The sequence below is a fragment of the Amycolatopsis decaplanina DSM 44594 genome (assembly GCF_000342005.1).
Classification (GTDB): Bacteria; Actinomycetota; Actinomycetes; order Mycobacteriales; family Pseudonocardiaceae; genus Amycolatopsis; species Amycolatopsis decaplanina.
The window spans coordinates 735131-791100 of record NZ_AOHO01000048.1 but is presented as its reverse complement, the minus strand read 5'-3'; the positions used below and the strand labels follow the sequence as shown (position 1 = coordinate 791100).

51 protein-coding genes (1 of these 51 cut by a window edge) are annotated in these 55970 nt (G+C 69.5%); 18 read left to right on the top strand and 33 right to left on the bottom strand.

Translation table 11 applies throughout. The annotated features are described in order from the left end of the window. Positions 1–510: TNT domain-containing protein (locus H074_RS16465; protein WP_007031165.1), on the top strand; the 510-nt coding region annotated here is incomplete at its 5' end. A gap of 69 nt (positions 511–579) precedes the next feature. Here the strand turns inward: H074_RS16465 and H074_RS16460 are convergent. From H074_RS16460 to H074_RS16425, 8 genes are all read right to left on the bottom strand, one after another. After that, entirely contained in the window at positions 580–1203 is a 624-nt protein-coding gene (locus H074_RS16460) for a pentapeptide repeat-containing protein (RefSeq protein ID WP_007031164.1), read from the bottom strand. Positions 1204–1228: 25 nt separating this feature from the next. Beyond that, positions 1229–2254, bottom strand: coding sequence for a reverse transcriptase family protein (locus tag H074_RS16455; RefSeq protein WP_039922492.1), 1026 nt, complete (start codon positions 2252–2254; stop codon positions 1229–1231). 181 nt (positions 2255–2435) lie between these two features. After that, positions 2436–2918: a VOC family protein gene (locus H074_RS16450; protein WP_007031162.1), complete on the bottom strand. Its 483-nt coding sequence runs from the start codon at positions 2916–2918 to the stop codon at positions 2436–2438. A 67-nt stretch (positions 2919–2985) separates the two neighbouring features. Beyond that, positions 2986–3495 (bottom strand): hemerythrin domain-containing protein, encoded by a 510-nt coding sequence (locus H074_RS16445; protein ID WP_007031161.1) that lies wholly within the window; start codon positions 3493–3495, stop codon positions 2986–2988. Positions 3496–3600: 105 nt separating this feature from the next. Then, positions 3601–6954: an error-prone DNA polymerase gene (locus H074_RS16440; protein WP_007031160.1), complete on the bottom strand. Its 3354-nt coding sequence runs from the start codon at positions 6952–6954 to the stop codon at positions 3601–3603. Positions 6955–6957: 3 nt separating this feature from the next. Then, on the bottom strand, positions 6958–7149 hold the full coding sequence (locus H074_RS16435) for a hypothetical protein (protein WP_007031159.1): 192 nt from the start codon (positions 7147–7149) through the stop codon (positions 6958–6960). Between the two features lie 2 nt (positions 7150–7151). After that, positions 7152–8744: a DNA polymerase Y family protein gene (locus H074_RS16430; protein WP_007031158.1), complete on the bottom strand. Its 1593-nt coding sequence runs from the start codon at positions 8742–8744 to the stop codon at positions 7152–7154. Between the two features lie 14 nt (positions 8745–8758). Beyond that, a complete protein-coding gene (locus H074_RS16425; protein ID WP_039922489.1) occupies positions 8759–9472 on the bottom strand; it encodes a hypothetical protein in 714 nt (237 codons plus the stop codon). Between the two features lie 201 nt (positions 9473–9673). Here H074_RS16425 and H074_RS16420 point away from each other — a divergent pair, with 201 nt between their 5' ends. Continuing rightward, a complete protein-coding gene (locus H074_RS16420) occupies positions 9674–10501 on the top strand; it encodes a hypothetical protein (RefSeq protein WP_007031156.1) in 828 nt (275 codons plus the stop codon). A gap of 298 nt (positions 10502–10799) precedes the next feature. Here the strand turns inward: H074_RS16420 and H074_RS16415 are convergent, their stop codons facing one another. From H074_RS16415 to H074_RS16405, 3 genes are read right to left on the bottom strand one after another with little or no spacing between them, the layout of a single operon-like run. After that, positions 10800–12146, bottom strand: coding sequence for a DUF6351 family protein (locus H074_RS16415; protein WP_007031155.1), 1347 nt, complete (start codon positions 12144–12146; stop codon positions 10800–10802). A gap of 58 nt (positions 12147–12204) precedes the next feature. Then, positions 12205–12654 carry a VOC family protein gene (locus tag H074_RS16410; RefSeq protein ID WP_007031154.1) on the bottom strand — a complete coding sequence of 150 codons (450 nt, stop codon included), beginning with the start codon at positions 12652–12654 and terminating at the stop codon, positions 12205–12207. An 11-nt stretch (positions 12655–12665) separates the two neighbouring features. Beyond that, positions 12666–13151: a pyridoxamine 5'-phosphate oxidase family protein gene (locus tag H074_RS16405; protein ID WP_007031153.1), complete on the bottom strand. Its 486-nt coding sequence runs from the start codon at positions 13149–13151 to the stop codon at positions 12666–12668. Between the two features lie 181 nt (positions 13152–13332). Between H074_RS16405 and H074_RS16400 the strand changes: the two genes are divergently transcribed. Beyond that, positions 13333–14037: an SRPBCC family protein gene (locus H074_RS16400; RefSeq protein WP_007031152.1), complete on the top strand. Its 705-nt coding sequence runs from the start codon at positions 13333–13335 to the stop codon at positions 14035–14037. Here H074_RS16400 and H074_RS16395 read toward each other — a convergent pair. The 9 genes from H074_RS16395 to H074_RS16355 form a co-directional block, all read right to left on the bottom strand. Further along, complete coding sequence (locus H074_RS16395) at positions 14034–14810, bottom strand: hypothetical protein (protein ID WP_007031151.1); 777 nt, start codon at positions 14808–14810, stop codon at positions 14034–14036. The genes H074_RS16400 and H074_RS16395 overlap by 4 nt on opposite strands. Positions 14811–15049: 239 nt before the next feature. Continuing rightward, positions 15050–16612 carry a bifunctional phosphoribosylaminoimidazolecarboxamide formyltransferase/IMP cyclohydrolase gene (gene purH, locus H074_RS16390; protein ID WP_007031150.1) on the bottom strand — a complete coding sequence of 521 codons (1563 nt, stop codon included), beginning with the start codon at positions 16610–16612 and terminating at the stop codon, positions 15050–15052. Beyond that, positions 16609–17226 carry a phosphoribosylglycinamide formyltransferase gene (gene purN / locus H074_RS16385; protein ID WP_007031149.1) on the bottom strand — a complete coding sequence of 206 codons (618 nt, stop codon included), beginning with the start codon at positions 17224–17226 and terminating at the stop codon, positions 16609–16611. Before purN ends, purH begins: the two co-directional genes overlap by 4 nt. 76 nt (positions 17227–17302) lie before the next feature. Continuing rightward, positions 17303–18772, bottom strand: a complete 1470-nt coding sequence (locus tag H074_RS16380) for a cell division protein PerM (RefSeq protein ID WP_007031148.1) — start codon at positions 18770–18772, stop codon at positions 17303–17305. Between the two features lie 143 nt (positions 18773–18915). Next, entirely contained in the window at positions 18916–19740 is an 825-nt protein-coding gene (locus H074_RS16375) for a DUF5336 domain-containing protein (protein WP_007031147.1), read from the bottom strand. Positions 19741–20014: 274 nt separating this feature from the next. Beyond that, positions 20015–20902 carry a succinate--CoA ligase subunit alpha gene (gene sucD / locus H074_RS16370; protein WP_007031146.1) on the bottom strand — a complete coding sequence of 296 codons (888 nt, stop codon included), beginning with the start codon at positions 20900–20902 and terminating at the stop codon, positions 20015–20017. A 1-nt stretch (position 20903) separates the two neighbouring features. Further along, a complete protein-coding gene (sucC, locus tag H074_RS16365; RefSeq protein WP_007031145.1) occupies positions 20904–22073 on the bottom strand; it encodes an ADP-forming succinate--CoA ligase subunit beta in 1170 nt (389 codons plus the stop codon). 117 nt (positions 22074–22190) lie between these two features. Further along, entirely contained in the window at positions 22191–22550 is a 360-nt protein-coding gene (locus H074_RS16360) for a hypothetical protein (protein WP_007031144.1), read from the bottom strand. Further along, positions 22547–24388, bottom strand: coding sequence for a hypothetical protein (locus H074_RS16355; RefSeq protein WP_051071946.1), 1842 nt, complete (start codon positions 24386–24388; stop codon positions 22547–22549). Before H074_RS16355 ends, H074_RS16360 begins: the two co-directional genes overlap by 4 nt. Positions 24389–25111: 723 nt before the next feature. Here H074_RS16355 and H074_RS16350 point away from each other — a divergent pair. Then, positions 25112–25798: a M23 family metallopeptidase gene (locus tag H074_RS16350; protein ID WP_039922602.1), complete on the top strand. Its 687-nt coding sequence runs from the start codon at positions 25112–25114 to the stop codon at positions 25796–25798. A gap of 678 nt (positions 25799–26476) precedes the next feature. Here the strand turns inward: H074_RS16350 and pcrA are convergent. Beyond that, the gene (pcrA, locus tag H074_RS16345) at positions 26477–28891 is read right to left on the bottom strand and encodes a DNA helicase PcrA (protein ID WP_007031141.1); all 2415 of its coding nucleotides are present in this window, start codon (positions 28889–28891) and stop codon (positions 26477–26479) included. A gap of 90 nt (positions 28892–28981) precedes the next feature. On the opposite strand from pcrA, the gene H074_RS16340 reads away from it, so the two are divergent. From H074_RS16340 to H074_RS16310, 7 genes are all read left to right on the top strand, one after another. Beyond that, on the top strand, positions 28982–29401 hold the full coding sequence (locus H074_RS16340; RefSeq protein WP_007031140.1) for a DUF1707 SHOCT-like domain-containing protein: 420 nt from the start codon (positions 28982–28984) through the stop codon (positions 29399–29401). Positions 29402–29571: 170 nt separating this feature from the next. Further along, positions 29572–29859: a chorismate mutase gene (locus tag H074_RS16335; RefSeq protein ID WP_007031139.1), complete on the top strand. Its 288-nt coding sequence runs from the start codon at positions 29572–29574 to the stop codon at positions 29857–29859. Positions 29860–29955: 96 nt separating this feature from the next. After that, complete coding sequence (locus H074_RS16330) at positions 29956–30261, top strand: hypothetical protein (RefSeq protein WP_007031138.1); 306 nt, start codon at positions 29956–29958, stop codon at positions 30259–30261. Between the two features lie 338 nt (positions 30262–30599). Beyond that, complete coding sequence (locus tag H074_RS16325) at positions 30600–31847, top strand: hypothetical protein (protein ID WP_235096775.1); 1248 nt, start codon at positions 30600–30602, stop codon at positions 31845–31847. Between the two features lie 253 nt (positions 31848–32100). Next, entirely contained in the window at positions 32101–32946 is an 846-nt protein-coding gene (locus H074_RS16320; protein ID WP_039922485.1) for a hypothetical protein, read from the top strand. A 219-nt stretch (positions 32947–33165) separates the two neighbouring features. Beyond that, positions 33166–34797, top strand: coding sequence for a serine/threonine-protein kinase (locus tag H074_RS16315; protein ID WP_007031134.1), 1632 nt, complete (start codon positions 33166–33168; stop codon positions 34795–34797). A gap of 13 nt (positions 34798–34810) precedes the next feature. Next, positions 34811–35863, top strand: a complete 1053-nt coding sequence (locus tag H074_RS16310) for a serine/threonine-protein kinase (protein ID WP_007031133.1) — start codon at positions 34811–34813, stop codon at positions 35861–35863. A 1-nt stretch (position 35864) separates the two neighbouring features. Here H074_RS16310 and H074_RS16305 read toward each other — a convergent pair whose 3' ends face one another. Next, positions 35865–36533: an alpha/beta hydrolase gene (locus H074_RS16305; protein ID WP_007031132.1), complete on the bottom strand. Its 669-nt coding sequence runs from the start codon at positions 36531–36533 to the stop codon at positions 35865–35867. 70 nt (positions 36534–36603) lie between these two features. Next, positions 36604–37542, bottom strand: a complete 939-nt coding sequence (locus tag H074_RS16300) for a LysR family transcriptional regulator (protein WP_007031131.1) — start codon at positions 37540–37542, stop codon at positions 36604–36606. Between the two features lie 102 nt (positions 37543–37644). Here H074_RS16300 and H074_RS16295 point away from each other — a divergent pair, with 102 nt between their 5' ends. Beyond that, a complete protein-coding gene (locus tag H074_RS16295) occupies positions 37645–38586 on the top strand; it encodes a DMT family transporter (RefSeq protein ID WP_007031130.1) in 942 nt (313 codons plus the stop codon). Positions 38587–38821: 235 nt separating this feature from the next. Here H074_RS16295 and H074_RS16290 read toward each other — a convergent pair whose 3' ends face one another. From H074_RS16290 to H074_RS16280, 3 genes are read right to left on the bottom strand one after another with little or no spacing between them, the layout of a single operon-like run. After that, positions 38822–39214, bottom strand: coding sequence for a DUF4345 domain-containing protein (locus H074_RS16290; protein ID WP_007031129.1), 393 nt, complete (start codon positions 39212–39214; stop codon positions 38822–38824). Further along, entirely contained in the window at positions 39215–39922 is a 708-nt protein-coding gene (locus H074_RS16285) for a response regulator (RefSeq protein ID WP_007031128.1), read from the bottom strand. A 7-nt stretch (positions 39923–39929) separates the two neighbouring features. After that, positions 39930–41285, bottom strand: coding sequence for an ATP-binding protein (locus tag H074_RS16280; RefSeq protein ID WP_039922483.1), 1356 nt, complete (start codon positions 41283–41285; stop codon positions 39930–39932). A gap of 112 nt (positions 41286–41397) precedes the next feature. On the opposite strand from H074_RS16280, the gene H074_RS16275 reads away from it, so the two are divergent. Continuing rightward, complete coding sequence (locus H074_RS16275) at positions 41398–42669, top strand: PspC domain-containing protein (RefSeq protein ID WP_007031126.1); 1272 nt, start codon at positions 41398–41400, stop codon at positions 42667–42669. Continuing rightward, a complete protein-coding gene (locus tag H074_RS16270; RefSeq protein ID WP_007031125.1) occupies positions 42662–42904 on the top strand; it encodes a hypothetical protein in 243 nt (80 codons plus the stop codon). Before H074_RS16275 ends, H074_RS16270 begins: the two co-directional genes overlap by 8 nt. A gap of 293 nt (positions 42905–43197) precedes the next feature. Here H074_RS16270 and guaA read toward each other — a convergent pair whose 3' ends face one another. Further along, positions 43198–44754: a glutamine-hydrolyzing GMP synthase gene (gene guaA, locus H074_RS16265; RefSeq protein WP_007031124.1), complete on the bottom strand. Its 1557-nt coding sequence runs from the start codon at positions 44752–44754 to the stop codon at positions 43198–43200. A 127-nt stretch (positions 44755–44881) separates the two neighbouring features. Here guaA and H074_RS16260 point away from each other — a divergent pair, with 127 nt between their 5' ends. From H074_RS16260 to H074_RS16250, 3 genes are all read left to right on the top strand, one after another. Beyond that, a complete protein-coding gene (locus tag H074_RS16260) occupies positions 44882–45412 on the top strand; it encodes a DinB family protein (protein WP_007031123.1) in 531 nt (176 codons plus the stop codon). Positions 45413–45500: 88 nt separating this feature from the next. Then, entirely contained in the window at positions 45501–46535 is a 1035-nt protein-coding gene (locus H074_RS16255) for a zinc-dependent alcohol dehydrogenase family protein (RefSeq protein WP_007031122.1), read from the top strand. 19 nt (positions 46536–46554) lie between these two features. Continuing rightward, positions 46555–48000, top strand: a complete 1446-nt coding sequence (locus H074_RS16250) for an aldehyde dehydrogenase family protein (RefSeq protein ID WP_007031121.1) — start codon at positions 46555–46557, stop codon at positions 47998–48000. Here the strand turns inward: H074_RS16250 and H074_RS16245 are convergent. From H074_RS16245 to H074_RS16235, 3 genes are read right to left on the bottom strand one after another with little or no spacing between them, the layout of a single operon-like run. After that, positions 47997–49451, bottom strand: a complete 1455-nt coding sequence (locus H074_RS16245; protein ID WP_039922481.1) for an FAD-binding oxidoreductase — start codon at positions 49449–49451, stop codon at positions 47997–47999. The genes H074_RS16250 and H074_RS16245 overlap by 4 nt on opposite strands. A 58-nt stretch (positions 49452–49509) precedes the next feature. Further along, positions 49510–50232, bottom strand: a complete 723-nt coding sequence (locus H074_RS16240; RefSeq protein ID WP_007031119.1) for a maleylpyruvate isomerase N-terminal domain-containing protein — start codon at positions 50230–50232, stop codon at positions 49510–49512. A 9-nt stretch (positions 50233–50241) separates the two neighbouring features. After that, positions 50242–51948 (bottom strand): GMC family oxidoreductase N-terminal domain-containing protein, encoded by a 1707-nt coding sequence (locus tag H074_RS16235; RefSeq protein WP_007031118.1) that lies wholly within the window; start codon positions 51946–51948, stop codon positions 50242–50244. A 123-nt stretch (positions 51949–52071) separates the two neighbouring features. Here H074_RS16235 and H074_RS16230 point away from each other — a divergent pair, with 123 nt between their 5' ends. Next, positions 52072–52902 (top strand): methyltransferase domain-containing protein, encoded by an 831-nt coding sequence (locus H074_RS16230; protein ID WP_063705385.1) that lies wholly within the window; start codon positions 52072–52074, stop codon positions 52900–52902. A gap of 248 nt (positions 52903–53150) precedes the next feature. Here the strand turns inward: H074_RS16230 and H074_RS16225 are convergent, their stop codons facing one another. The 3 genes from H074_RS16225 to guaB all read right to left on the bottom strand — a co-directional run. After that, entirely contained in the window at positions 53151–53516 is a 366-nt protein-coding gene (locus H074_RS16225) for a hypothetical protein (RefSeq protein ID WP_007031116.1), read from the bottom strand. A 152-nt stretch (positions 53517–53668) separates the two neighbouring features. Next, positions 53669–54802 (bottom strand): GuaB3 family IMP dehydrogenase-related protein, encoded by a 1134-nt coding sequence (locus H074_RS16220; protein WP_007031115.1) that lies wholly within the window; start codon positions 54800–54802, stop codon positions 53669–53671. A gap of 403 nt (positions 54803–55205) precedes the next feature. Next, a protein-coding gene (gene guaB / locus H074_RS16215) for an IMP dehydrogenase (protein WP_007031114.1) crosses the window boundary here: on the bottom strand, positions 55206–55970 show its 3' portion. It continues 747 nt past the right edge of the window; 765 of the gene's 1512 nt are visible here — the last part of the coding sequence; the start codon falls outside the window, past its right edge — the gene reads right to left on this strand; it ends in the stop codon at positions 55206–55208.

Sequence of the window (55970 nt, the reverse complement as noted above, 5' to 3'; positions counted from 1 at the left end):
CCCCCGGCGCGGCCGAACCCGGTGCTGGCGAGCCCGCCACCCGCGCCGCCGCGGCGCGAGCCGCCGGTGACGCCGCCTCCTCCGCCGCCGATGCGGCGCGAGGAGCCCGCCCGTCCGCCGGCCGCGGCGAACCCCGGGGCCCCCGACGCCAAGCAGAATTGGCCGATCTCGCCGCTCAGCGGTGAGCCGCCGCTGACGCTGTTCCGCGGCAAGGAGCTGCGTGAGCTGCCCGCGGGCAGCGAACTGGACCGCTTCGGTGGCCCGAACGGCAACCTGACCTACGCGGCCGGGACGCCGTTCGAGGAGCGTTCGCTCGTGCCGGAGTGGGTGAACCGGCCGTACCACGTGTACCGCGTGCAGCGTCCGCTCGAAGCCCTCGCCGGTGTCGCGATCCCGTGGTTCAACCAGCCCGGTGGCGGGTCGGCGTACCTGCTGCCCGCGTCCATCGAGGAACTGCTCGCCGAGGGCGACCTCATCGAGCTGGATCCGGGCGAACCGCCGATCGACTGATCCGTTCTGCAATGAAGGGGCCTTTCATCGCACATTTCGCGATGAAAGGCCCCTTCATTGCACGCGGGGTCAGTGGATGACGAGTCCGTGCGCGGCGGCGTAGGCGATCGCGGTCTCGGTGTCCACGTGGACCCCGGAGAGGTTCGCCTGCACCAGCCCGTTGGCGTCGAGCCGCGCGCCACGCAGGTCCGCGCCTTCCAGCTTCGCGCCCGCCAGCCGCGCGCCGGTGAGATCCGCGCCGCGCAGGTCGGCGCCGGTCAAGTCGGCTTCGAGCAGGTTCGCCTCACGCAGCCGCAGGCCACCTAGGTCTACTTTGGACAAACGGGCTTTGCTGAGCGAGACCAGTGACAGATCGCATTCGGTGAAGGCGATCTTCTGGAATCGACAGTCCACAAAGGACGATCCGAGCATCGAACAGGAACTCCACCGCGTGCCTGCCAGGACGCTGCGGTCGAAGGTGCACGAGCGGAACGCGGACGCTTCGTGGCGCGAGCCCTCGAAGTCGGTCTTCGTGAAGTCGCACTGGTCGAAGGTGCAGCCCTGGGTGCGCAGCCCGCGCAGGTCGGCCTCGGTGAAATCGCAGCCGACGAAACTGCGTTTTTCCCACCATTGCCGGGAAAGGACGGCTTCTCGGAAATTCGAAGCACTCTTTCCCGCTGAGAATTCATCCGGCTGAGCCTCCGCAGGTTCCATCACCCGTCCAGGATCGCATACCCGCTTACGCCCAGGTGATCCTGTCGAACATCGCGCGCAGCTTCGCCGCCCGCGCCTGCGAAGACGCGGCGATCCAGCCGATCCGGCCCAGCAGATGGGCACGGAAGTCCGGATGCCCGCCCCGGTTCTGCGCCTCCGGGCCGGTTCGGACGCAGTTGTGGAGCAACGCGCGCAGGGCGTCGTAGTCGGCACGCGTCGCGGCGGGCGCGCTGTTGACCACCAGACCCGCGACCCGTTGCCGCTGGTGCGCACCGGCGATCGACGTCTTGTCGTCCCGAAGCCGGAAACCTTCGTCGGCCACGACTCGCCGCACACCGGGCAGCAACCGGTGCAGCGGCAGGGAATCCCCGGAGAACGCCAGATCGTCGGCATACCTCGTGTATGTCGCGCCCAGTGCGCGCGCGAGCCCGTCGAGCCGCCGGTCCAGATAGTGCGTGACCGCGTTCGTGACCGACGGCGAGGACGGCGCGCCCTGCGGCAGATGCGTGGCCGCCAGGTTGTTCAGCAGCCGCGAACGCGCCGGATCCCGCCGTCCCGCGGGCACGGTGGCGAGGACGTCGGGCGGAACGGCCGTGGTGAGCACGCCCGCCAGCGCCTCCGCCACGGCGGGCGGATAGCCGGCGAGGGCGAGCAACGCCGAGATCCGGCGCGCGGACACCGCCGGGAAGAACCCTTCGAGGACCATCCTGACCACGGTCTCCCGGCCCGCGTGCGGCGCGGCGCACGACATCGGCGAACGGCCGCGCCGGAACCCGTGTGCGGCCTCGTGCACCGGCAGCGCGTCGACGACGTGCCGCACGATCCGGCGCTGCAGTTCGGCGAGCCGCGGCTTCGGCCGCTCGATGAGCCGCACGCCGCCCGAAGCGGTCGGGATCCAGCGGTAGGTGTAATGCCGGACCCGACCGGCCGCGCGCCTGTTCCATCCCTTCGTGTCGGCGAACCACGAGAGTTCGCCGGGTGTCAGGTCGAGCGCGGTGGCGCACTCGTCGAACGTCGTCCAACGGGCCACCTGCCATCGCCAGACCGGCATGGGTCCGAGGAGCGACGCGGGGGTGACTCTTTCTCCTGTCATCCGCGCGGCCTCGTACGCGAAGCGTGCCGCTCTCGCGCGGGGCGCCTTGTCTCGCTGTCCTCGTGCTCCCCGGGGGTTCCCCGGAGTGGGTGGTGATCCACCGGCTCACCTCCGCGTCGCGATCACCACCCTACCGACTTCAGCGGCTCGGGATGATCTTCGTGCCGGAGACGTACCGCATGGCCTCGATGAACTTCGGGTCGTTCATCCGGCGCTCCATCTCCGGGAAGTCGAGGTCGGCGAGCCGGGTCTGGATCCACCACAGGTTGCCGAACGGGTCGCGGACCCGGCCGACACGGTCGCCGAAGAAGAGCTCGGTCTGCCTCGTGACCTCTTCGGCGCCCGCTTCGACGGCCCGGCGCTGCGTCTCCACGCTGTCCTCGACGTAGAGCCGCAGGTACGCCGGTGTCTCGACCCAGTCGTCCCGCGCGTCGAACAGCATGACGACCGAGTCGCCGATCCGGACCTCGGCGTGCCCGATCTTCCCGCCCTCGACGTACACCGGTTCACCCAGCGGCTCGGCATCGAAGACGCGCTTCAGGAAGTCGATCACACCTGCGGTGTCGCGCGAGATGATCCACGGGGTGACCGAGTGGTAGCCGTCGGGGATCGGGTTGCTCATCGGAGTTCTCCTCAGTCGTCGTGTGCGATGAGAAGAACGTTAGAGCCGGTATAGGACAGAACACGTCCTAATGGGTTTTCAGCAGGAAAGGCGGTTTCGTCTCCAGCCACTCCGGCATGTCCAGCGAGTTGAGCACCTCGACGATCCGCTTCTCCTCGTACCGGAAATGCGTCTCCATGATCGCCGTGAGGCCATCCAGTTCCCGTTGGACGTCAAGGATCTCGTCCTGACTCGACCCGGGTCCGACACCGGCGACCAGTTCTTCGAGCCGTTCGATGATCCCGGTCATCACCCCGTGGTCGTGCGCGAGCTCTTCGAGCGACGGCCGCAATTCGGGGAATTTGTCCGCCAGCACAAGGAAAGCGCCGCCGTCCTCGCCGGTGTGATGCCTGGTCAGTGCCGAGCAGAAGGTGAGGCAATGCGCCCGGAGATCGCGCAGCCGCTCGGCACGCCCCTCAGCGACCGACCCGAGGTCGTCGTGCAGCATGGCCAGCTCTTTACGCAACCAGTTGTGAACCTGAACGAGTTGATTTCCGAACGCCGTCAACCGGCCGTTCGTCTGAGAAGGGGTTTCCATGATTTCCCATGGTCCGGCACCTCCATGCCCACGACGGTCTCTTTGCCGGGTGCACTGCGACGCTGAAGGAACTTCAGCACGGCCCCCGGGTGATCGTCAAGGGGTTCAGCGGAAGTCACGGGACTTGGCGGTGATCCGCAGCGGCAGATGCCGGATCTGTTCGGCAAGGACGTTCACCACCTCGCCGGTGCGTTCGACCACGCCTCGGACCAGCAGCGCGGGACTGCCGCGGGCGACCCGGTGATAGCGCTGCCACACCCCCATCGTGCAGATGACGTTGATCATCCCCGTCTCGTCTTCGAGGTTCATGAAGGTGACGCCGCCCGCGGTCGCCGGCCGTTGGCGGTGGGTCACCGCACCGCCGGTCAGCACCTGTGCGCCGTGAGGGACCTCGCGCAGGCTCGCCGCCGTGACGACGCCGAGTTCGTCGAGGTGATCCCGGATGAACTGGGTCGGGAAGCTGTCCGGTGACACCCCGGTGGCCCAGACGTCCGCGGCCGCGACGTCGATTTCGTCCATCCCCGGCAACATCGGCGCCTGGGCCCCGGTGATGAGCCCCGGCAGTTTCTCCAGGCTTTCGTCGGCGACCGCGCCCGCCGCCCAGAGCGCGCTCCGCCTGCTCTCGCCGAAACAGCCGAACGCGCCGGCCGCGGCCAGCGCCTCGATCTGCGGTTTGGTCAGCCGCACGCGCCGGGCGACCTCGGACAGATCCGCGAACGGGCCGCCTCGTTCCCGCTCGTCGACGATCTCCTTCGCCGGCTTCTCGCCGATCATCCGCACGGTGGCCAGGCCGCCCCGCACGGCGAGCAGTTCTTCCCCTTCCGGCAAGGGTTCCAGCGTCGCGTGCGGGAGGCTCGCGTTGATGTCCGGGCCGAGCACCCGCACCCCGTGCCGCCGCGCGTCGGCGACCAGCGACTGCGGCGAATAGAACCCCATCGGCTGAGCACGCAGCAAACCCGCCAGGAACGCGTCCGGGTGGTAGTACTTGAAGTACGCGCTCGCGAACACCAGCAGGGCGAAACTCAGCGCGTGGCTCTCCGGGAAGCCGAAATTCGCGAACGCCTTGAGCTTGCCGAAGATCTTCTCGGCGAGTTCCCCCTCGATGTCGTTCTTCGCGGCGCCTTCGAGGAATCGCCGCTTGAGCCGTTCCATCTTCTGTTCGGAACGTTTGGCCCCCATGGCGTGCCGCAACTGATCCGCCTCCGCCGGGCTGAAATCGGCGACGTCGAGGGCGATCTGCATCATCTGTTCCTGGAACAACGGGACCCCGAGGGTCTTCTTCAACGCGTTCTCCAGTTTCGGATGGTCGAAATCCCATTTCTCCTGGCCGTTCTTGCGCCGGATGTAGGGATGCACCGAACCACCCTGGATCGGCCCGGGCCGGATGAGCGCGACCTCGACCGCCAGGTCATAGAACTTCTTGGGGCGCAAGCGAGGCAGTGTGGCCAGCTGCGCCCGGCTCTCCACCTGGAAGACACCGATGGCGTCGGCACGGCAGAGCATTCCGTAGATGTTCTGATCCTTGAGATCCAATTCGGAGATGTCGACCTCTTCCCCTTTGTGGTCACGAACCAGGTCGATCATATAGTGCAGGGCCGACAACATTCCGAGGCCGAGCAGATCGAATTTGACCAGTCCCGCGGCGGCGCAGTCGTCCTTCTCCCACTGCACGACGCTGCGGTCCTCCATGCGGGCCCATTCGATCGGGACGACCTCGCTCACCGGCTGTTCACAGATCACCATCCCGCCGGAATGGATACCCAGGTGCCGGGGGAAGTCTTCGAGCGCACAAGCGAGTTCCACGACCTCTTCCGGGATGTCGTGATCGTGGTCCTTCTCCGTGGCGCGCAACGCGCCCCAGCGGTCGATCTGCTTGCTCCACGCGTCCTGCTGGCCGGGCGAGTACCCCAGCGCCCGCGCCGCGTCCCGGACCGCGGACCGCGCCCGATAGGTGATCACGTTCGCCACCTGGGCGGTGTTCAGCCGCCCGTATTTCCCGTAGACGTACTGGATCGCCTCCTCACGGCGATCGGATTCGATGTCGAGGTCGATGTCCGGGTAACCGTCGCGATCCGGGGCGAGGAACCGTTCGAAGAGCAGGCCGTAGCGCACGGCGTCGACCTTGGTGATGCCGAGCGCGTAGCAGACCGCCGAGTTCGCGGCCGATCCCCGGCCCTGGCAGAGGATCCCGCTGTCCCGGCAGAACCGCACGATGTCCCAGACGATCAGGAAGTAGCCGGGGAAACCCAGTTCTTCGATGATGCCCAGTTCGTGGTCGATCAGCTTCCTGGCTTTTTCGCGGTACTCCTCGTCTTTGTTCTTCTCGTGCTCCTTCGCACCCGCGTAGGTGAGTTCTCGGAGATAGGACGCCTCGGTGTACCCCTTCGGAACGTCGAACGGCGGCAGCTTCGGCTTGATGTGGTGGAGTTCGAACGCGCACTCCCGGCCGAGCAGTGCCGCCCGCTGCACCGCGCCCGGATACCGCGCGAAGATCTCGGCCATCTCCTCCCCCGACCGCAGGAACGCCGTTCCCGCGGCGGGCAGCCAGCCCTCCATGTCCTCCAGGCCTCGCCGGGCACGGATGGCGCTGAGCGCGTCGGCGAGCGGGGCCCGCTCCGGCCGGGCGTAGTGCGCGGCCGTGGTCGCCACCGTCGGCAGCCCGAACTCCCCGGCCATCTCGCTCAGCAGGTCGTTGTGCGTGCTGTCCGGGGGAAGACTGTGGTCGATGAGTTCGACGTAGACGTTTTCCCGGCCGAAGCAGTCGATGAGTTCCTTCAGTCTCTCGACGGCCGCGGCGGGGCCTTCGGTGACGAGCGCCTTGCGCACCGCTCCCTTGCGGCAGCCGGTGAGCACGACACACTTCCCGCCGACCTCTTCGGCTACCACGCGCAGGTCGTAGACCGGCCTGCCCTTCTCCGCCCTTTCCTTGGGGGACGACGACTGCCTGTCGAAGCCGTACAGCTGGCCGGCGGTGATCGCCCGGTTCAGGCTCAGGTAGCCGTCCTGTTGCTTGGCCAGCAAGAGCAGGTGCTCGCCCTCGGGATCGGCGAACCCGTTCTGCGGCCCGGAAAGACCGAAACTGAGCTCCGTGCCGAAAACGGTGTGCACGCCCAGTTCCCTCGCCGCTTCGGCGAAGCGCACCACGCCGTACATGCCGTCGTGATCGGTGAGCGCGATCGCGTCCAGGCCCAGCCGCGCGGCCTCCTCCACCAGTTCCTCGGGATGGCTCGCCCCGTCGAGGAAACTGAAGTTCGAATGGCAGTGCAGTTCGGCGTACGGCACCCGGCGCGCGGTGGCCCCGTCGTCGTCACCGATCAGCCCGGTCAGGTCCGCGGGCGGCTGATACCCCTGCCGCTTGGCACTCCACGCGGGGCTGTCACCGCCGTCGCCGGGCGGTACCTCGCCCGCGAGCTCGCGGGCGAGGTCCTTCCACGGCCGCGGAGGGTTGTTCCAGCCCATCGGTCACCGGTTCTCGGTCGAGCTTCTCGGCGCGGGGACGAACACTTCCGCGCGCGGGACGCACGCCGCCAAGGCCGAGTTCCGTTCGAGGCACTCTTTACCGCCGAGAACGCATCGGCACAGCTCGGCACGCTGCACCGGGATGGCCGGTTCCTCCAGCCATCTCCGCACCAGCCGCGTGTACTCCTCGTCCATGTTCAGTCGTACTTCCCTTCCAGTGTCCACATCGGATTCTTGTGGTGCTCGAAGCGGAGCAGCACCGCCTCCTCGGCGTCTCGCCCGTCGGCCAGCAGCACCTGCAACCGCATCCGGGTCCCCGACCGGGCATGTCCCGCGCCGGCCCGGACACCGGCGAACCACGGCCCCGCCCAGGCGATGACCTCGCGCGGCTCACCGCCTTCGTAGCCCACGAGGAACGGCGCGGCGGTGACCCGGCGCCGTGCGGTGATCTCCACGACGCGCCCGTTCTCGTCCAGCACCTGGGCGGGCACAGGCCGGGCGAACACCGTCGCCGGGGAGGGCGACGGGAGCCTCCCGGCCCAGCTCGCGTCCGCCTGCGCCGGCTTCTCCCGCCTGTCGCCCCACGGCACCAGCCGGACACGCTCGGCGGGGCCGCGGCCGCCGCCGAGCATCGCGGTGAAGACGCTCTCCGGGCCGAGCAACCCCTGCACCCGCACCAGGGCGCGGCCGGCATGCTCGCCGGACAGGTCTTCGTCCTCGGTGGACGGCCGCAGCACGCCCGCCGCACCCGCCTGCCACAACCCGAGCTGCAGCGACCGGCCTTCGACCGTCTCCTCCGGCTCCAGCCGCAGCCGAACGACCCCGGAATCGGGACGATCTTTGGTTTTCAGCCAACCCTCGAATTGCCAGCGCACCCTGTCCGCGACACCGAGCGGGGTCAGCGGTTCGGCGCAGCGCCACACCCGGCCGAGTTGTTCGCCGGTCTCGGTGGTGGCGTAGATGCCGAGCCGGGTGCAGGCCAGCCCGTGCGCGGCGAGCCCGGCGTGGAAGCGTTCGCCGAGTCCTTTCGCCACGAACGCGGCGGCGTCCACCCTGTCGATCGGCGGGTCGAACGTCTTCGCGAGCGAGAGTTCCGGCGGCGGACGGCGGCGCGACGGCGGACGCTCGGACCGTCCTCGTGCCAGCCGGTGCGCGAGCACGCCCTCCATCCCGAAGCGCGCGGAGACGTCGCTTTCGTCGAGCGCCGCGAAGGCACCCAACGTGCGAAGGCCGAGCTGCTTGAGCAAGGTGACCAGTTCGGTGCGGCCTGCCTCAGGCTGGTCGAGCTCGCGGATGGGCAGCGGGGCCAGGAATTCCGCCGTCCCACCGGGCTCGACCAGCGTCGAACGGCGGGCGGCGAGCGTCGCGGCGAACAGGCCGTCGGCGACGCCGACCTGGCTTTCCACCCCCGCCGCCACGGACACCTCGTCCACCAGTCTTTCGAGGAGCCCGTGTTCACCGCCGAAGTAGCCGGCCGCGCCGTCGACGGGGACGGCGACGATCCCCGGGCGCACCACTGCGACGCCGACGGCCAGCTCCTCCACCGCCCGTGCGACGGATTCGAAGAGCCGGGCGTCACGGCCGTCGTCCTCACCGAAGACCGCCAGGTCCGGACAGCAGGACTGGGCCTCGCGCCGCCGCATCCCGCGGCGGACGCCGTATCCCCTGGCCACCGCGGTGCAGGCGACCACGCGGTTCGCCGAGAAGACCGCGGCCGGGCGGCCCACGGGTTCACCCGCGACGGCCGCGGCGGCGACCGCGGGCCAGTCCGGGCACCACAGCACCAGCATGCGTACAGGTGGGTTCACGCCGTCCCCCACCTCGCCGTGGTCGCCGCGGGGAAGTCCGCCCGCTCGACCTCGCCCTGGCCGGGAAACCGCAGCAGAGCCGACGTCGGCCGGGCGGCCGCGCCCCGGCCGCCCGCCCGTACCTCCACCTCACGAGCGCGCAGGTAGCCCGCGCCTCCGCCGGTGAAGCCCGCCCAACGCGAGCGGCGACAGCTCAGTTCGACCTCGGCACCGGGCCAGGAGCCCAGCGAAAGCAGCACCGAACCACGGTTGCGCGCGCGGGCGGACAGCCTTCTCGCCACGTCGGGCCGGGCGAGTCCCGGACCGACGACCACGAGATCGAAGCCGTCGAGCAGGGCCGCGGTCACCGCCGGGAACTCGGCACCGGGACGGGGGACCAGCGCCAGCCTGCCCACCTCGACCCCGAGTTCCGCGGCGGCGACCACCCCGAGCGCGGGCAGGCCGACCGCGACCGCCCACGCACCGCCGGCGGTCGCGGCGGCCAGCAGGGTGAGCATCAGTGACGTGGACCCCAGCACCGAAACGGTGCTCCCGCGCCGGAGCCCCGCGGCGGGCAGCAGACCGGACAACGCCGGGGACACCGGGAGCACCCTTCCCGTCGTCCTCGCGTGTTCGGCCGCGGAAGCCACGCCACTGGCCGTGCTCACTCCTGGCAAAGCCGCCAGCCTCGCCAACGGCAAGGCCCGCGCCTCGACCACCTCCGCTGTCACCGGACCTCGCCTCCCCACGACACCTAAACCGTCCTTTGTGGACGGCACCGGCATGCCACGGGGAAGGCGGCACTTCGAACGCTTGTTCGATGACTCCAGTAGACCGGGTGGAGCAGCGATTGTCAAGCGAGCCGGGAACGATCACCGGGCCTGTCACGTCCGAGGCCGGGGAATCACCGCGCCAGGAAGGAAAAATCCGCAGTGGACGACGCTTGGCCCGAGACCGTGAACGGCTGGGAACTCGCCAGGGAAGGCCATATCGAGAACTACCGCAAACGCTTGGCCAACCGGGTCACGGTCACCGCGATCTGGGAGAACGGAACCGGGCGGGGGCAGGTGGACGCCCGCACCGAGCCGCTGGGCGGCGGCCGGACCCTGACCAGCAGCCGCAAGGATTTCCGGGACAAGGACGCGTTCTGGACCGCCGCGACGTGCGTGCTGGAGATGGCCGCGAACCTGCCGTCACTGGGCTGGGGCACGAGCCCGGCGGCCACGACGCTGGCCGGAACCGTGGCGGGCATGGTCGAGGCGGAGCCCGGCACCAGCGGCTACCCGGAGGCCGAACTGACGTTCACGTTGACCGACGGGCAGACCGTGACGCTGTGCATGACCGACGAACAGGCCTTCGACCTGAGCAACAGCATCTCGCGGCTCGATCACCACGTCTGGTCCGAAGAACGCGAAGACGACGAAGAAGATGAAGATGACTACGACGAACCTGATGAGGACGAACCCGTCGTCGTCGAAGAAGTGCCTGACGTCAGCGAAGTCCAGTCCGGTCCGGACACCGGGCACGACCTGGTCACGCTTCTGGAGGAACGGTTCGGAGTCACCGAGGACAACCTGCTGGCGCACGTCGACTGGTCCGCGCTCATCGTGGTGGGTGAACCCGCGGTGAGTTCCCTCATCGAACGAGGTGACGAACTGACCGCCGCGGCCGCGCCGCGGTGGTATCCGGTCGTGGCGGACCGGCCCGGTGAGCGCTGGGTCGTCCTGAAGCGCACCGGCCTGCGCTATCACGGCGAATGAAGGTTTCGTGAGTGGCTAGGACGGTTCTATTGAGGGGTAAGGCAAATGTGGCGTGTTGCGAAAGCCACTTTCGAGACATCGCACGTCGCGAAAGTGGCTTTCGCGACACACGCCCCGACCATGGGACTCGGCCAAGGGGCACGTCGGAGGCGTGGTGAAGGGCCCCTTCCCTACCTTCAGGGTAGGCAAGGAGGCCTTCACCACCACCAGGGCCGACCACTTCCACTGACGGTGCGAAAGCCGCTTTCCCAACCTCCGATCAATAACCGCCCTAGCCACCCACGAGGCCCGACCGACCTCAGGCCACGCGGGGAAGCGGACCCGGGCGATACCGCCGGAAAGCGGGCGCGACGGTGCCCGGCTCACCGTGCAACCAGTCGTAGAGGAAGCGGAACTCCGGGCCGAACCGGTTCGCCTCGGCGTTCAGTCGTTCCGGTGACGTAGACGGCCAGCGACCGGTTTCGACGCGGTCCCGCAGCACGCGCAATGCCGTCAGTTCTTCCGCGGCGGTGTGCTGGCAGTGCCCGCCCCGGTTCACGAACAGTTGCCGGATCCGGCCGGGATCGACGCGGTCGCCGTAAATCCGCTCGTGTTCGGGGGCGACGCCGTCGCCGGTCGGGTGCAGCGTGACGACGGGTTGATGACCACGTCCTGTCGGCGTCCCGGTGTGGTCGAGCCATCGGGCGGCGGCGGTGTCGGCCTTGACCCGGGGCGCGGCCGCGAGCCGCGCCAAGTCGGCGCCGAGGTCCAGGCCCGCGTCACGGTAGGCCTGTTCCACGAGGCCGCGTTCACTGGACCGGGCGAGCAGGCCACGGTAATCCACTCCGGTGTTCCCGGTCGGGTTCCCGCCGGCCCGCGTCTCCAGATCGGCCCGGTGAGCACCCCAGGACAGCTGGTCGTAGACCGCCTGGACGAACTTCGTCTGCTGACGGATCTGCTCGGCGACGTCGGTGGACCTGGGGTGATGCGCCGTCGACCAGCCGGGGACGTCGGCGAACGCGTTGGCGAGAGCGAGCCGTGCCCGTCCATCGGGTGATTCCAACGCCTTCGCGATCACCTGATGGGCTTTCGCGAGGTTCGCCCGCGGATCGGCGATGCGGGCGATCTCCAGTTCGGGCGCCAGCAGCGTCCGGACCGCGAACCCCAAATCGAGCGCCTGACCGAACAGCGCGGAACCGCCCGCGACGGGACCGCACATCGCCAGCACGCCGTCGATCCGGTGCGGAAGCCGCTCGGACAGCAGGACCGCGTTGAGCCCGCCACCGGAAGCTCCCCAGGTGAGGACCTGCTCCGGACGGCCGACAGCGCGGTCGAACCAGGACAGCAGCGCCGTCTGGTCATGAACGGCTTCGCGGGCCGAGAAGCCGTTCGGCTTGCTGTAGAGCGACGCGGCCAGCGCGTACCCCTCGCCGAGGAGAACGGGTTTCGCCTCCGCCCGGTTGGCGAGTTCGATCTCCTCGGGCACGTAGCCCGGCGGGTAGATGCCGTGGTTGTACAGCAACAACTTGCCGTTCCAGTTCGACGGCACCTCGACCCGGTACCGGGCGCCGTCGATCACTCCGGTGTGCACACGGACGTCTTCCGTGCCGATGGCGGGCGCACCGGTGACGATCAGCGCGGCGGCCAGGATTCCTGTCAGCGTCATGACGGAAATGCTGACAGCGCGAGGCTTCGCGGGAATCCGTCGAGACGCGGCTTCTCACCTACGCTTCGCTGCGTACGAGCTCTTCCGCCAATTCGACGACGATCCCCTCCGGGGAGCGGACATAGCAGAGCCGGTAGCTGTCCTCGTACTGCACCAACTCGCCGACGAGCGTGCCTCCGTGCGACCGCAACCGCTCGAGGACGTCGTCGATGTCCTCGACCGAGAAGACGAAGTGGCGGATGCCGGGCGTGTTCATCGGCGCGCGCGGATCGGCTTCCGGCGCCTCCGGCGCGTGGTACTTGATCAGTTCCAGCCCTCCGTGGCCGTCCGGCGGCCGCAGCACCGCGATGTCCGTCCGGACCCCGGTCAACCCGGTGAGGCTATCGACCGTGTCACCTTCGAGCGACGCTTCGCCTTCCAGTTCGAGACCGAGCGCGGTGAAGAACGCCTTGGCCGCTTCGAGATCGTGGACGACGACACCGACGTGTTCCAGCTTCTTGAGCGTCATGACCGTTCCTTTCAGGCGCTCTGCCGACGGATGAGCTCCTCGACGGCGGTCGGCAGGGTGTTCTCGAAGTCGATGAGCTTGACCCAGGTCGGGGTCACCACGATGCGGACCATGCCGTCGTAGAGCGATCGCACGTTTTCCTCCCACTCGGCCCGCTGCTCCGGCGTCATCTCGTAGGTGCCGTTCCACTGCATGTACTCGTCGGGGATGCCGTCGACGTAGTCCAGTTCGACGGTGCCGCGGAGGAGCAGGATCTTCGGCGGGTGCGATTCGGTGTCGATCGTCAGGGCGACGGCGGGGTTACGGCGCAGTGACGGCAGCTTCGGCGCGTTCGTCGGGGTGCACATGACGATCTCCTTGCCGTTCCAGTGGATGCCGATCGGGATCGACCGCGGTGTGCCGTCGAGCGCGGTGTAGGCCAGCCGGGCCAGGTCACGGGCCAGGAGTTCCTGGCTGAGCGGGCGGTTCAGGATCTCGTCGATCGTGCTCTGCCGCATGTCTCTCTCCTCGGGTCGTCGTCTTCGCGGACACCCCAGGGACGCCGCTGTCCGGCACACTTCGACACCCCGGAATGTGACCTGAGTCACTTCACCTTTAGCGGGCTAAACGCGATCCGTTTGTCGAAAGCGCCCCTGGCCAGGCGTCGCTCTTGTGAAGACACACGAGAGAGGGACACTCATGGCGAAGGAATCCGAGGTCCGCTTCGAGGGCTTCCTGCCCACCACACCCGCCGACACCTGGGCCGCGATCACCACGGGCAGCGGCGGCTGGCTCTGGCCGATCCAGTACGAGCCGCGCGACGGCGGTGCCGAGTCCGGCCTCACCCCCAACGGCGGCATGGTGACCGTCTGGAAGCCGTCACAGCGCTTCGTCACCTACGCGGAAGACGAGAACGGCTGGTTCAACACGCTCGAATACGTCCTCGAACAGAAGGACGGAGGCACGTACCTGCGCTACGAGCACACCACCGTCCTCGACGACTGGGACGTCGAATACGACGCGTGCGAGCAGCACACGGCGTTCTATTACCACTCGCTGGGCGAGTACCTGACGCACTTCAACCGGCGTCAGGCGAAGTACTTCAAGGCCGACGCGCCCGAAGCGTCGAAGGCTTCGGACGCGTTCGGGACCGTGCGAGCGGCGATAGGCGCGAAGGCCGTGGGCGACCGGGTGTATCTCGACGTCCCCGGCGTCGAGGGTGTCGTCGACTACCTGACGTCGGCCTTCATCGGCGTCCGGACCGAAGACGCGTTGTACCGCTTCTACGGCCGGAATGTCTGGGGCCGGCCTGTCGGCATCGGGCACCACCTGTTCGCCGAAGACGCCGACGCGGACAAGGCCGAGAAGGCGTGGACGGCCTGGCTGAACGGCCTGTACGCCTAGCGGGGCAGGTTCTTCACGAGCTCGGCGCCCACGGATTTCGCCACTTCAGCGGACTCCGCGGGCGGGATCGGCGAGTTCGTGAAGAACCCTTTGTCCCAGCCCTTGTAAGTGACGAGGACGACGTACACGCCCTGGATGACCCGCAGCTCGGCACCGCTGAAGGCACTGTCGGTGTCGAGAGAGACGAGGACCGCCTTCTCCCCGATGCCCTGCACCTGCTGCTGACGCTCGGACGGCGCGGCCGACCCGGTGGAAGACTCCGCCGCCCGCTTCTCGGCGTCCGGTCCCTCGTGGTGGTACACCATGACCTGGAGGGCGCGGTCGTGGACGTTGTCACTCTCCGGCGGCAGCCAGGAGCAGCCCTGCTGCTTGGTGACGATCTCGCCCGCCTTGATCTCGTTGTCGCGGGCGCCCTGGAAGCTGGTGGTGAACGTCTTGTTCAGCAGCTCCGGGGAGACGGTGCACTCGGCGGGCGGCTGCTGCGACACCGGTGCCTTGCCGACCGAGGAGTAGTACTCCGACCCGAAGATGGCGCCGGGGATGCCCAGCCCGAGAAGGACCACGACACCCACGATCAAGCCGACGATCAGCCCGGTCTTTTTCTTCTTGGGCGGCTGTCCGTAGCCGGGAGGCCCGTAACCGGGCGGCGGACCGTATCCGGGACCGGCGGGCGGGCCGTAACCCGGCTGCTGCCCGTAGCCCGGCTGACCTCCCTGCCCAGGTGGCGGGCCGTAACCCGGCCCCTGGCCGTACCCCTGCGGCGGCTGGTGCACCGATCCTCCCCTGGCGATTCGCGTACGTCCGCGTCGCGTTTAGCCCGCTGAAGGCGACGCTGGCCCCGGATCGCGTTTAGCGGGCTAAACGCGATCCGGGGCCAGCATGGCACGACGGCCGGAGCCGGGCACCGGGAACGCCCGCAGTCCTGTCCGCGGGCACCCCCGGATCGCGATTAGGGGGCTAAACGCAAGTCCGCGCCGCGGATCGCGCTTAGCCCGCTAAACGCAGGTCGGCGTCAGTGGGCGAAGTGGCGCGTGCCGGTGAGGTACAGGGTGACCCCGGCCGCTTCGGCGGCGGCGATGACCTCGGCGTCGCGGATCGAGCCGCCCGGCTGGACGACGGCGCGGACACCGGCCTCCAGCAGGACCTCGAGCCCGTCCGGGAACGGGAAGAAGGCGTCCGAAGCGGCGACGGAGCCCTTCGCCCGGTCGCCCGCCCGCGAGACCGCGAGCCGCGAGGAGTCGACCCGGTTGACCTGGCCCATACCGACACCGACGGTCGCACCGTCGTTCGCCAGCAGGATCGCGTTCGACTTCACCGCACGCAGCGAACGCCACGCGAACTCGAGGTCGGCCAGCGTCCGCTCGTCGGCGGGCGCCCCGGTGGCCAGCGTCCAGTTCGCCGGGTCGTCGCCCTCGGCGGCGATCGTGTCGACGGTCTGCACCAGCATGCCGCCGGAGATCGGCCGGAACTCGATCGGATCCGGCGACGTGATCGCGGGCAGCTTCAGCAGCCGCACGTTCTTCTTGCGCTGCAGGATCTCCAGCGCCTCGGCGTCGAAGTCCGGCGCCAGGACGACCTCGGTGAACACCTCGGAGATCTGCTCGGCGGCCTCGCGGCTCACCGGCCGGTTGGTCGCGATCACCCCGCCGTAGGCCGAGACCGGGTCGCACGCGTGCGCCTTACGGTGCGCCTCGGCGATGTCCTCGCCGACCGCGATCCCGCACGGGTTGGCGTGCTTGATGATCGCGACCGCCGGGGCGTCGAAGTCGTAGGCGGCGCGGCGCGCGGCGTCGGTGTCGACGTAGTTGTTGTACGACATGGCCTTGCCGTGCAGCTGTTCCGCGTGCGCGAGGCCGGGACGCCAGTGCTTGTACAGCGCGGCCTTCTGGTGCGGGTTCTCGCCGTAGCGCAGCACGTCGCCGCGCTCCCACGAAGCGCCGGCGAAGTCCGGGAAGCCGGAGTCGTCCGCGGGCGCGTAGACGTTGGCGAACCACGCGGCGACAGCGGTGTCGTACGCCGCCGTGTGCGCGTAGGCCTGCGCGGCGAGCCGCTTGCGGTCGGCCAGCTCGAAACCGCCTGCCGCGACGCGCTCCAGCACCCACTCGTAGCGGGACGGGTCGACCACGACGGCGACGCTGTTGTGGTTCTTCGCCGCGGCACGCACCATCGCCGGACCACCGATGTCGATGTTCTCGACACAGTCCTCCGGGCTCGCACCCGAGGCGACGGTCTGCGTGAACGGGTACAGGTTGACCACGAGCAGGTCGAACGGCGCGATGTCGAGCTGCTTGAGCTGCTCGACGTGCTCCGGGCGGTCGCGGTCGGCGAGCAGGCCCGCGTGCACGCGCGGGTGGAGCGTCTTGACCCGGCCGTCGAGGGACTCGGGGAACCCGGTGACCTCTTCGACCGGCGTCACCGGCACCCCGGCGTTCGCGATGACCTTCGCCGTGCCGCCGGTGGACACGATCTCGACACCCGCCGCGTGCAGCCCGGTGGCGAGTTCGAGCAGGCCGGCCTTGTCGGAGACGCCGATCAGCGCGCGCCGGACGGGACGCTGTCCCTGTGCGGTACTCACGAAAACCTCACCTTTCGTCCCTCGACCGCGCACCCGCTCCGGCCGAGTTTTTCGATCGTTTCCACCAGGAGCCTGCGTTCCACGGCCTTGATCCGCTCGTGCAGGACGTGTTCGTCGTCATCGGGCTCCACGATCACCGGCTCCTGCGCGATGATCGGCCCGGTGTCGACTCCGGCGTCGACGAAATGGACCGTCGACCCGGTGACCTTGACGGCCATCGCCAGCGCGTCGGCCACGGCGTGCGCACCGGGGAACGACGGCAGCAACGCCGGATGGGTGTTGATCACGCGGCCGGGGAACCGCGCGAGGAATTCGGCGCCGAGGATCTTCATGAACCCCGCGGAGACGACCAGGTCCGGCTGGTAGGCGGCGACGGCTTCGGTGATCGCCTTGTCCCACGCCGCGCGATCCGGGTGGTCGGCCATCCGCACGGCGAACGACGGCACGCCGGCGCGTTCGGCCCGGGTGAGCGCCTCGATCCCGGTGCGGTCCGCCCCGACAGCGACCACCTTCGCCGGGAAGTCCGGCTTTTCGACGGCGTCGAGCACGGCTTGCAGCAGCGTGCCGGAACCGGACGCGAGGACGACGAGCTTCACCGGAGTGGGCAGGTCCAACCGACTAGCCAGAACGGGCTCCTTGCCACGGCGGTACGCACTCGCGCGTACGGCGCTTCACCTGGTCGCGACAACCCTAACGGTCGCCGCCGTGGGCGCTTTCGTCGCCGGACCCGTCGGTGGACTCGGTCACAGCGATGTCCTGTTCGGGCGCTGGTTCAGGCTCTGGTTCCGCCGGAGTCTCCTCGATGTCCTCCGCCGATTCTTCGGCCTCGTCATCGGGCTCGTCGTCCGCCTCGGCTTCGGTTTCCTCCGCCGGTTCGCCGTCTTCGGACTCGACGACTTCTTCTTCGACTTCGGCGATGTCCTCGACTTCGGTGTTGTCCTCGACGTCGGGTTCACCCGGCGGTTCGGGGGCCTCGTGCGCTCCGGCGAAGAACGCGACGAACCCGCCGGGGACGACGATCCAGCAGAAGGCGATCACGGAAGCGACCCCGACCGGCACGCTGACCGGGTCGAACGGCCCGTCGCCGAGCCTGCCGCCGGAGAGGGTCCCGAGGATGACGCAGCCGAACGCGACGAGCGCGCCCGCGACGGCGACCGCCCGCATCCGCAACATCGGATCCTCGTCGATCGTGCGGATCCGCCAGCCGACCAGCGCACCGACCAGCACGGGCAGGAGCAGCAACGCCGGCCACCAGACAGCGTGGTGGGACGGGATCCCCGCCAGCACCGGCACCCCCGGCAGCCGCCCTTCCTGGTAGCCGAACATGCCGACGGTCAGCGAACCGACCGAGAAACCCGGCCCGGTGGTGAACGACAGCGCGGCCACGACCGCGTTCGGCAGGTAGGCCACGGAGAGCAGGAACAGGCCGAAGCTCGCACCGAAGCCCGGTTCGAACAGACTGTCCACAGTGGACCAGGAGAGCGCGGTGGCCGCGGTGAACACCACGGCGCCACAGGCGATCAACGCGGCGAGACCGAGCGCACCCGCCCGCAGACCTTGAAGCGCCACCGGGTCGAACCGGTCCCGCACCGCGGCCGGAAGCCCGCAATCCCTGGCGACTCCCGCGACGGCGGCGATTCCGGCGAGGAGGCCTGGCACGCAGAAGGCGGTCAGCGGGTTCACGCCGATCGGCGATCCGCCGGCCAGCACGGCGATGAGCACGCCGAACAGCGCGTGCGACCCGGCGATCACCGTCACCACCGGGACGGCGTCCGCCGGGGTCCGGCCGCCGACGCGGCGGGCGGCGCGCGCGGCCGCCCTCGCCGCGAGCCATCCGACGACGAGCGTCGGCAGCAGCGGCAGCACACCGAGCGGATGACCACCGAGGTCGAGTTCCGCCTGCCATGAGGCGAGCCAACCAGGACCGGCGGCGAGCAGGGCACCGGTGGCGGAGAACCGGGACCGGTCGGCGGCGAACGAAACCACCGCGAGAACGGTCGCGACGGCGGTATAGGAGAAAAGCAGGGGCGAGCAGGCCGCGGCGAGCAACACACGAACCCGCTTCGCCCTGGAGACCTCCAGCTCGGGGACGAGGTCGCTCACCGGCTCTTCGCCCGGCGGGCGTTCGTCGCGGGTGAGCAGCTTCATGGACCGCACCATGACATCCGGACTGGTCCGTCCGGGTGAGGCACGCCGCCACCGATCGGCGCACGTGGCCCAACCCACCCGGTCGGGTCACCCCGGCAAAGAAAACACCCGCTGTGACACAAAGAGTCACAGCGGGTGTTTTCGCGTTCGGAAGGTCAGCTCTGCTGGCCGAAACCGCCGGGTGGCGTGCCCGGGTTCTGGCCCGGCTCCGACGAGGAGGACGGCGGCTGCTGGAAGAACTGGCCCTGCTGCGGCGCGTACGTCGTCGCCTGCTGACCCGGCGGCTGTGTGACCGGCGGCTGGAACCCGCCCGGCTGCGAGAACGGACCGGACTGCTCACCCTGCTGCTGGCCCTGCTGACCCGAGCCGGGGAACGGCTGGACCTGCGTGGCGGCCGGGCCCTGCTGACCCTGCTGGCCGAACGGACCCTGCGGGCCCTGCTGCGGGAACTGCTGGCTGTACGGGGCCTGCGGCGCCTGCTGCTGCGGCTTCGCGGCGGGCACCTTGATGACGTCGTGCTCGAACAGCAACGCGGCGACCGCGACCAGCATCTGCAGGATGCCGAGGATCAGCACCACCGTGAGGATGCCGGGGAGCGAGACCTCCGGACGTCCCTCCCCGCCGTCGACGGTCGGGTAACCGATGATCAGGTCGAGCGCGCCGAACGCGCCGAGGACGCTGAACAACGCGGCGAACGGCAGCGTCTTCGGGCCGCGCGGCAGCGCGTGCAGTGCCGCGAGCAAGCCGCTGACCAGAAGGAAGACCGAGACCTCCCGGGCGGCGTCGGCCTCGTCGGAGAAACCGATGAAGAACTGCACCAGGCCGAGGACGGTGACGGCGAGCGCGAGCAGCAACGCCAGGTTCAGCGGGGCGGCCTGCGACGGCGCCTGCTGCTGCGGAAAGGCTCCCGAGCCGGGGTTGGGGTGTTGCTGGCCGCCACCCTGCTGGGGGTAGCCGGGCCCACCGCTGGGATAGGACATCCGAATGCTCTCCTGTCGTTCGACCGGCACCCCGGGGCGCACGGGACTCCCGGGACAAACGAGGCGGCTGTGATGCTCGAACGCTAGCGCACACGCGGTCACCCCATGCCTCGGGCTCTGAGACGTCTGTACACCCGATCGGGTTCCCTGCGAAACCTCTTCTCATCCCCCGCATCGCTTTTAGCCCGCTAAACGCGATGCGGGGGACGAAAGGAGGCGGGCCGGGCACCGGTAGGGTGCCCGGCCCGCCGGGGAAAGCTCAGTCTCCGAAGGATCAGAGGCTGTTGTACAGCTCGCGCGCCAGGACGGCGGTCTCGCTCGGGGTCTTCCCGACCTTGACGCCGGCGGCCTCGAGGGCCTCCTTCTTGGCGGCGGCCGTGCCGGAGGAACCGGAGACGATGGCGCCGGCGTGGCCCATGGTCTTGCCCTCGGGCGCGGTGAAGCCCGCGACGTAACCGACGACCGGCTTCGTCACGTTGTCCTTGATGTAGGCCGCGGCACGCTCTTCGGCGTCGCCACCGATCTCGCCGATCATCACGATGACCTTGGTCTCGGGGTCCGCCTCGAACGCCTCGAGGGCGTCGATGTGCGTGGTGCCGATGATCGGGTCGCCACCGATGCCGACACCGGTGGAGAAACCGATGTCACGCAGCTCGTACATCATCTGGTAGGTCAGCGTGCCGGACTTCGACACCAGGCCGATCGGGCCGGCGCCGGTGATGTCGGCCGGGATGATGCCGGCGTTCGACTTACCGGGGCTGATCACACCGGGGCAGTTCGGCCCGATGATGCGGGTCTTGTTGCCGGTCGCGACGGCATGCGCCCAGAAGTAGGCCGAGTCGTGCACCGGGATGCCCTCGGTGATCACCACGGCGAGCGGGATCTCGGCGTCGATCGCCTCGATGACCGCGTCCTTGGCGAACTTCGGCGGCACGAAGATGACCGAAACGTCGGCGCCGGTCTCCTTCATGGCCTCCTCGACCGTGCCGAACACGGTGAGGTCCTTGCCCTCGATGGTGACCGTCTGGCCGGCCTTGCGGGCGTTGACGCCACCCACGATGTTCGTGCCGGACTTCAGCATCTTGGTCGCGTGCTTCATGCCCTCGGAGCCGGTGAGCCCCTGGACGATGACCTTGCTGTTCTCGTTGATGAAGATCGACATCTCACGCACCTGCCGCGGCGAGCTCGGCGGCCTTGTCGGCCGCGTTGTCCATTGTGTCCACCACGGTGACCAGCGGGTGGTTCGCGTCGGCCAGGATCTTCCGGCCCTCGATGACGTTGTTGCCGTCCAGCCGCACGACGAGCGGCTTGGTGGCCTCGTCGCCCAGGATCTTCAGCGCCTCGACGATGCCGTTCGCGACCGCGTCGCAAGCGGTGATGCCACCGAAGACGTTGACGAAGACGCTCTTCACGTCGGTGTCGTTGAGGATGACGTCCAGCCCGGCCGCCATGACCTCGGCCGAAGCGCCGCCGCCGATGTCGAGGAAGTTGGCGGGCTTGACGCCGCCGTGCTTCTCGCCCGCGTAGGCCACGACGTCCAGCGTGGACATCACGAGGCCCGCGCCGTTGCCGATGATGCCGACCTCGCCGTCGAGCTTGACGTAGTTGAGGTCCTTGGCCTTGGCCTTCGCCTCGAGCGGGTTCTCCGCGTCCTTGTCGACCAGGGCCTCGTGGCCCGGCTGACGGAACGAGGCGTTCTCGTCGAGGGTGACCTTGCCGTCGAGGGCGATGATCTTGTCCTGCGGGTCGCGGACCAGCGGGTTGACCTCGACCAGGGTCGCGTCCTCGGAGACGAAGGTCTCCCAGAGCTTCACGACGACGTCGGCGGCCTCGTCGACGACCTTCTCCGGGAACTTGCCCGCGGTCAGGATCTCGACGGCCTTCGCCTTGTCGACACCGACGATCGCGTCGACCGGGATCTTCGCGAGCGCTTCGGGACGCTCGACGGCCAGCTGCTCGATCTCCACGCCGCCTTCGGCCGAAGCCATCGCGAGGAAGGTGCGGTTCGCACGGTCCAGCAGGAAGGAGAAGTAGTACTCCTCGGCGATGTCCGAGGCTTCGGCCACCAGCACGCGACGCGTGATGTGGCCCTTGATGTCCAGACCGAGGATCGCCTCAGCCTTCTCGGCGGCCTCATCCGGCGTCTGGGCCAGCTTGACGCCGCCGGCCTTGCCGCGGCCGCCGGTCTTCACCTGCGCCTTGATGACGACCTGATTGCCGATCTTCTCGGCGGTGGCCTTGGCTTCTTCGGGGGTGTTTGCCACGGCACCCGGCAGAACCGGTACTCCGTGGGCGGCGAAGAGATCCCTCGCCTGGTACTCGTAGAGGTCCACTACTCCAGTCTCCTGACGACACGCCACTGTGGTGGTCCGTTTCCGGACCGCGCTGTCGGACCAGTCGAGGTTAGCGACCTGCGCAGAAGCAGGGGACTCCGCACCTGGTGAAGTCGGTCACCGTACGCGGTCAGACGGTGTTTCCACGGTGTGAGAACGCACACCGGAGACCCAGTTCGCCGCCTCTTCCAGGCTTTCGAAGGCGTTCTCGAACTCGCTCGGACCGTTACCGACCGCGAAGAGGAGAACTCCCGGGAGCGTTTCAGCGAGCCCTTGCGGTTCACTCACGTCCCGCACCACGCCGAGGATGTCCGGATCCTCCTGTTCGACCGTCCGGACCAGTTGTTCGGAGGTGTCGAGACGACCGGCGTAGACGACCTCGACGCCGTCATCGCGCAGCAGCCTTCCGAGTGCGACCGCCGTGCCTTCCTCGACGCCGAACTCCGCCAGCACGACGCGAAGGAGATGTCGCGTCATCCGGTCCGCCTGGAGCCCGCGACGGCCATCCCGGCCGCGACGAGGGAGACGACGGCGCCGCCCAGCGCGAGCCAGAACCCGATCCCGGCCGACGCGCCGTCGTACTCCGAGCCGACGAGCGGCAGTTCCGCCGCGTGCAGGCCGAGCACCAGCGCGGCCCCGGCCGACGCGGACGCCGCCGCGACCGGCCGTGAGCGCGGGACGAGCGCGTACAGGCCGAGGACGACCGCGAGTGCACCGAGCAGGCCCCACGACGCCGCGCCGAAGTCCGACCACAGTCCCGGCGCGGTGTAACCGGGCGCGGTGAACACCGGCGTGCCGAACGCGGCGATCGCCAGCACCGCCGCCGCGACGACCGGGGTGAGCACGTTCCCGCTCGCCCGCGTTCCGTCCGGTCCGGCGTCCATTCCCGCGTCATCGGAGACGTCGCGCTCCACGACACCGGTGATCACCGCGGCGAGCGCGGCCACGGCCGCCAGCACGAGCGCGATGAACGTCCACGTGACACCGGGGCCCGCCGAGTAGCCGGCCTTGTCCGGCAACGGCACCGGGAGGTCGACACCGAACAGCGCCGGGTCCACCGCCTTGTCCTCGGTCACGGACAAGGCGGCGCTCAGCACGGCCGTGCCCGCGAGGACGACACCCGCCCACGTGGCCGCGACGACTCCCCTGGCGAACGCCGAGAGCCGCGGCACGAAGACGAACAGCGCGGGCACGGCGAGCACTACGGCGGCGCCGAGCAGCAGCCAGCGCGCAGGCGTCTCGGGGACGGGCGTCGGACCGTTGGCCTTCAGTGTCGGGGCCAGCGCGCCCGCGACCGCGGCAGCGGCGGCGAGCAGCGCCAGGCCACCGGTGGCCAGCCGCCACCAGAACAGCCCGGGCAGCCTGGCCTCTCCGGCCAGATCACCGGTGACGGTCTCGTCCGCTTCCGCGACGTCGAACCGGGTGAAGGCCAGCCCGGCCAGCGCCAGACCCGCGACGGTCACCACCACCGAACCCGGCGCGACCGAAAGCCGGTCCACGACCAGCCCCGCGACCACCGGCGGAACACCGACCGCGAGCACCGCCAGTCCCGCTCCGGCGAATCCGCCCTTGCCGACCCCTGCCGAAGGCGAACTCACGGCCACCAGCACGGTCAGCGGAAGCAAGGCCGCGAGCAACAGGTACCCGGCCATCGCGACCGTCGGGCCCTCGAAGGCGTTCTTGGCCAGGAGGTACGCGTTGCCCGAACCGAGAGGTGCGAGCAGCAGGCCGATCCCGCCGGCCACGCCGAGCACGGGCCCGAGAAGCCGCCAGCGGCGCCGACCGTCGAGTTCACCCGCCAGTTCCGCCTCGTCGCGCGCGGTCCCGGCGGCGAACGCCCCGGCCGCGAGGGTGAGCAGGTGACCCGCCACCAGCGGCCAGAGGCCCGGTCCCGCGGGAGGAAGCGCGAGCAGCCTGTCGGCGAGGAACAGTTCCGGACGCGCGGCGAGGGATCCGTCCGCGAGCAGCTGCAGGTCCAGCAGGAGCCGTCCGGGCGCGAGCGCGGTGAGCCCGAGCACCAGGCCCGCCGCGAGTCCCGAGCGCCCGGTGACCAGCGCGTAAAGCACGGTCGCCGCGGGCGCCAAGGCCAGCACGATCAGCAAGGGAGCGGCGGTGAAACCGGGCGAACCACCCCGGACGACGGGCATCAGCGCGCCGGCGGCCAGCGCGACCGCACCGGCCGACACCAGCCCCGCCGACAGCAGGAGCGCTCGCGGGCGGGAGCCCGGTTCGCTCCGGAGAAGTTCGGCGGACGCGGTCCCGGGGACGGCTTGCCCGGTGGATTCGCCACCAGGGGGCCGTGAGCGCGAAGTCATCGACGGCGACGCTAGCAAGCCGGGCCGGCCCGGACCCGGCAGCAGGGGCACCGCAGGTCCTCACCGTTGCCGGTCCGGCCTCGATGCCTGTGGGCCGAGTGAGGCGACCACGTGAACCCGTCCGGCCCGAAAGCCCCGCTATCGCGGTGGCAGGACGCCTTGTCCGCCGTCGCGACCTGGGTGGGCCGGCGGCGTCCGCGGGTGCACCGGAAGCCCCTCAGACGAGGCCAAGTGCGGATAAGCCTCCTTTAACACCTTCGGGCAACCGGTTATTTCCCGGGTTGGCCTCCTTCCCGGCCTTCCGGTACCCCCGAACGGCCGCTCGGCCTTGTAACGTAAATCACAAGGTTTAGAGTAAACCTGGTTTAACTTTGGGTAATCCTCACTGGATAACGGCTAGATCGCCGTCGCCCGATCGGCCGAGAGCGCCGCCAGATCTTGCTGATCGGGGTGCCGCTTCGTTACTGTCCCCGGGTCCCCATTACAGTCAGATCACGAATGAGAGCACCGAACGAACCACCCCCGAGGTCGTTCACCGGGATCCCCCGCCCGGGCTCTTGATCCGACTCCCCGAACACGGAAGGCCCCGTCTTGGCTTCACACCGCTCCCCCGGCGGCCAAGCTCCTTCCCCGGCGCTCGAGAACGCACTCGATGGTGCGGTCGTCCGCGTCCGGGGCTCGCACCGCCTGTCGCCCCCGTCCTCGGCCCTGCGCGGCCGTGTCGTGGTCGCTGCCGTCGCTGCCGGCGCCTTCGCGGCCGCCGCCGCCGGTCAGACCCTGAAGTCCGTTTCGGAATCCTCCGACGCCGCTGTCACCCCGCTGGCCAGCTCCCAGGACGCGAGCGCCTCGTTCGCCCTCGGCGGCGGAGCCGGTGGCGGCGCCCCCGAACTGCTGCCGACGAGCCAGTCGACGAACGCCTCCGCCGAGGCCCAGAAGCTCTCGGACAACAACAGCATCACCCAGGCCCGCGTGAAGCGTGAGGCCGAAGCGGCCCGCAAGGCCGAAGAAGAGGCCAAGCGGCCCAAGACCTGCATGCCGACCAAGGGCACCTTCACCTCGGGCTTCGGCGCCCGGTGGGGCACGAGCCACCTCGGCATCGACCTCGCGGCCCCGATCGGCACGCCGATCGTCGCGGCCTCCGACGGCACGGTCATCGAAGCGGGCCCGGCCAGCGGTTTCGGCCTCTGGGTCAAGGTCCAGCTCGCCGACGGCACCGTCCACGTCTACGGCCACATGAACTCGTTCTCCGTCCGCGAAGGCCAGAAGGTCAAATGCGGCGAGGAGATCGCCGAGGTCGGCAACCGTGGTCAGAGCACCGGCCCGCACCTGCACTTCGAGGTGTGGCAGAACGGCACGAAGAAGATCGACCCGCGCCCGTGGCTCGCCGCCCGTGGCGTGAACGTCGGCTGATCGAGCCTCGCTCTTCCCCGCATCACAGCTCATCACCACACCGGTGATCCCGCCCGTGGCATGGGCGCGCCGGGCAACGTCGCTCTGGCGCGCCTTCAGGACCTCCGCCTCCCCTTTCGAGGGCATCACGAAGCGTCGTAGGTCCTCCGGCTCGGAGCAGACATGGCTTTCGGGGCTCTGAAAGCCCTCAGGCGACACCGTCCGGCAGCTTCCGGACGGAAGTACCCCACGGCGATCTGCCACACCGTGCAGAGACCGGCCGGGGCGCCGTTCGATCGGCCGCCCTCCGGCGAAAAGTCTCCGAGAAAGATTTCGGCACCCGGCTGGCCGCGGCCCGAACAGCCATCGCCGCGCGTGCCCGCATACGACACACCGTCCGGCCCCGTCCGGTTCGTGCGTCCGCAGTAACGCGCGCCAGGCCGCGACCAGCCTGAGCACTTCCGGCGGTTCCGGACCCCGATCCGGCCCCGCCCCTTCTTCAACACCCCGCAAGTACTCGAGTACCCCACTCGAGAGAACCCCAAACAACACCCCGTCCACACCGTGCGCCCCCTCCCCTGATCGGGGTACACCGGCTTGTCCAGCATACCCCAGCGCGTCGAACTCGTGTTCGATGACACAGGTATACGGGAAGGCCCCGACAGTTTTCGGACGCGACGGGGAAGCCGCAGGTCAGGGCTAGAGTTTGACCATCGGGACGCTGCCGATGAGCATCAGCCGGACCTTGCCGGCGGCGCCGAAGTCGATCGTCGCCGTGGCACGAGGACCCGCGCCGTCGCAGGCGACGACGGTCCCGAGGCCGTACTTGTCGTGGCTGACCCTGTCGCCGACGTCGAGTTTGAGCGCGACGGTGTCCTTCCAGCCCTTGCCGAACGGACTCGTGCTCGCCGACCTCGACGGCGACGAACCGCCGCCACGGCTCCCCCAGGTCGTCGCGGCACGCGGCGATCCACCCGACGATCCGAAACCACCGGAGGACGAAGAAGGCGCGAGCCTGCGCCAATCGACCAGGTCGGCGGGAAGTTCGTCGAGGAACCGCGAAGCCGGGTTCATCTGCGGCTGGCCCCAGGCCGAGCGCACCATCGAACGGGAGACGTACAACCTCTTCCTCGCCCGCGTGATCGCGACGTAGGCGAGCCGACGCTCTTCGGCCAGTTCGGCCGGGTCGCCGAGTGCGCGCATATGCGGGAAGATCCCGTCTTCCCAGCCCGTTCCGAAGACGACCGGATACTCCAGCCCCTTCGCGGTGTGCACGGTCATCAGCGTGACCACGCCCGCGTCGTGCCCGTCACCGTCGTCGCCACCGTCGGCCGCGGGAATCGAGTCCGCGTCGGCCACCAGCGAAACGCGCTCCAGGAACGCGGGCAGCGAGCCCGGCTCCGGCACTCCGGGGTCCACGGTATCGATTTCGGGGAGTTCCCCGTCCGGACCGGCGACCTCGGCGGTGAATTCGGTGAACTCCCGCGCGACGGTGACGAGTTCCGTCAGGTTCTCCACCCGCGACGCGTCCTGCGGGTCGTCGGATTCCTCGAGCTCCGCGCGGTAACCCGTGCGCTCCAGGACCGCTTCGAGGATGTCGGCGACTTCGGCACCGCTCTCGACGACCTCGCCCAGTTCGTCCATCAACTCGACGAAACCGGTGATCGCCTTGGCGGAGCGCGGGTTCAGCAGCGGCACCTCACCGCTGACGGCACCGCGCAGGGCCTGCGCGAACGAGATGCGTTCACGCTCGGCATACGTCGCGATGACCGCTTCGGCGCGGTCGCCGATGCCGCGTTTGGGGACGTTGAGGATGCGGCGAAGGCTGACCGTGTCCTCCGGGTTCGCCAGCACCCTCAGGTACGCGAGCATGTCGCGGACCTCGCGCCGTTCGTAGAACCGCACCCCGCCGACGACCTTGTACGGCAGGCCGAGGCGGATGAAGATCTCTTCGAAGACACGCGACTGGTTGTTGGTGCGGTAGAAGACCGCGACGTCGGAGTAGTCCGCTTCGCCCTTGTCCGCCAGGGCGTCGATCTCGCCCGCGACGAAGGCCGCTTCGTCGTGCTCGTTGTCCGCGACGTAGCCGACGATCTTCTCGCCGTCGCCGGAATCGGTCCACAGCCGCTTCGCGCGTCTGTTGGGGTTTCGCGCGATGACCGCGTTCGCCGCGTTCAGGATCGTCTGGGTCGAGCGGTAGTTCTGCTCCAGCAACACGGTCCGCGCGTTCGGGAAGTCGCGTTCGAATTCCTCGATGTTGCGGATCGTCGCGCCGCGGAAGGCGTAGATCGACTGGTCCGCGTCGCCCACGACGCACAGTTCGGCGGGCTCGATCCCGGCCTCGTTCGTCTCGGTGCCGACCAGTTCGCGGACCAGCGTGTACTGCGCGTGGTTCGTGTCCTGGTACTCGTCGACCAGCACGTGCCGGAACCGGCGCCGGTAGTACTCGGCGACGTCCGGGTACGTCTGCAGGAGTTCGACCGTCCGCATGATGAGGTCGTCGAAGTCGAACGCGTTGGCCTGGTTCAACCGCCGCTGATACTCGACGTACACCTCGGCCACGCGGCGCTCGAGGTCATTGCCCGCGTCGGCGACCGCCGTCTCCGGATCGATCAGTTCGTTCTTGAGGTTCGAGATGTGCACGGCGAGCGTGCGCGCCGCGTACCGCTTCGGGTCGATGTCGAGATCGCGGGCGACGAGGGTGATGAGCCGCTTCGTGTCATCCGAGTCGTAGATGGAGAAACTCGACGACATCTCCAGCGTTTTGGCCTCACGGCGCAGGATCCGCACGCACATGGAGTGGAACGTCGACACCCACATGGCGTTGGCGCGGCGGCCGACGAGGTCGCTCACCCGCTCCCGCATCTCCGCGGCCGCCTTGTTGGTGAACGTGATCGCCATGATCTGGCCGGGGTGCACGTCCCGTTCGGCCAGCAGGTACGCGATCCGGCGGGTCAGCACCCGGGTCTTGCCCGAACCCGCGCCCGCGACGACCAGCAGCGGGGAGCCCGCGTGGGTCACGGCCTCGCGCTGTGCCGGGTTCAGGTCGTCGAGCAGGTCCGCGTGCCGGGGCTTGGCCGGACCGTCCGCTGGGAGATCGAAGAGGGTGTTCATCGCCGGTCCACGCTACAGCGCCGGGCGTAGGCGGTGTTGCCGCCTGTCGCCCGACGCGCGGGCGGTGTTCGCGGCGGAGGATCGGATGCCATGGACACCAACGGAATCCCCTCCCGGCTCAGGGCCGCCGACGCCGACCGGGAGCGGGTCGCCACCCTCATCCAGGCCGCCGGCGGTGAAGGCCGTCTCACTCTCGGCGAGGTAGAAGACCGGCTGAGCGCTGTGTATTCCGCCAAATACACGGACGACCTCGCCGCGCTCACCTCGGATCTGCCGAAACCCGCGCCGAAGCGGCCCCCGGTCGCCTTCGGGCATCCAGCGGTGCGGATCCACCTCGCGATCGCCGTCGTGCTTTCGGTGCTGCTGATCGTCCGGTGGGCGGTTTCGGGAGTGCCGTTCTTCTGGCCCGTGATGCCGATGTTCTGGCTGGCCATGAGCGTCCTCGTACACGCCCGCGTCCGCGGAGCGCGCCGCCGCTTCAAGCCGGAGGACGGCTTCGCTGTGGCATAATGATCGGCATGCGGCACCACGCGACGCGATTTTTTTACGGGACCCGGACTCCGGCTCCCGTGATCGCATAGTGCCGAAATGCCATCACCCGAAGCCCCGGAGTCCACGGACCCCGGGGCTTTACGCTGTTCCGGGGGCCAGCAGGGAATCCGGACCGAAGAGAGGTCCCGATGAACACCACACAGAAACCGGACGCCGACGAACCCACCGCCACCGCCGAAGAGATCGGTGAGCTCCGCGAGGAGATCGACTTTCTCGACGGCGAGATACTGCGGCTGGTCAAACGCCGCGTCGAAGTCTCCAAGACGATCGGTGCGGCCAGGATGGCCGCGGGCGGCACCAGGATCGTCTACAACCGCGAGATGGACGTGCTGGCACGCTACCGCGAGCTCGGGCCGGAAGGGCGGCAGCTGGCGATGGCGCTGCTCAACCTGGGCCGGGGCCGCCTGGGCCGCTAGGCGAAGGGCGCCTCGTCGTGAGTGGTGAAGGCGGTTGGAACCGTCCTTGCCACTCACGAGGCCCCACGACGGCTCGGGACAGGGCAAACTGGGCACATGATTAACCTCATCGCCGTCGTGATCGCGATCGCCGGTGTGCTCGCCGCGTTGGGCCATCTCGGTTATCTCGCCATGCTGAACAACGCGGCGGGTAAGCGCGCGGGCGGCGCTCCCGTCGCCCAGTACGTCAAGACGCGCTGGCCGATCGCGGCAGGTACCACCGCCGCGTCGCTTTTCGCCTGGCTGCTCACGAGTGGGGGAACGCCGCTCGACATCATCGCCATTTTGCTTGCAGCGGGTAGCGGGATCACCGCCACGAAAGCCCTGCAATCGACCCAGCAGAAGTACCGCAGCGGCAGCTGAACGGCAGCACCAGCACCGATTGCACTGCGTAACGTCACCGAGGCCCGTTCGGCCGCGCCCGACCGAGTGAAACCTCTGCAACTTGCAGAGTGGGTGAAGACTTGCGGGTGTCGAACTTTTAGTGTGGACCTCGTGAGGACCCTTGCGTCTGGGTCGGGCGATGCCCGCATGGCGCGCGGGGGCGAGAGCCCCGCGCGCCCCCAGTCGTATGCGCGTGCATTTGCTCACGAGTGTGCCCGGGAGTCTGCAAGCGAGGGATCCCGTGAACCGACTGCTCCGTTCGGCGTAATCGATGTCACGTCGCCGTCAGGGCCGGCCTTCGAGGGGGTCGCTCGGACATGAACGGCTGGGCGGAACACCAGGAACGGAACGGCGCCACGCACGCGGGCCGCCACCGGGCGGGCGGCGCCGAGAGCTGGACCCCACCCGTGCCGCCGAGGCGGCAGCGCGCAGGCGGGCACGGGCATCACGGGCATCACGCGCACCACGAGTTCGCCCCGCCCTCCACCGGTTCCCTTCCCCTGCCGCCACCGCGGAACGGGAGGGCGCCTAGCCCCGGCTACGCCCCATCGAGCGGCCGTCTGCCGCTCCCCCAGCCCGCTCGCGAGGTGCCCGTGGAACGCCCGGCCCGCGTCGAGGTCTCCTTCACCGAACCCGCCTTGCCTCTCGCCGAGGAACGGCGAGCGAAGGCCGCTCAGCGCACGAAGGTGACGCTGACCGCCCCCGGCCCCCGCCGCCCCCAGCCGGGGGAGATCGACGGCAACGACGATGACGTCCGCGTCTACCTCGCCCCACCCGTCGACGGCCTGAGCACCTTCGACCTCGGTTCGGTACCAGCTTCGGTGACCCCGCCCAAGACTTGGCGCAAGGCGGCCTGGTTCGCGGCGGCGGCGTCCGCGCTGGTCGTGGTCGGCCTGCTCTTCGCCGGTTCGTTCCTGGTCGGCAAACCCGCCCCGGAGCAGCAGAGCCAGGGCGGCTGGCCCGGATACCGCGGCGGCACCCAGCTGTCCCAGGACGGCCTCGCGGGCAATACGACCACGCCGCCGCGGGGTGGCGCGGCGGGCAACCCGTCCGATTCCGAGACCGATTCCTCCACCAGGGACGACCGCAGTTCCGCCAACTCCGGCACCTCCTCGGACAGAGACAGCACCGGGACCGGCTCGTCACGGCCCGACTCGGGCGGACCGGTCACGTCCGGGCGGCCCGCGCCGTCGTCGAGCGACCGGCCGCAGAAGCCGCCGGTCGTGCCCGCCGACCGCACCACGACGACCTCACCCTGGTACGCGTCGCAGCCGGACGCGCAGGCGATGGGCGACAACACCGAAATCTTCCTCAACTCCGTCACCACCAACCCCCAAGAGGCGTCCTCGGTGACCTCCGGCGGCCTACGCGAAGGGGGCGCACAGGGCCTTCGTGAGCGCTACGCCGACGTCGCGTACTTCGAGGTGAAGAAGGTCAGCATCGACCAGCGCCGCGGCGTAACGGTCAACACCGTCGAGGTCACTCACAAAGACGGCACGAAGACCATGGAACAGCGCACGCTGACCTTCGGCGACGACGACAAGATCGTCGACGACGGCATGTAGGCGATCACGCACGTGCAGGTGTCCTGTCCTCTGCACGTGCGGTGCGCCGAGCGGTCATCCCTGGTCCGGGTGGGTGACCTAAGCTGCCGTTCGTCGTATCGCGACGGCATTCCGGCGATAGAGCCTGGCCGTGGACCGTCCGCACAGGGTTACCTGACGACTGCAAGGTCCGCACCGTTCAGAAGACGGCCACGCGGACCAAAGGCGTAGGCCGAACGGCCCAGCGCCTGCCCCGGACCAGAGCGAGGAATTCGTGCTTGATCGACAGCGCATACGGCTTGAGGACGCCGTACGTGTCGAGGACGTCATCCCCGAAGAGATCCTGAACGACACCCGCGTCGACCGCGATTACCTCGAGAAGGTCTTCCGCGAGCCGCAGAAGTTCGTTCCCGCGCGCACCCGTGAAGAGCCGTCGCCGCAGCCCGAGCCAGAAGTGGACGAGCCGGAAAGCCGCGCCGCCCGGCGGGCGAAGATGGCCGGTCTGGTCGCCGCCGGACTGCTGGTCGCGGGCGCCGTCGTCACCGCGGGCGTTCTCGCCGGCACCCAACGGCGGGGCACGGTGCCGCACGCCGCCGCGCCCGAGGTGATGAGCGGAGCCGCCGCGCTCGGCGGGCTCGCCGTCCCGGACTCCACCGAGCCGCAGCGGAAGCAGCAGACGTCCGCGCCCGCGGGCACCAGCATGACGGCCCAGCCGTCTTCGGGCACCGGCTCGGGCTCGCTCCCGCGAAAGAGCTCGGCGTCCAGCAGCACCAGTTCGCAACCGGTCTCCAAGCCCGCCGCGGTCAGCACGGCCGAGGGCAAGATCGACGCGGTCCGGAAGTTCTACCAGACCGTCGACGCCGATCCCTACGGCGCGATGTCGCTGCTCACGCCGGTACTGGCCGAGTCCGAAGCGGGCAAGCTGATCGAGGCGTGGAGCTCCATGGACGCCATCCAGATCCAGGACATCCGGGAGCAGGCCGACGGCACCATCCTCGCCGTGGTCACCATGCGCGATCCGAACGGCGGCCTGGTCCGGGTCACGCAGGTGCTGGAATTCGCCGACGAGAAAACCGGCCTGATCACCGACGCACGCCTGCTGTCCGCGCAACACATGTGACGGACACCCCGCGTGTAACCGCCCTCCACCCAGGGCGATCAGAGTGTGCCGCGTGTGTGTGCGCAGAGTGAGCGCCTAGCCTTGTCACGAGTCGGTCTCGGAAAAGCCGGCACACAGACCACTACATGTGCATACGCTCCAACGCTGTGGCGTGCTGAAGGCCGCACCGCGTACGCGGACGACTCCGCGACGTGAAGACGGAGCCCAAAGGGAGGTCGCGTGAGCGACGAGGGTCGCCTGGTCGCCGGTCGATATCGCATCGCCGGGCGGATCGGCACGGGCGCGATGGGGGCCGTGTGGCAAGCGCACGACGAGGTACTCGGCCGCACGGTGGCGATCAAGCAGTTGCTGCTGCAACCCGGTCTTGAGGCTCACGACGCCGAAGACGCCCGCCAGCGCACGATGCGCGAGGGGCGGATCGCCGCGAGACTGCACCACCCGAACGCCATCTCGGTGTTCGACGTCGTCACCGACGACAACGGCCAGCCCTGCCTGATCATGGAGTACCTGAACTCCACCAGCCTCGCCCAGGTGCTGCAGGAGGAGCGGACGCTGCCGCCGACGGAGGTCGCGCGGATCGGCGCGCAGGTCGCGGCGGCGCTGACCGAGGCGCACGCGGTCGGCATCGTGCACCGGGACATCAAGCCCGGCAACATCCTGCTGGCGCCCAACGGCACCGTGAAGATCACCGACTTCGGCATCTCGCGGGCCAAGGACGACGTCACGGTCACGAAGACCGGGATGATCGCCGGAACCCCCGCCTACCTGGCGCCCGAGGTGGCGATCGGCGGCGACCCCGGCCCGGAGTCCGACGTCTTCTCGCTCGGCTCGACGCTCTACGCGGCCTGCGAAGGCCAGCCGCCGTTCGGCCTCAGCGAAAACACGCTGAGCCTGCTGCACGCGGTCGCGGCCGGGCAGATCATCCCGCCGCGCCAGTCCGGCCCGCTCGCCAGCGTGCTGGCCGTGCTGCTGCACCCGGAGGTGCGGCACCGGCCCACCGCCGAAGAGTGCGAAGAACTCCTCGCCGCCGTCGCGCGGGGTGAAACGCCGCTGGGCGGTCCCGCGGACGACACCGTGCTCGCCGCGCCCATCGCGGGCGCGCTCGCCGGTGGAGGCGTGACCCAGGCGCTCGACAGCGAGGCGGCCGGTCACTCGGGCTCGCTCCTCGACGAGCAGGCCGCGGCGGGTTCGTACTACGACGACGAAGACGACTATCACCAGCCGCCCGCGTCGGGTTACCCGGAAGACGACTACGACGGGTACGACAACTACGACGAGACGGCGTTGCTGTCCGAACGCGGCCACCCCGGTGGCGGCCCGGCGCCCACTCGCGCCGTCCCGATCCCCGCGGGCGACTACGACGACGATTCCTACGACGACGACTACGACGACCCGCCCCCGCCCCCGCCGCCCACCCGGGCGCAGACCAGCCCGGTGGACGAGGACGACGACGAGAAGCCGGGCGCGTGGAAGAAACCCGCGATCATCGGCGGTGTCGTGGTCGTGGCGCTGGCCGCGCTGGGCTTCTGGCTGCTGACCCCGAACAACCCGGAGACGCCCGCGCAGGTGGGGAACTCGTCGACGAAGCCGACTCCCAGCTCGTCGGCGCAATCGTCGGCGCCGGAGACGACGGACACGCCGACGGAGACGCAGTCGGCCGAGCCGCCCAAGGAGACGACCTCGTCGAAGAAGACGTCGAGCAAGGCGACTCAGACGGAGGAGCCGGATCCGCCGACGCCGACGAAGACGCCTTCCAAGACTCCGACGAAGACGCCGACTCCCACGACACCGACCACGACGCCTACGCCGACGACCCCGACCAGCCAGACGGGCGACCCCGGCGGAGCATGATCCGAGGCTGCAATTGAGTTCTGAAGGTTCCATCGTCGGCGGCCGGTACCGTCTGGACCAGCCCATCGGGCGCGGCCGGGCGGGCATCGTGTGGCTGGCGTTCGACACACGTCTGCTGCGCACAGTCGCGATGAAGCGCATGTACCTGCCCGTCGGCCTGCCGCCGGACCGGGCGGAGCAGGCCAAGGCCGTCGTCGTCCAGGAGGGCAAGGACGCGGCCAAGTTCGAGCACGCCACCGCCATCAAGGTGTACGACGTGCTGCCCGACGGGCCGGACGTGTGGCTGGTGATGGAGTACATCCCGTCCCGCGGGATGGCGGCCTTCCTCGCCGAGCACGGCAGGCTGACCGCGGAGCAGGCCGCCGGGCTGGGCATCGTGCTCGGCCGCGCGCTGGCCGCGATGCACGAGGCCGGGGTGGTGCACCGGACCGTCGAGCCGGGCACGGTCCTGCTCGCCGACGACGGCGGCGTGAAGCTCACCGACATCGGTATCACCGGCGGCGGCCCGAGTCCGGCGTACCGGGCGCCCGAGGTGGCGCGCGGCGAACCGGCGACTTCCGCGGCCGACGTGTTCTCACTGGGCGCGACGCTGTACACGGCCGTCGAAGGAGTGCCGCCGTTCGGCGAGGACGGCGAGTCCTCGGAGCGGCCGCCGCAGACCGCCGGGCCGCTGGCCGGTGCGCTGCGCAAGATGCTGCGGGCGGAGCCGGACGCGCGGCCGACGATGGCCGACACGGTCCGCTCGCTGGGCGCGATCACCGAGGGGCGGCAGACTGCGTTCATCCCGCCGACCGCCCCCGCCATGCCTACGATGCCGGCCTCGATGCCGATGCCGATGCACCAGACGCCGCAGCAGCAGCCGGCTCCGCAGTTCCCCCCGCACCAGCCGCAGCCGCAGCAGTATCAGCCGCCGCAGCCGCAATACGTGCCGCCGGCGCAGCAATACGCTCCCGCCGCGCCGGCGGCCGCGAAATCACCGGACACCCGGAAGCGGCTGATCGTGGCGGGCGCCGTCGTGGCGGCGATCCTCATCGGTGTGCTGTTCGCGGAGCTGTTCCTGATTTGAGCTAGAGCCGTTCGAGGACCAGCGTCGCCAACTCGACGGGACGGCTGAGGTACGGGCTGTGGCTTGCCCGCCAGGTCACCGTCGTGTCACACCGGGCGGCGAAGTGGACGACCATTTCCGGGACGAGCGCCCGGTCTTCGGCGCAGGTGATGTAGGTGGTCGGGGTGTCCTTCCACGCCGAGCCCGCCGGTGACTCGTCGAAGATCGTGACGGGCTCGGGACGCAGCAGGGCCGTGGCGCGCTCGGCGACGGCGTCCGTGCAGTCGGCGTACATGGCCTCGCGGACGGCGGCGAGGTCGAGATGGGTCAGGCCTTGGTCGTCGAAGATCAGGGGCAGCGGCTGGGGTTCGTGTCCGGTTTCTTCTTTGGTCCGCTCGATCCAGTACTGGGCGGTTTCACCCGGCTCGCTGACGATCGCGGCCAGGTAGATCAGGTGCGAGGCACCCTGAAGTCCGCTGGCGGTCAGGCCGCCGAAGGAGTGCGCGAGCACCACCGGAGGCTCGGCCGCCCGGTCGACGAATTCCTGGACGGTCCGGGTGGTTTCGGCGATCGGGCGCCCGCCGAGGTCGGGGACGGTGACTTCGGCGCCTTCCTGGCGCAGGCGTCCGACGACGTCGTCGAAATGGGCGGGCTGGTGCCAAGAGCCGTGCAGGACGATCAGGGGACGCACGGAAGTCCTTTCTCTGGCGGGAATGTCGCTTCCCTGCCAGGTTGTCGACCGCCCGCGCGGCTGTTCAAGCTCAGCCGGTTTTCGTGCCCACCCGGCCATTCCCGCTTACCTGTCCGGTCATGGCCCCTTCGCGGATCGCGCTGAGGAACCGCCGCACCGCGGGGTGTTCCCTGGCGTGCGCGGCCACGGCCGCGTGGATGGACCGCACCGGGTCGGGACGGCGGACCTTGCGGATGGCGACGCCGGGATGCGGGGCGCCGAGACCGAGTTCCGGGATCAGCGCGACGCCGAGCCCGGCGGCCACGAACCCTTGTGCTGTCTGGTAATCCTCGGATTCGACGACGTGGTTCGGGGCGAATCCGGCCGCGCCGCAGGCGTCGAGCAGGATGTCGCGGCAGGCGCCGGGGAGACCGTCGACGCCGACCCACGGATCCTCCGCGAGTTCGCCGAGATCGAGGACGCGTTTGCGGGCGAGCCGGTGGTTCTTCGGCAGGATCGCGCGGTAAGGGTCGTCGAGGAGGTGGACGTACTCGACGCCCTTGATCCGGGGAGCGCCGCTGGGGAGCACGATCATCGCGACGTCAGCCTCGCCCGACTCGATCTCGGGCATCGAATCGTCGGGCTCGACCAGTTTCAGGTCGAGGCGGACGCCGGGGAAGTCCCGGCGCAGCGCGGCGACGGCCAAGGGCACCAGCGAGGCGCCCGCCGTGGCGAAGTAGCGGATCGCGAGCCTGCCCGTACGGCCTTCCTTGAGTTCGGTGAGCGCGGCTTCGGCCTTGGCGAGCTGGGTGCTCAGCGTTTCGGCGTGTTCGGACAGCAGTGAACCGGCGGGCGTCGGCCGCACGCCGCGGCCGACGCGTTCGAGCAATTCGACGCCCGCTTCCCTTTCCAGGGTGGACAACTGCTGGCTGATCGCGGAAGGTGTGTAGCCGAGATTCCGGGCGGCGGCGGTGATCGAACCACTGCTGATCACGGCTCGGAGGACCTGCATGCGGCGGACGTCCAGCATGCCCCGATCTTACAGTTCTTCTTAAGGCTTCCTGCAGTTATTTTCGCTTGTCCTTACGCGTCGGCGCGGCGAAGCTGGGCCAGGCACTTAAGGAGGACTGGGGTGGGCGAGACGAAGACCCTGCTGCGGATCGGCGCACTGGCGCTCATGTGGGGATCGAGTTTCTTCTGGATCAAACTGGGGCTCGGCGCCTTCACGCCGGTGCAGCTGGTGCTGGCGCGGGTCGCACTCGGCGCGGCGGTGCTGATCGGGCTCTGCTATCTCGGCCGGGACCGGCTGCCGTCGGGACGGCGGATCTGGGGACACCTCGCCGTCGCGGCGTTCTTCCACAACGCGCTGCCGTTCCTGCTGTTCGCGTGGGGTGAGCTGACCGTCGACTCCGGGATCACCGGCGTCCTGAACGCGACGACACCGCTGTGGGTGCTGGTCGCCGCGCCGATGCTGGGAGCGCGCACGCGGATGACCGCCGTCCGCGTCGCCGGGCTGGTCGCCGGACTCGCCGGGATCCTGCTGATCTTCGCGCCGTGGGAGGCCTCCGGCCTGCTCAGCTGGGGTGCGCTGGCGTGTCTCGCGGCGGCCGCGAGCTACGGGTTCGCGTTCGTCTACGAGGGCAAGTACCTCACGGGCACCGGCGACTCGCCGATGTCGCTGGCCGGCGGGCAGATGCTGCTCGCGACCGGGTTCCTGCTGCTCGCGATGCCGATGGGCGGCTTCGAACCGGTGCACCTGAGCACCGGCGCGATCGTCGCGGTGGTGATCCTGGGGATCGGGTCGACCGGGATCGCGTTCGCGCTGAACTACCAGCTTCTCGCGAGCGAGGGCGCCGTCTCGGCGTCGATCGTCGGCTACCTGCTGCCGGTGGTTTCGGTGCTTCTGGGGGCGGTGTTCCTGGCCGAGCCGCTGAACCTGCGGGTGATCGCCGGGATGGTCGTCGTGCTGGGCGGGGTCGCGCTGACCCGGCTCCGCCCGAGGGAGCAAGGGACCTTTGCTACCACTCCGCAGGTCGAGCGCCCCCTCGCCGCCGCCGGGGAGGCCGCGCCGTGACGGCGACGACGACGTTGTGGCGTCCGACCGGGCCCGTCGAGCTCGACCTCGTCCGCGAGTCGGGCTGACGGGAAGACGATCCTCGAGCTCTGGGTCCCGGCCGAGGAGCTCGCCGAGTTCACCACGCACATCGTGGGGAAGATCGAGGTCACCCACGAGTTCAGGCGTCCCGCCTGACCTGCGTTTAGCGGCCTAACCGTGATGCGGTGGGGCCTGGGGGCTAGCCGCATCGCGTTTAGCCCGCTAAACGCAGGTCAGGCGTCAGGGCCGCGAGGATGAGCAAGACGGCGAGAACGATCTCGACCCAGAAGTAGAGCCAGCTCGGGTAGAACCGCTCGGGCCGTTCCGCGAACCGCGCGACCAGCCGTCCGAAGGCCATCCCGGCGAGCGCGACGGCCACCGCGATCGCGGCGCCCCGCTGTATCCCGCCGACGTCGAAAGCCGCGAACCCGAGCAGCACCGCGACAGCCACCCCGAAGCCGCCGTAGACGGCACGCACTTCGGTCCGCGCCGTCGCCGACTCCAGCGAGATGCCGAACGGCCGGATCAGCCGCTTCGGCGAGGCGAGCCCGAGCAGCCCCATGCCCAGGAAGAACACGGCCACCAGGCCGATGAGAACAGGCGCCACCTAGACGAGACGCCGGTCGGACGCCCAGCGCGAAAGCTCGTACCGGTTCGAAAGCTGCGTCTTCCGCAGCACGCTCGACACGTGTGTCTCGACTGTCTTCACCGAGATGAACAGCTCCGACGCGATCTCCTTGTACGCGTACCCGCGCGCGAGCAGCCGCAGCACGTCGCGTTCCCGCGGGGTCAGCAGGTCGAGGTCCGGGTCGCTGATCGGCGCGGAACCGGGCCGGTCGGCGAACGCGTCGAGCACGAACCCGGCCAGCCGCGGCGAGAACACCGCGTCCCCGTCCGAGACCCGCACGACGGCGCGCACGAGCTCCTTCGACGAGATCGTCTTCGTGACGTAACCCCGCGCCCCCGCGCGGATCACGGCGATCACGTCCTCCGCGGCGTCGGAGACCGACAGCGCGAGGAACACGACGTCCGGCAGTTCCGGCCGGACCCGGCGCAGCACCTCGGCGCCGCCACCGTCCGGCATGTGCACGTCGAGCAGCACGACCTGCGGTTTGGTCCGGGCGATGCCCGCGACCGCCTCGGCGACCGAGCCCGCCTCACCGACCACGCGGACGTCGTCGGTGATCGAGTCCAGTTCGGTGCGCACACCCGCCCGGAAGAGCGCGTGGTCGTCGACGAGGAAGACCTTGACCGGCTCCCGCGTCTGCTGGTTCTCCGTCACGATGCTCCCTCGCTCGCCCTGTCCCCCGAGCATAGCGACCTCACGCCGCGCCCTTCCCCGCCTTGACCGGCATCTCCAGCTGGACCTCGGTTCCTTCACCCGGTGCGGTACGCAGTTTCAGCTTCCCGCCGTGTCGTTCCATCCGCCCCCGGATGGAATCGGCGAGACCGTGCCGATCGCTCGGCACGACGTCGGGGTCGAACCCCTTGCCCCTGTCCCTTACGAACACCGTGACCGCTGTCGGCTCGACCTCGGCGTACACGCTGACTTCGTCGACGCCCGCATGCTTGGCGGCGTTGACGATCGCTTCGCGCGCCGCCTGGACCAGCGCGGTCAGCGGCTCGTTCAGCGTCGCCTCCCCCACGACGACCTGCTGCACCGAGATCGCGAACGCGTCCTCTACCTCGCCGCACGCGGCCGCGAGCACTTCGGACAGCTGACCGCTGACGGCCTCTTCCTCGGTCTTCTTGCTCTTGCCGTACCCCGACGGCCCGTACAACCAGCCACGCAGCTCGCGTTCCTGACCGCGCGCGAGCCTGGCGACCTCGCGCGGCGATTCCGCCTGTTTCTGGATCAGCGCGAGGGTCTGGAGGACCGAGTCGTGCAGATGCGCGGCGATCTCGGCGCGTTCGTCGGTGCGGATGCGGGCGGTGCGCTCGTCGGACAGGTCGCGGACCAGGCGCAGCCAGAACGGGACGGTCAGCACGGCGACGCCGAATAGCGTCGCGATCACGGCGACCAGCGCGAACTTGACCTGGTCGATGCTGCCGCTCTCCAGGACGACGACGCCGATGCCGGTCATCACCAGCGCGACACCGGCGACCAGGCGGATCGCCGCCGACCAGCCCCCGCCGCCGAGGAACGCCGTGGCGACCCCGCCCTTGGCACTGATGCGCCAACGCCGTCGCTGCGACTCGTCGGCTTCGCGCCAGACGACGGCCGCGCCGATCATCGCCAGCGCCAGCGGGATGGCGACCCAGCCGCTGATCAGGCCGGTCAGCGTGCCGCTGGCGACGGCGAGGCCGACACCCAGCGCCATGAGCCCGAAGGCCTGCTGCTTCTCCTTCGGCGCGGATTTCTCCGGCTCGACCTCGCCGGATTGCTGCTGGACGAACACCCAGAGCAGGCCGTACGCGAGAAGGCCGGCACCGTTCAGGGCGGCCAGCAACGCGAACGCGGTCCGGACCCAGAGCACCTTGACGCCGAGGTGGTCGGCGAGGCCGCCGGCGACGCCCGCGATGGCGCGGCCGGAACGGCGGCGATACATCTTGGGCGGCTCGAACGGTGCCGGGGACAGGCTGCCGGGAACGGGCACCGGAGGGCGCTCGATGATCGTCGGCTTCACCTGTTCGGCGAGGTCGTTGGGGGCGGATTCCTGCACGTTCTCCATGGTCACACGCCAGCGGGGTACTGATCCATCGGGGAAACCCCTGACTCTTCCCGCTGGGGGAAACCTCAGGGGAGTTCCCGGATGTGGCGAGGGCCTTCCGGGGCGCATTCTTTGTGGCATGAGTGGGAGTGAGACACACGTTCCGAAGCGCGGCCCCGCGGCCGGCTTCGAGGAAACCGTCAAGGATTTCTGGCGGAGCAGGCCGGTCCGCCCGGTGGCGGGCCGCAAGTTCGCCGGTGTCGCGGCGGGCATCGGCTACCGGTACGGCATCGACCCGACCGTGGTCCGTGTCGCGCTGGTCGCCGCGACCGTGTTCGGCGGGTTCGGCGTCTTCGTCTATCTGCTGGGCTGGCTGTTCCTGCCGCAGGAGGGCGACGCCGTTTCCGCGTTCGAGGGCCTGATCGGCCGGGGACGCGCGTCGGCTTCGCCGGCGTTCTCAGTGCTGCTGCTGATCCTGCTGTTCCCCGGCCTCACCTGGACCTTGAGCGGCGGCTGGATGACCGATGGCACCGGACTGATCGGTTTCGCGCTGATGGCCGTCGCGCTGTACCTGCTGCACCGCAACCGCGGCCAGTTCAACCGGCCGGCGATGCCCACCCCGGCTCAGCCGGCTGCCGCTTTCTCGATGACGTCGGCGTCGGCGGCCTCCACCTCGACTGCGACCGAAGGCGGCTGGGACCCGCTCGCGGCCGACCCGTCCGCTTGGGACCTGCCGAACGCTTCGCCGTCCGGCGGACTGCCGCCGCGGACCCCTCCACCGCCTCCCGCGCCGCCGGCGCCTCGCGGCCGCAAGTCGAAGATCGGTGCCGCGACGTTCGGGATCGCCGCGTTGGTCGCCGGGGTCGGCACCGTACTGGGACTGGACGGCGAGGCGTGGTTCACCGTGCAGCACGTGGTCGGGCTCACCTTGGGTGTGGTCGGCATCGGACTGGTGGCCGGTTCGTTCGTGCGGGGCGGTCGCGGGCTGATCGGTCTGGCGGTGCCGCTGGCGATCGTCGGGATGGCCCTGACCACGGTCCCGTTCGAGAGCTTCTCCGTGAAGGGTGGTGTCGGTGACTTGAACGCGACGCCGAGCCAGGTGTCCGAGGTGCTGCCCGAGTACCACCGCTCGGCAGGGAACATCGACGTCGACCTGACCAAGCTGCCCGCGGGAGCTTCGGTGACCACGAAGGTCTCCAACGGGGCGGGCAACTCGACGGTGCTCGTGCCGGCGGGCGCCGAAGTGAAGGTCTCCTGCGAGACCGGAGCGGGCGAGGTCGACTGCCTCGGTCAGTCCCGCTCGGGGATCGGCGAGGACACCGTCGACTTCACCGCGCCGGGCGACAACGGGCAGAAGATCACTTTGCAGGTCAAGAACGGTGTCGGGAACGTGGAGGTGCGCCGTGGCTGAGTACGACTACGACAACTACGACAGCACGCAGACCCAGTCGGCTCAGCCCGCGAAGCACGGGGTGGACGTCTTCACCCTGATCATCGGGATCGCGACGCTGCTGGTGTCGGGTTACGTCCTCTCGGACGGCTCCTCGTGGCTTCCGCAGTTCGACTTCCGGTGGGTCATGGCGGGCGGGGCGATCTTCGTCGGCGTCCTGCTGCTCGCCGCTTCGCTGCGCAAGAGCCGCCGCTAGCGGCCCCGCTCACTGCCCACTCCACTCCGAAGGCCCCGGCCCCTCGCCGGGGCCTTCGCCTTGCTCCCCCACCCCGGCCCCGACCTGCGTTTAGCCCCCTAATCGTGATCCGGTCGCCCAGGTGCCCAACGGCCCACCGGATCGCGATTAGGGGGCTAAAGTCGCTCCGGGCTCGCTCAGGTGCCCGGGCCGCCGGATCGCGTTTAGCCCGCTAAACGCGATCCCGGTCGCCCAGGTGCGAGGCGGCGCCAGATCGCGATTAGGGGGCTAAACGCAGGTCGGGGCGGGTGCGGTCACTCCCACTCGATGGTGCCCGGCGGCTTGGACGTGACGTCCAGGACCACTCGGTTCACCTCGGCGACCTCGTTGGTGATGCGGGTCGAGATCCGCTCCAGTACCTCGTAGGGCAGCCGCGTCCAGTCCGCGGTCATCGCGTCCTCGGACGACACCGGCCGCAGCACGATCGGGTGCCCGTAGGTCCGCCCGTCGCCCTGGACGCCGACGCTGCGGACGTCGGCCAGCAGCACCACCGGGCACTGCCAGATCTCGCCGTCCAGCCCGGCCGCGGTGAGTTCCTCGCGCGCGATGGCGTCCGCCGCGCGCAGCGTCTCGAGCCGCTCGGCGTCGACGGCGCCGATGATCCGGATGCCGAGTCCCGGCCCCGGGAACGGCTGCCGCTGCACGATCGTCTCCGGCAGCCCGAGCTCCAGCCCGACGCGGCGCACTTCGTCCTTGAACAGCAGGCGCAGCGGTTCGACGAGCTCGAACTGCAGGTCGTCGGGCAGCCCGCCGACGTTGTGGTGGCTCTTGATGTTCGCCGCGCCCTCGCCGCCGCCGGACTCGACGACGTCCGGGTACAGCGTGCCCTGGACCAGGAACTTGTAGTCGCCCTCGGCCTTGAGGTCGCGCTCGGCCTGCTCGAACACGCGGATGAACTCGCGGCCGATGATCTTGCGCTTCTCCTCGGGATCGGTGATCCCGGCGAGCGCGTCGAGGAACCGGTCGCGCGCGTCGACGGTCACCAGGTTGACCCCGGTCGCGGCGACGAAATCGCGTTCGACCTGGGTGCGCTCGCCGGAGCGGAGCAGACCGTGGTCGACGAACACGCAGGTCAGCCGGTCACCGATGGCACGCTGCACGAGCGCGGCGGCCACGGCGGAGTCGACGCCACCGGACAGCCCGCAGATCGCCCGGCCGTCGCCGACCTGTTCGGCGATGCGCTTGACCTGGTCGTCGACGATGGACGACGTCGTCCACTGCGGCTTGATGCCCGCGATGTCGTGCAGGAAGCGGCGGAGCACCTCCTGGCCGTGCGGCGAGTGGTGCACCTCGGGGTGGTACTGGACGCCGGCGAAGCGACGCTCGACGTCTTCGAACCCGGCGACGGCGGCGCCGTCACTCGAAGCGGTCACGGTGGCGCCCTCGGGAGCCTTGGTGACGCTGTCGTTGTGGCTCATCCACGCGGGCTGGTTGCTCGGGAGACCGGCGTGCAGGACACCGCCCTCACCGGCGACGCGGACCTCGGTGCGGCCGAACTCGCGGATCCCGGTCGGCTCGACCGTGCCGCCGAGCGCCTGCGCGAGCACCTGGTGGCCGTAGCAGATCCCGAGGATCGGCACGCCCGCGTCGACCAGCCCGGGGGCGAGAGCGGGGGCGTTCTCCGCGTACACGCTGGAAGGACCACCGGAAAGAATGATCGCGGCGGGGTCCTTGGCGAGGATGTCCTCGGCGGTGGCGGTGTGCGGGACGACCTCGGAGTAGACCTGCGCTTCCCGCACGCGGCGCGCGATCAGTTGCGCGTACTGCGCCCCGAAGTCCACGACGAGTACCGGACCGGTGGGACTGGGCACCTGAAACCTCCAGATCAGAGCAGTACGCTTCCCCACCATCGTCCCAGGTGGGCCCGGTCACCCCGCCGCCAACCCCCTCACGATTCAGGACAGCGGATGACCGCGAGGCGGCCTACCGTCCGAAGGCATGGGCATCGACTGGAGCAAGGAACTCTCCGAACAGCTCGACTGGCACTGGAAGAACCACCTGCGCCCTCGGCTGGAGACCCTCACCGACGACGAATACCTCTGGGAACCCGTCGAGGACTGCTGGACGATAAGGCCGGGCGAGAACGGCGAGTCCACGATCGACTGGGCGTATCCGGAGCCGTCCCCGCCTCCGGTGACGACGATCGCCTGGCGCCTCGCCCACATCATCATCGGCGTCTTCGCGATGCGGACCGCGTCGCACTTCGGCGGCCCGCCCGTCGACTACCAGACCTTCCCCTACGCCGCCTCTGCCAAAGACGCGCTGAAGCAGCTCGATGACGCTTACACGCGCTGGCGCGACGGCGTCCGCGGCCTCACCGCCGAAGACCTCGAGCGTCCCTGCGGCGAGGCTGAGGGCCCGTACGCGGAGTACCCCTTCGCGACCCTCGTCCTGCACATCAACCGGGAGGCCATCCACCACGGCGCCGAAATCCTCCTGCTGCGCGATCTCCACACGCGTCGCGATTAGGGGGCTAAACGCAGGTCCCGGCCAGATCGCGTTTAGCGGGCTGAACGCGACGCGCCCATACTGAGGCGAGCCCAGGAAAGGACCCGTCTTGCGAGCGACTGTCATCTACGGCGCCGGCGACGTACGTGTCGAGACCGTCCCGGACCCGAAGCCGAGCGAACCGACCGACGCCCTCCTCCGCGTCGTCCGCTCCTGCATCTGCGGCAGCGACCTCTGGCCGTACGGCAGCATGCCCGCGCGCGAGCGCGGCGTCCGGATCGGGCACGAGTTCCTCGGCGTCATCGAGGCCATCGGCTCCGACGTCACCACGCTCAAGACGGGAGACCTGGTCGTCGCGCCGTTCGTCTACTCCGACAACACGTGCCAGTTCTGCCGCGAAGGCCTTCACACCTCGTGCCTGCGCGGCGGCAACTGGGGCGCGAAGGGCGTCGACGCCGGCCAGGGCGAGGCCGTCCGCGTCCCCCAGGCCGACGGCACGCTGGTGAAACTGCCGCACACCGAGGACGACGACCTGCTCGCCTCGTTCCTCACGCTCTCCGACGTGTTCTCGACCGGCCACCACGCCGCGGTCAAGGCGGGCGTGAACGAGCGCACCACCGTCACTGTCATCGGCGACGGCGCCGTCGGCCTCTCCGCGGTCCTCGCGGCGAAGCGCCTCGGCGCCGAGCGCGTCATCCTGATGGGCCGGCACCAGAGCCGCACGGACCTCGGCCGCGAGTTCGGCGCGACCGACGTCGTATCCGAGCGCGGCGACGAAGGCATCGAGAAGGTACGAGAGCTGACAAACGGCGAAGGCACGCACACCGTCCTCGAATGCGTCGGCACGAAGCCCGCCTTCGAGATGGGCGTCGGCGCTGTCCGCCCCGGCGGCACGGTCAGCCGCGTCGGCGTGCCGCAGTACCAGGAGGGACCGATCGGCCCGTCGCTCTTCCGCCGCAACATCACCGTCACCGGTGGCGTGGCCCCCGCCCGTCACTACATCCCCGAACTGCTCGACGACGTCGTCGAGGGCAGGTACCAGCCGGGCAAGGTCTTCGACCGGACCATCGGGCTCGAAGAGGTCCCCGACGGTTACCGCGCGATGGCGGACCGCGAAGCGCTCAAGGTGCTCGTCAAACCCTGACTGGAATACCTTGTCATCCATGGACATGATCACCCCGGAGCCGCGCCCCGCCTGGATCGCCGGACGCCCCGAGCAGGGCGCTTCGACGCTCACCGTGCACCACCCCTACGACGGGAGCGAAGTCGCCACCGTCGCGGTGCCCGGCCCGGAGCAGGTCGAACGAGCGGTGAGCGCGGCGGCGAGCGTCGCGAAGGAGTTCCGGCGTTCCGCGGCGCACAGCCGCGCCGCGGCGCTCGACCACGTTTCGCGGGTCATCGCCGGCCGGGCCGAGGAGATCGCCGAGGTCATCACCGCCGAGAACGGCAAGCCGCTCAAATGGGCCGACGCCGAGGTGCGGCGCGCGGTGTCGGTATTCCGGATCGCCGCCGAGGAGGCCCGCCGGTTCAGCGGTGACCTGCAGCGTCTGGACACCGACCCGGCGGGCGAGGGCAGGCTGGCACTGACCCGCCGCGTCCCGCGCGGCCCGGTGCTCGGCATCGCGCCGTTCAACTTCCCGCTGAACCTGGTGGCGCACAAGGTCGCGCCGTCGCTCGCGGTCGGCGCGCCGATCATCGTGAAACCCGCGCCGCGTACGCCGCTGGCCGCGCTGATCCTGGGCGAGATCCTGGCCGAGACGGACCTGCCGGAAGGCGCGTTCTCGGTGCTGCCGCTGGGCAACGAGGAGACGTCGGCGCTGGTCGCGGATCCTCGTCTGCCGGTCGTGTCGTTCACCGGTTCGGGCCCGGTCGGCTGGTCGCTCGCGGATGCCGCGCCGCGCAAGCACGTCGTGCTCGAACTCGGCGGCAACGCGGCCGCCGTCGTGCTCCGGGACTGGCCGGACCCCGAGGGCGCGGCGGAGCGGATCGCGACCTTCGGCAACTACCAGGCCGGGCAGTCCTGCATCGCCGTGCAACGGGTCATCGTCGAACGCGAGGTCGCCGGAGAATTCGTGCCCGCTTTGGTGGAAGCGGTGAAATCCCAGCGGACCGGCGACCCGTACGACAAGAACACCGACGTGGGCCCGGTCGTCGACGAGGCCGCCGCGGAGCGGATCGTGGCCTGGATCGACGAGGCCGTCGCCGCGGGCGCGAAGATCCTCACCGGCGGCAAGCGCGAGGGCGCGACGGTGGAGCCGACCGTGCTCACCGACGTCCCACCGTCCACAAAGGCCTGGACGGAGGAGATCTTCGGGCCCGTGCTCGCCGTGTCCATTGTGGATGGTGTCGACGAGGCTTTCGCGTCGGTCAACGAATCCGCCTACGGCTTGCAGGCCGGGGTGTTCACTCGCGACGTGCATCTCGCCTTCTACGCGTCGACCGAACTCGAGGTCGGCGGCGTGATCATCGGCGACGTCCCGTCGTACCGCGCGGACCAGATGCCGTACGGCGGCGTCAAGGGATCGGGCGTCGGCAGGGAAGGTGTTCTCGCAGCGATGCACGACCTCACCGAGGAACGCGTCACCGTCTTCACCGGCATCGACCTCTAGTCCGGGGTGACGGCCTGCGCGAACCCGAACACCTTGTCCGGATCGTAGCTCTTCGCCACCCGCTTGAGGCGGGTGGCGTTGCCGCCGTAGTAGGCCGTCATCCAGTCGGGCAGGGCGGGGTCGATGTAGTTGACGTAGCCCCCGCCCAACCCGAGCCCCGTCACCACTTCCGCGACGGAATCCGTTGCGGCGGAACGATTACGTGTGTCCGCCTGGCTGTAGATCTGCACGCTGCCGATCGCCTTCCGGTGCCAGAACGCGGTGGCATCCGGGGCGATGTCGGCGACGGCGCCGCCGAGACCGTCGACCAGAAGATCCATTCCTCGCCTGCCGTCGAGGATCGACGTCAGTTTCGCGGGGTCCGCCGGTTCATCGAGTATCCGCGACGAGGCCACAAAGGACTGACGGTTCTCGCTGCCGGAGAAGTATTTCATGGCACCGAGATAGTCGAGTTGCTTCACCGTCCGGGTACCGCCGATCTTGCCGGTCAGCTTGTCCAGCACCCTGGCGAGCGAGGCGGAATCGCCGACGTAGCAGCCGGAAATCCTTGCACTGACCGGAGATCCGCCGGACAGCACGACATTCGCCCACAGCTCCGGCGGCGCTTCGGGAAGCCAGTGCTGCCACTCGGCGAGGACATCGTTCGCGCTGCCCGCCGGGAAACGCAAGGAGAACACCGAAACGGCCGAAGGCGCCGGATCGGTGCGGAAGGTGAACGAGGTGACGACTCCGAAGTTGCCGCCTCCCCCACCGCGCAACGCCCAGAACAGCTCGGGCTCGGAATCCGCCGACGCCGTCCGGAGTTTCCCGTCCGCCGTGACGACCTGCGCGGACACCAGGTGGTCACACGTGAGACCGTACTTGCGGGCGAGGACACCGATTCCGCCGCCGAGCGTCAGCCCGGCGATCCCGACGCTGGGACAGGAACCCGCGGGCAGGCAACGACCCGCGCCACCGAGCGTCGCGTAAACGTTCTTCAGCTTCGCGCCGGCGCCGATCACGACCTGTTCGCCCTGAACGTCCACTGAGGACATACCACCGAGGTCGATCATCAAACCGCCATCGGGAACCGAGTAACCGGCGTAGCTGTGCCCGCCGCTGCGCGCGGCGATCGGCACCCGCCTCGCCGCCGCTTCGACGGCGGCCTGCACATCTTCCGGTTTGGCGCATTTTGCGATCGCGGCGGGCTTGAGCTCGTCGAAGGCCGGGTTGAACACGCGCTTGGCACTGTCGTAGCCGGAATCTCCCGGCAAGAGCAGAGATACCTTGTTCCGCAACGCGGCCCAGTCCGGCGGGCCGGACGGCGGCGTGACGGCGGTGCTCGGCGGCAAGGACGTTCCAGGGGCCGAACTGGGCGCCTGCCCAGGGGGTGCGGCCGAGCACGCCGACACGGCCGCACCGGCCGCGGTCGCGCCGGCGAGCTTGAGGAAGTTCCTTCGCCCCAACTTCATACTTGTGAAGACGCGCGGGCCCCGGCGAGGTTGCCGTGATCACCCGGCCGAGTCGGAGTCAGAGCCAGCGCGGAAGCGGCGGCGCGGTACCGTCCAAAGTGGATCCGTCACTGCGACCGGTGATCCACGCGAGGACGTCACCGGGGGAACCGGTCAGCGTGACCGGCTCACCGGCGCCCATCCGCCACTCGTGCCGGGTCCCGTCGGCGCCGACGGCGATCAGCAACACGGAGGGCAGCTCGCCGCCGTACATGCCGATGGCGTTGCCGACGACGATCTCGAACTCGTCGCCGAGCAGCTCGGCGACGCGGGCGAAGTCGTAGCCGAGATCGAGATCGGCCAGGTGGATCGCGGTTTCGGAGAGCCGGAGCCAGAGCACGAACTCCGCAGGGATCTCACGGCCCTGCCGGGCGCGCACCCGGACCTGCCATGCCTCGTCCGGCATGCTCGACGCGACCTCGACGAACCGTGCCGCGGAGTCGACGACGTCTTCGGCGATCTCCTCGACGGACCGGTACGCACCCTTCTCGATGTCGTCGTCCCTGGCCGCCTCACCGGCGTACATCGGCGTCTCGACACCCGATTTCGCCCAGGTGAGCAGGTTGACCAGGCCGTCGGCGTTGCGCGCGAGGTGGGACAGCAGATGCGCCCTGGTCCAGCCCGGCAACGCGCTCGGACCACGAACGGCGGCCTCGTCGAGCCCGCGCGCCAAACGCGCCCATTCTTCGTGCAGGGCGCGGACGCGTTCGAGCAGAACGTGCGCGCGTTCGGAAGCTGTCACCCGTCCAATCTAGCGCCGAAGCGCCGCCGGCGCGTCCGCCGGAACCGCGGGGTTCTTCGGCGCGATCGGCTCGAGCCGCGTGTACGGGGAGTCCTGCGATGGCCGGCTGTCCTGTTCACCCTTGTTCGGCCACAACGAGAACGCCCGTTCGGCCTGCGCGGTGATGGTCAGCGAGGGGTTGACACCGAGGTTGGCCGTGATCGCCGAACCATCCACAATGGACAACCCTGGATAGTTGAAGACCCGGTGGTACGGGTCGATCACGCCGTTGTCGGCCGCCGTGCCGATCGGGGCACCGCCGATGAAGTGCGCCGTCAGCGGGATGTCGAAGATCTCGCCCCAGGTGCCGCCCGCCATGCCGCCGATGCGCTCGGCGGTGCGGAGGTTGGCCTCGTGCCCGGCGGGGATGAAACTGGGGTTCGGCTCGCCGTGGCCCTGCTTGGACGTGTACTTGCGACGGCCGAAGAGCCCGCGTTTGGTGTAGGTGGTGATGGAGTTGTCGAGGCTCTGCATCACCAGCAGGATCACCGTGCGCTCGCTCCAGCGGTAGCCGTTGAGCAGGCGGACCGTCTGGACGGGGTGCTTGAACATGAAGTTCACGGCCTGACGCCAGCGCGGGACCGCCGAATCGCCTTCGGTGGCGATGGTCTGGAGGAGGCTCATCGCGTTGCTGCCCTTGCCGTAGCGGACGGGCTCGATGTGCGTGTTGTCGTCGGGGTGGATCGACGACGTGATCGCGACGCCGCGGCTGAAGTTCCGCTCTTCGTCGACCGAGGTGCGGGCGGCACCGATGATGGCCTCGGAGTTCGTGCGGGTCAGTTCGCCGAGACGCGGCGAGAGCTTCGGCAGCTTGGCGGTGTCGCGCATGCTGTGGAGCAGATTCTGCGTGCCCCACGTGCCGGCGGCGAGCACCACCTGCGCGGCGGTGAGCTTGTGCCGGAACTTGCGCGAAGTGGTCCCGGTCTTCTTGATGCTCACCTCGTACCCACCTGCGTTTAGCGGGCTAATCGCGCTCACAGTGGTGAGGGGGATGACCTTCGCGCCGTCCTTTTCCGCGAGGTAGAGGTAGTTCTTGACCAGCGTGTTCTTGGCGCCGACACGGCAGCCGGTCATACAGGCGCCGCATTCGGTACAGCCGGTGCGGGCCGGGCCCGCGCCGCCGAAGTACGGATCCTCGGCGCGCTCCCCCGGCTTGCCGAAGTACACGCCGACGGGCGTCGGGTGGTACGAGTCCGGCACGCCCATGTCCTCGGCGACGCCCTTCATGACGACGTCCGACGGCGTGACGCTGGGATTGGTGACGACGCCCAGCATGCGGCTGGCCTGGTCGTAGTGCGGGCCGAGCTCGGACTCCCAGTCGGTGATGTGAGACCACTGCGGGTCGACGTAGAACGGCTTCAGCGGGCGGTACAGCGTGTTCGCGTAGACCAGCGAGCCGCCACCGACGCCGGCGCCGGCGAGCACCATGACGTCCTTGAGCATGTGGATGCGCTGAATGCCGAAGCAGCCGACCTGAGGCGCCCAGACGTAGCGGCGGAGGTCCCAGGACGTCTTCGCGAACTCGTCGTCGGCGAAGCGGCGGCCCGCCTCGATGACGGCGACGCGGTAGCCCTTCTCGGTCAGGCGGAGGGCGGCGACACTGCCGCCGAACCCGGAGCCGACGACGATCACGTCGTAGTCGAAGTCGTCTTCAGTGGTGGTGTTACTCGCAGTCACACCCTCGACTGTAACCCCGGCCACCTCTTCTGACCAGAGGTAAGTTACCGACCAGTCACCTTCCACCCGGATGTGCGAACACATCCGAAGCGGAGGAAATTAGGTTAGGCTACGCTTCCCAGCATGGCTGGTTCAGTGCCCATCACGCCGAGTCCAAGACTGGGCGAAGGGCTTTCGCTGCGGCGGATGCCCGCACACTGGATGCTCGGGCGGCTCGGCAAACGCGTCATGCGACCCGGCGGGTTCGGCCCGTCCCAGCGGATGATCGAGGAACTCGGGATCGGCGCGGACGACGACGTGGTGGAGATGTGGCCTGGGCTGGGACGCACCACCGCCCTCGCCCTTGCCGGGAACCCGCGCTCCTATGTCGGCATCGAGCGCGGGGAAGCCGAAGCGGCCCGCGCTCGCGCAGCTTTGACCGGGCCGAGGCAGGAATGCCTGGTCGCGCCCGTGCATCGCACCGGGCTCGCCGACAACAGCGCCTCAGTGCTCTACGGCGAAGCATTGCTCACTCTGGAGCCGGCCGCCCGCAAGGCCGAGATCGTCGCCGAGGCTGGACGCCTGCTGCGCCCGGACGGCCGCTATGCCATCCACGAACTGCTGCTCACCCCCGACGGACTTGCCGAGAGCGCCAAGTCCGAGATCCAGGCCACCCTGACCAAAGTCCTGCGCGTCGGCGCGCGCCCGCTCACCCGCACCGAGTGGCACCGGCTCCTCGACGAGGGCGGGTTCACCGTGCACACCGAGGAAACCTGCCCGCTGCTGCTACTCGACCCACGGACCGTGATCTCCGACGAAGGTGTAGCGGGCACCGCCGGAATCCTGGCCCGCTCCCTGGCCCATCCCCAGGTCCTTCCCCGGCTCGCCAGGATCTGGCGCACCTTCCACCGCTACCGCGACCAACTCGGCGCCATCACCCTCGTCGCTCGACGATCGACAGCCGACTCGTGCTGAGCACCTGCGACGGTGAGCCGCTACGCGCCTCGGCGTTGGCGCAGGACCCTGGTTGGCCACCGAAATCGTCTTCGCCAGCGCCGTCACCACGGGGTTCTCGGACGAGGAAACCCTCCCGATCCCGCGAGCGCGTTTAGCGGGCTAAACGCGAAACAGATGGGACACATGGGGCTGACGAGGCATACGAGAAGAGGGCTGGACGACCCTGCGGTCATCCAGCCCTCTCAGCTCACTTCACTCCGCCGCGATCACGTCGACCAGGGGTCGGTCTTGACGAAGACGTCCGGGGCTCGCAGATCGAGCACACCGAAGTAGTAGGAGCCCCTGCTGCAGAACGAAGCCGTGCTGATGGTCGACCCATCGGCCGGCGAGGTCGCGGTGAGCACCTCCGACTCGTTCTTGACCACGGAGACGGTCTCGCCCCTCAGCAGGTTCTTCCCTTCGGCGTGGAAGCACTGGGTGTCGTTGTTCCGCCACAGGATGACGGTCCGGCTGTAGCCCGACTTCTGAACGACCGCGGTGTAGCTGGCGGCCTGCGCCGCCGGCGCGGACACCATCACCAGTCCCGTGATCGCCACTGCTCCCAGCAGGGCAGCACGAAGCTTGCGCAGCATTGATGATCCCTCCAGTAACAATCACCAAGGCCAAATGGCCTAACCGGTAGGACCCTACGCCACAAGATCGTTCTGGTCTTCGATACGGACGAACCAGACACCCGAACGAGGTCACGGATCGCGTTCAGCGGGCTAAACGCGATCCGTGGCCGTCAGCGGCGGACGGTCAGGCCGACCCGCTGGAACTCCTTCAAGTCCGAGTAGCCCGTCTTCGCCATCGCGCGGCGAAGCGCCCCGAAGAGGTTCACGACGCCCTCGGCGTCCGAAGACGGCCCGAAGAGCAGCGTCTTCAGGTCGACGGCGTAGTCCGGTCCCAGTGCCACGCGTGAACGCGGCAGCGACGGGTGGGCGGCCGCCGACGTCCAGTAGAGCCCCTGCCCCGGCGCCTCGGAGGCGGCGGCCAGCGGCGCGCCCAGCATGACCGCGTCGGCGCCGCAGGCGATGGCCTTCGCGATGTCGCCGGACACGCTCATCCCGCCATCGGCGAGCACGTGGACGTACCGGCCGCCGGTCTCGTCGAGGTAGTCGCGGCGGGCGGCCGCGGCGTCGACGATCGCGGTCGCCATCGGCGTTCCGATCCCGAGCACGCTGTCGGTGCTCGTCACGCCGCGACTGGACCCGTGACCGACGATGACGCCGGCCGCGCCGGTGCGCATCAGGTGCATCGCGGTGCGGTAGTCGCTGACGCCGCCCGCGATCACCGGGACGTCGAGCCTACCGATGAAGTCCTTCAGGTCCAGCGGCTCGGCGTCGCGCTGGACGTGCTCGGCGGAGATGATCGTGCCCTGCACGACGAGGATCTCGACACCCGCCGCGAGCAGGTCCGGTGTGAGCTCGGCGGCGTGCTGCGGGCTGACCCGCGCGGCCACGGTGACGCCGGACTCGCGGACGGTCTTGATCGCCTCGGTCAGCAGGTCCAGCCGGATCGGGGCGGAGTGCAGTTCCTGCAGCTCGCGCACGATCGCGGTCGGGTCCTCGGTGTCCTCGGCGGCCCGGACGAGGCGGAAGATCGCGTCCTCGACGTTCGGGTGCCGCGCCCAGAGCCCTTCGGCGTTGAGGACGCCCAGCCCGCCGAGCTCGCCGACGGCCACCGCGGTTCCCGGCGACACGATCGCGTCGGTGGGGTGTGTGACCAGCGGCAACTCGAACCGGTACGCGTCGATCTGCCAGGCGGTGGACACGACCGAAGACGACCGGGTGCGCCGCGACGGCACGATCTCCACGTCATCGAGGTCATACGCCCGCCGCGCGGTGCGGCCCATGCCGATCTCGACCAGATCCCGCACGTCAAGTCCCTTCTCACCGACGACCGTTACACCTCATTGTCGCTAGGCCGCGTGGGTGACCTGCGCACGGGGCACCCGAACCGGGCCCGAAGTCACATCAGCCCCATTCGCCCCACCCGTTTCACGTTTAGGGGGCTAAAGTCGCGCGGGTGGGGTTGTGGGGGACGTGGGGCAGAAGGAGACCTTCTCCACGGAGCCGGTCCGGAGGACGGATTCCTGCGAGATCACCCCGCCGAACCGCGCCGCTGGCCGCGCCCGGTCGGCTCTTCGCCGCCGAGTCCGAGGGCGGCGGCGGCGAAGGCACGGCCGGCGAGGATGGCATCCGGTTCCTCCCGGGAGGCTTGATCAGCGGACCAAGTCTCCCGGGAACGGAACCGAACGCGTAAGTGTCCTGAAGGGCGGACTAACGGGTGGTGTAGTTCGGCGCCTCGACGGTCATCGTGATGTCGTGCGGGTGGCTCTCCTTGAGCCCGGCCGCGGTGATCCGCACCAGCTGCGCCTCCTGCAGCTCGGGGATCGTCGACGCTCCCGCGTAGCCCATGCCCGACCGCAGCCCGCCCACCAGCTGGTGGACGACGTTCGCGAGCGGCCCGCGGAACGGGATCCGCCCCTCGATGCCCTCGGGGACCAGTTTGTCCTCGCTCAGCACGTCGTCCTGGGCGTAGCGGTCCTTCGAGTAGGACTTCGCCTCGCCGCGCGACTGCATGGCGCCCAGCGAGCCCATGCCGCGGTAGGTCTTGAACTGCTTGCCGTTGACCAGGATCAGGTCGCCGGGCGATTCGGCGGTGCCCGCGAGCAGGCTGCCGAGCATCACGGTGGACGCGCCGGACGCGATCGCCTTCGCGATGTCGCCCGAGTACTGGATGCCGCCGTCGCCGATCACCGGGATACCTGCCGGGCGCGCCGCCTGGTCGGCTTCGTAGATCGCGGAGATCTGCGGCACACCGACCCCGGCGACGATGCGGGTGGTGCAGATGGAGCCAGGGCCGACACCGACCTTGATCCCGTCCGCGCCCGCCTCCACCAGCGCCTGCGCGCCGGCCCGGGTCGCGACGTTGCCGCCGACGATGTCGACGGTGTCGCCCAGTTCCTTCTTCAGCAGCGCGACGGTCTCGACGACGGCGCGGGAGTGCCCGTGCGCGGTGTCGACCATCAGGACGTCCACCCC

Bases quoted from the DNA above. Each gene is read 5' to 3' on its own strand.
- H074_RS16460 (WP_007031164.1), bottom strand. From the start codon at position 1,203: ATGGAACCTGCGGAGGCTCAGCCGGATGAATTCTCAGCGGGAAAGAGT.
- H074_RS16455 (WP_039922492.1), bottom strand. From the start codon at position 2,254: ATGCCGGTCTGGCGATGGCAGGTGGCCCGTTGGACGACGTTCGACGAG.
- H074_RS16450 (WP_007031162.1), bottom strand. From the start codon at position 2,918: ATGAGCAACCCGATCCCCGACGGCTACCACTCGGTCACCCCGTGGATC.
- H074_RS16445 (WP_007031161.1), bottom strand. From the start codon at position 3,495: ATGGAAACCCCTTCTCAGACGAACGGCCGGTTGACGGCGTTCGGAAAT.
- H074_RS16440 (WP_007031160.1), bottom strand. From the start codon at position 6,954: ATGGGCTGGAACAACCCTCCGCGGCCGTGGAAGGACCTCGCCCGCGAG.
- H074_RS16435 (WP_007031159.1), bottom strand. From the start codon at position 7,149: ATGGACGAGGAGTACACGCGGCTGGTGCGGAGATGGCTGGAGGAACCG.
- H074_RS16430 (WP_007031158.1), bottom strand. From the start codon at position 8,744: ATGCTGGTGCTGTGGTGCCCGGACTGGCCCGCGGTCGCCGCCGCGGCC.
- H074_RS16415 (WP_007031155.1), bottom strand. From the start codon at position 12,146: ATGACGCTGACAGGAATCCTGGCCGCCGCGCTGATCGTCACCGGTGCG.
- H074_RS16410 (WP_007031154.1), bottom strand. From the start codon at position 12,654: ATGACGCTCAAGAAGCTGGAACACGTCGGTGTCGTCGTCCACGATCTC.
- H074_RS16405 (WP_007031153.1), bottom strand. From the start codon at position 13,151: ATGCGGCAGAGCACGATCGACGAGATCCTGAACCGCCCGCTCAGCCAG.
- H074_RS16400 (WP_007031152.1), top strand. From the start codon at position 13,333: ATGGCGAAGGAATCCGAGGTCCGCTTCGAGGGCTTCCTGCCCACCACA.
- H074_RS16380 (WP_007031148.1), bottom strand. From the start codon at position 18,772: ATGGTGCGGTCCATGAAGCTGCTCACCCGCGACGAACGCCCGCCGGGC.
- H074_RS16375 (WP_007031147.1), bottom strand. From the start codon at position 19,740: ATGTCCTATCCCAGCGGTGGGCCCGGCTACCCCCAGCAGGGTGGCGGC.
- sucD (WP_007031146.1), bottom strand. From the start codon at position 20,902: ATGTCGATCTTCATCAACGAGAACAGCAAGGTCATCGTCCAGGGGCTC.
- H074_RS16360 (WP_007031144.1), bottom strand. From the start codon at position 22,550: ATGACGCGACATCTCCTTCGCGTCGTGCTGGCGGAGTTCGGCGTCGAG.
- H074_RS16355 (WP_051071946.1), bottom strand. From the start codon at position 24,388: ATGACTTCGCGCTCACGGCCCCCTGGTGGCGAATCCACCGGGCAAGCC.
- pcrA (WP_007031141.1), bottom strand. From the start codon at position 28,891: ATGAACACCCTCTTCGATCTCCCAGCGGACGGTCCGGCCAAGCCCCGG.
- H074_RS16340 (WP_007031140.1), top strand. From the start codon at position 28,982: ATGGACACCAACGGAATCCCCTCCCGGCTCAGGGCCGCCGACGCCGAC.
- H074_RS16335 (WP_007031139.1), top strand. From the start codon at position 29,572: ATGAACACCACACAGAAACCGGACGCCGACGAACCCACCGCCACCGCC.
- H074_RS16330 (WP_007031138.1), top strand. From the start codon at position 29,956: ATGATTAACCTCATCGCCGTCGTGATCGCGATCGCCGGTGTGCTCGCC.
- H074_RS16325 (WP_235096775.1), top strand. From the start codon at position 30,600: ATGAACGGCTGGGCGGAACACCAGGAACGGAACGGCGCCACGCACGCG.
- H074_RS16300 (WP_007031131.1), bottom strand. From the start codon at position 37,542: ATGCTGGACGTCCGCCGCATGCAGGTCCTCCGAGCCGTGATCAGCAGT.
- H074_RS16285 (WP_007031128.1), bottom strand. From the start codon at position 39,922: ATGCTCGGGGGACAGGGCGAGCGAGGGAGCATCGTGACGGAGAACCAG.
- H074_RS16275 (WP_007031126.1), top strand. From the start codon at position 41,398: ATGAGTGGGAGTGAGACACACGTTCCGAAGCGCGGCCCCGCGGCCGGC.
- H074_RS16260 (WP_007031123.1), top strand. From the start codon at position 44,882: ATGGGCATCGACTGGAGCAAGGAACTCTCCGAACAGCTCGACTGGCAC.
- H074_RS16250 (WP_007031121.1), top strand. From the start codon at position 46,555: ATGGACATGATCACCCCGGAGCCGCGCCCCGCCTGGATCGCCGGACGC.
- H074_RS16245 (WP_039922481.1), bottom strand. From the start codon at position 49,451: ATGAAGTTGGGGCGAAGGAACTTCCTCAAGCTCGCCGGCGCGACCGCG.
- H074_RS16230 (WP_063705385.1), top strand. From the start codon at position 52,072: ATGGCTGGTTCAGTGCCCATCACGCCGAGTCCAAGACTGGGCGAAGGG.
- H074_RS16225 (WP_007031116.1), bottom strand. From the start codon at position 53,516: ATGCTGCGCAAGCTTCGTGCTGCCCTGCTGGGAGCAGTGGCGATCACG.